The 54,931-nt window shown below is 65.7% G+C and carries 59 protein-coding genes and 1 tRNA gene (1 of these 60 cut by a window edge); 29 read left to right on the top strand and 31 right to left on the bottom strand.

Annotation, left to right across the window (positions count from 1 at the left end; genetic code table 11):
• Positions 1-381: 381 nt before the first annotated feature.
• The 8 genes from ABJO18_RS09025 to petA all read right to left on the bottom strand — a co-directional run bounded on the left by ABJO18_RS09025 (position 382) and on the right by petA (position 6,816).
• Positions 382-909: an adenine phosphoribosyltransferase gene (locus ABJO18_RS09025; RefSeq protein WP_291883037.1), complete on the bottom strand. Its 528-nt coding sequence runs from the start codon at positions 907-909 to the stop codon at positions 382-384.
• Positions 910-934: 25 nt separating this feature from the next.
• Positions 935-1,567, bottom strand: a complete 633-nt coding sequence (locus ABJO18_RS09030) for a glutathione S-transferase family protein (RefSeq protein WP_348508982.1) — start codon at positions 1,565-1,567, stop codon at positions 935-937.
• Positions 1,567-1,965 (bottom strand): lysozyme inhibitor LprI family protein, encoded by a 399-nt coding sequence (locus tag ABJO18_RS09035; protein WP_348508983.1) that lies wholly within the window; start codon positions 1,963-1,965, stop codon positions 1,567-1,569. The genes ABJO18_RS09030 and ABJO18_RS09035 overlap by 1 nt, the downstream gene beginning before the upstream one ends.
• Before the next feature lie 71 nt (positions 1,966-2,036).
• Positions 2,037-2,948 carry a hypothetical protein gene (locus ABJO18_RS09040; protein WP_348515844.1) on the bottom strand — a complete coding sequence of 304 codons (912 nt, stop codon included), beginning with the start codon at positions 2,946-2,948 and terminating at the stop codon, positions 2,037-2,039.
• Between the two features lie 11 nt (positions 2,949-2,959).
• The gene (locus ABJO18_RS09045; RefSeq protein WP_348508489.1) at positions 2,960-3,826 is read right to left on the bottom strand and encodes an S-methyl-5'-thioadenosine phosphorylase; all 867 of its coding nucleotides are present in this window, start codon (positions 3,824-3,826) and stop codon (positions 2,960-2,962) included.
• A gap of 261 nt (positions 3,827-4,087) precedes the next feature.
• Positions 4,088-4,888 carry a cytochrome c1 gene (locus ABJO18_RS09050; RefSeq protein WP_348508490.1) on the bottom strand — a complete coding sequence of 267 codons (801 nt, stop codon included), beginning with the start codon at positions 4,886-4,888 and terminating at the stop codon, positions 4,088-4,090.
• 15 nt (positions 4,889-4,903) lie between these two features.
• The gene (locus tag ABJO18_RS09055) at positions 4,904-6,175 is read right to left on the bottom strand and encodes a cytochrome b N-terminal domain-containing protein (protein WP_348508491.1); all 1,272 of its coding nucleotides are present in this window, start codon (positions 6,173-6,175) and stop codon (positions 4,904-4,906) included.
• Positions 6,172-6,816, bottom strand: a complete 645-nt coding sequence (petA, locus tag ABJO18_RS09060; RefSeq protein WP_348508492.1) for a ubiquinol-cytochrome c reductase iron-sulfur subunit — start codon at positions 6,814-6,816, stop codon at positions 6,172-6,174. The genes ABJO18_RS09055 and petA overlap by 4 nt, the downstream gene beginning before the upstream one ends.
• 190 nt (positions 6,817-7,006) lie before the next feature.
• Here petA and ABJO18_RS09065 point away from each other — a divergent pair, with 190 nt between their 5' ends.
• From ABJO18_RS09065 to ABJO18_RS09090, 6 genes are all read left to right on the top strand, one after another.
• On the top strand, positions 7,007-7,462 hold the full coding sequence (locus ABJO18_RS09065; protein ID WP_348508495.1) for a TrmH family RNA methyltransferase: 456 nt from the start codon (positions 7,007-7,009) through the stop codon (positions 7,460-7,462).
• A gap of 70 nt (positions 7,463-7,532) precedes the next feature.
• The gene (locus ABJO18_RS09070; RefSeq protein ID WP_348508493.1) at positions 7,533-8,813 is read left to right on the top strand and encodes a DUF2235 domain-containing protein; all 1,281 of its coding nucleotides are present in this window, start codon (positions 7,533-7,535) and stop codon (positions 8,811-8,813) included.
• A 61-nt stretch (positions 8,814-8,874) separates the two neighbouring features.
• The gene (hemF, locus tag ABJO18_RS09075) at positions 8,875-9,774 is read left to right on the top strand and encodes an oxygen-dependent coproporphyrinogen oxidase (RefSeq protein ID WP_348515845.1); all 900 of its coding nucleotides are present in this window, start codon (positions 8,875-8,877) and stop codon (positions 9,772-9,774) included.
• A gap of 169 nt (positions 9,775-9,943) precedes the next feature.
• Entirely contained in the window at positions 9,944-10,438 is a 495-nt protein-coding gene (locus ABJO18_RS09080) for a hypothetical protein (protein WP_348506845.1), read from the top strand.
• Between the two features lie 91 nt (positions 10,439-10,529).
• Positions 10,530-11,336, top strand: a complete 807-nt coding sequence (locus tag ABJO18_RS09085) for an AraC family transcriptional regulator (protein WP_348506844.1) — start codon at positions 10,530-10,532, stop codon at positions 11,334-11,336.
• 19 nt (positions 11,337-11,355) lie between these two features.
• Complete coding sequence (locus ABJO18_RS09090; protein ID WP_348515846.1) at positions 11,356-12,111, top strand: CPBP family intramembrane glutamic endopeptidase; 756 nt, start codon at positions 11,356-11,358, stop codon at positions 12,109-12,111.
• Between the two features lie 57 nt (positions 12,112-12,168).
• Here the strand turns inward: ABJO18_RS09090 and ABJO18_RS09095 are convergent, their stop codons facing one another.
• From ABJO18_RS09095 to ABJO18_RS09110, 4 genes are read right to left on the bottom strand one after another with little or no spacing between them, the layout of a single operon-like run.
• On the bottom strand, positions 12,169-13,410 hold the full coding sequence (locus ABJO18_RS09095) for a CCA tRNA nucleotidyltransferase (protein ID WP_348515847.1): 1,242 nt from the start codon (positions 13,408-13,410) through the stop codon (positions 12,169-12,171).
• Positions 13,407-13,733 carry a DUF6111 family protein gene (locus tag ABJO18_RS09100; protein WP_348515848.1) on the bottom strand — a complete coding sequence of 109 codons (327 nt, stop codon included), beginning with the start codon at positions 13,731-13,733 and terminating at the stop codon, positions 13,407-13,409. Before ABJO18_RS09100 ends, ABJO18_RS09095 begins: the two co-directional genes overlap by 4 nt.
• A gap of 3 nt (positions 13,734-13,736) precedes the next feature.
• On the bottom strand, positions 13,737-14,363 hold the full coding sequence (locus tag ABJO18_RS09105) for a CoA pyrophosphatase (RefSeq protein WP_348515849.1): 627 nt from the start codon (positions 14,361-14,363) through the stop codon (positions 13,737-13,739).
• Complete coding sequence (locus tag ABJO18_RS09110; RefSeq protein WP_348507110.1) at positions 14,363-14,926, bottom strand: DUF1285 domain-containing protein; 564 nt, start codon at positions 14,924-14,926, stop codon at positions 14,363-14,365. The genes ABJO18_RS09105 and ABJO18_RS09110 overlap by 1 nt, the downstream gene beginning before the upstream one ends.
• A gap of 84 nt (positions 14,927-15,010) precedes the next feature.
• Between ABJO18_RS09110 and ABJO18_RS09115 the strand changes: the two genes are divergently transcribed.
• From ABJO18_RS09115 to ABJO18_RS09145, 7 genes are all read left to right on the top strand, one after another.
• Entirely contained in the window at positions 15,011-16,009 is a 999-nt protein-coding gene (locus tag ABJO18_RS09115) for a MoxR family ATPase (RefSeq protein ID WP_348507109.1), read from the top strand.
• 3 nt (positions 16,010-16,012) lie between these two features.
• On the top strand, positions 16,013-16,909 hold the full coding sequence (locus tag ABJO18_RS09120; protein WP_348507108.1) for a DUF58 domain-containing protein: 897 nt from the start codon (positions 16,013-16,015) through the stop codon (positions 16,907-16,909).
• Positions 16,910-16,914: 5 nt separating this feature from the next.
• Complete coding sequence (locus ABJO18_RS09125) at positions 16,915-19,635, top strand: DUF4159 domain-containing protein (protein ID WP_348515850.1); 2,721 nt, start codon at positions 16,915-16,917, stop codon at positions 19,633-19,635.
• A complete protein-coding gene (locus ABJO18_RS09130; RefSeq protein ID WP_348506616.1) occupies positions 19,632-21,692 on the top strand; it encodes a glutamine amidotransferase in 2,061 nt (686 codons plus the stop codon). Before ABJO18_RS09125 ends, ABJO18_RS09130 begins: the two co-directional genes overlap by 4 nt.
• 173 nt (positions 21,693-21,865) lie before the next feature.
• Positions 21,866-22,063: a hypothetical protein gene (locus ABJO18_RS09135; RefSeq protein ID WP_348506618.1), complete on the top strand. Its 198-nt coding sequence runs from the start codon at positions 21,866-21,868 to the stop codon at positions 22,061-22,063.
• A gap of 99 nt (positions 22,064-22,162) precedes the next feature.
• Positions 22,163-22,663 (top strand): DUF3313 family protein, encoded by a 501-nt coding sequence (locus ABJO18_RS09140; protein ID WP_348506620.1) that lies wholly within the window; start codon positions 22,163-22,165, stop codon positions 22,661-22,663.
• Positions 22,664-22,919: 256 nt separating this feature from the next.
• Positions 22,920-23,447: a hypothetical protein gene (locus ABJO18_RS09145; RefSeq protein WP_348506622.1), complete on the top strand. Its 528-nt coding sequence runs from the start codon at positions 22,920-22,922 to the stop codon at positions 23,445-23,447.
• A gap of 119 nt (positions 23,448-23,566) precedes the next feature.
• Here the strand turns inward: ABJO18_RS09145 and queE are convergent, their stop codons facing one another.
• Entirely contained in the window at positions 23,567-24,196 is a 630-nt protein-coding gene (gene queE / locus ABJO18_RS09150) for a 7-carboxy-7-deazaguanine synthase (RefSeq protein ID WP_348506624.1), read from the bottom strand.
• A complete protein-coding gene (gene queC / locus ABJO18_RS09155) occupies positions 24,193-24,894 on the bottom strand; it encodes a 7-cyano-7-deazaguanine synthase QueC (RefSeq protein WP_348506626.1) in 702 nt (233 codons plus the stop codon). Before queC ends, queE begins: the two co-directional genes overlap by 4 nt.
• 41 nt (positions 24,895-24,935) lie before the next feature.
• On the opposite strand from queC, the gene cutA reads away from it, so the two are divergent.
• From cutA to ABJO18_RS09175, 4 genes are all read left to right on the top strand, one after another.
• Positions 24,936-25,271 (top strand): divalent-cation tolerance protein CutA, encoded by a 336-nt coding sequence (cutA, locus tag ABJO18_RS09160; RefSeq protein ID WP_348506628.1) that lies wholly within the window; start codon positions 24,936-24,938, stop codon positions 25,269-25,271.
• A 94-nt stretch (positions 25,272-25,365) separates the two neighbouring features.
• Positions 25,366-26,994 carry an ATP-binding protein gene (locus ABJO18_RS09165; RefSeq protein WP_348515851.1) on the top strand — a complete coding sequence of 543 codons (1,629 nt, stop codon included), beginning with the start codon at positions 25,366-25,368 and terminating at the stop codon, positions 26,992-26,994.
• Between the two features lie 113 nt (positions 26,995-27,107).
• Positions 27,108-27,443 (top strand): hypothetical protein, encoded by a 336-nt coding sequence (locus ABJO18_RS09170; protein ID WP_348506632.1) that lies wholly within the window; start codon positions 27,108-27,110, stop codon positions 27,441-27,443.
• Entirely contained in the window at positions 27,421-28,473 is a 1,053-nt protein-coding gene (locus ABJO18_RS09175) for an AraC family transcriptional regulator (RefSeq protein WP_348515852.1), read from the top strand. The genes ABJO18_RS09170 and ABJO18_RS09175 overlap by 23 nt, the downstream gene beginning before the upstream one ends.
• Before the next feature lie 231 nt (positions 28,474-28,704).
• On the opposite strand, the gene ABJO18_RS09180 is transcribed toward ABJO18_RS09175, so the two are convergent.
• The 5 genes from ABJO18_RS09180 to ABJO18_RS09200 form a co-directional block, all read right to left on the bottom strand.
• Entirely contained in the window at positions 28,705-28,959 is a 255-nt protein-coding gene (locus ABJO18_RS09180; RefSeq protein WP_271185697.1) for a hypothetical protein, read from the bottom strand.
• 94 nt (positions 28,960-29,053) lie between these two features.
• On the bottom strand, positions 29,054-29,485 hold the full coding sequence (locus tag ABJO18_RS09185) for a carboxymuconolactone decarboxylase family protein (RefSeq protein ID WP_348509432.1): 432 nt from the start codon (positions 29,483-29,485) through the stop codon (positions 29,054-29,056).
• A gap of 209 nt (positions 29,486-29,694) precedes the next feature.
• A tRNA-Met gene (locus ABJO18_RS09190) sits at positions 29,695-29,771 on the bottom strand.
• Between the two features lie 95 nt (positions 29,772-29,866).
• A complete protein-coding gene (locus ABJO18_RS09195; protein ID WP_348509431.1) occupies positions 29,867-31,924 on the bottom strand; it encodes a methyl-accepting chemotaxis protein in 2,058 nt (685 codons plus the stop codon).
• 130 nt (positions 31,925-32,054) lie between these two features.
• Positions 32,055-32,390 carry an energy transducer TonB gene (locus tag ABJO18_RS09200; RefSeq protein ID WP_348509430.1) on the bottom strand — a complete coding sequence of 112 codons (336 nt, stop codon included), beginning with the start codon at positions 32,388-32,390 and terminating at the stop codon, positions 32,055-32,057.
• Between the two features lie 329 nt (positions 32,391-32,719).
• Between ABJO18_RS09200 and ABJO18_RS09205 the strand changes: the two genes are divergently transcribed.
• Positions 32,720-33,787, top strand: coding sequence for a malate/lactate/ureidoglycolate dehydrogenase (locus ABJO18_RS09205; RefSeq protein ID WP_348509429.1), 1,068 nt, complete (start codon positions 32,720-32,722; stop codon positions 33,785-33,787).
• Positions 33,788-33,833: 46 nt separating this feature from the next.
• On the opposite strand, the gene ABJO18_RS09210 is transcribed toward ABJO18_RS09205, so the two are convergent.
• The gene (locus ABJO18_RS09210; RefSeq protein ID WP_348509428.1) at positions 33,834-34,259 is read right to left on the bottom strand and encodes an organic hydroperoxide resistance protein; all 426 of its coding nucleotides are present in this window, start codon (positions 34,257-34,259) and stop codon (positions 33,834-33,836) included.
• A gap of 155 nt (positions 34,260-34,414) precedes the next feature.
• On the opposite strand from ABJO18_RS09210, the gene ABJO18_RS09215 reads away from it, so the two are divergent.
• A complete protein-coding gene (locus ABJO18_RS09215; protein ID WP_348509427.1) occupies positions 34,415-34,885 on the top strand; it encodes a MarR family transcriptional regulator in 471 nt (156 codons plus the stop codon).
• Here the strand turns inward: ABJO18_RS09215 and ABJO18_RS09220 are convergent, their stop codons facing one another.
• The 5 genes from ABJO18_RS09220 to ABJO18_RS09240 all read right to left on the bottom strand — a co-directional run bounded on the left by ABJO18_RS09220 (position 34,886) and on the right by ABJO18_RS09240 (position 40,700).
• A complete protein-coding gene (locus tag ABJO18_RS09220) occupies positions 34,886-35,380 on the bottom strand; it encodes a thioesterase family protein (RefSeq protein WP_348509426.1) in 495 nt (164 codons plus the stop codon).
• Between the two features lie 375 nt (positions 35,381-35,755).
• On the bottom strand, positions 35,756-37,183 hold the full coding sequence (gene lpdA / locus ABJO18_RS09225) for a dihydrolipoyl dehydrogenase (protein WP_348509425.1): 1,428 nt from the start codon (positions 37,181-37,183) through the stop codon (positions 35,756-35,758).
• 12 nt (positions 37,184-37,195) lie between these two features.
• Positions 37,196-38,452, bottom strand: coding sequence for a dihydrolipoamide acetyltransferase family protein (locus ABJO18_RS09230; protein ID WP_348509424.1), 1,257 nt, complete (start codon positions 38,450-38,452; stop codon positions 37,196-37,198).
• 1 nt (position 38,453) lies between these two features.
• Entirely contained in the window at positions 38,454-39,467 is a 1,014-nt protein-coding gene (locus tag ABJO18_RS09235; protein ID WP_348509423.1) for an alpha-ketoacid dehydrogenase subunit beta, read from the bottom strand.
• 3 nt (positions 39,468-39,470) lie between these two features.
• Positions 39,471-40,700, bottom strand: a complete 1,230-nt coding sequence (locus ABJO18_RS09240) for a thiamine pyrophosphate-dependent enzyme (protein ID WP_348509422.1) — start codon at positions 40,698-40,700, stop codon at positions 39,471-39,473.
• 188 nt (positions 40,701-40,888) lie between these two features.
• Between ABJO18_RS09240 and ABJO18_RS09245 the strand changes: the two genes are divergently transcribed.
• Together ABJO18_RS09245 and ABJO18_RS09250 are read left to right on the top strand one after the other, a co-directional pair.
• Complete coding sequence (locus ABJO18_RS09245; RefSeq protein ID WP_271185685.1) at positions 40,889-41,368, top strand: Lrp/AsnC family transcriptional regulator; 480 nt, start codon at positions 40,889-40,891, stop codon at positions 41,366-41,368.
• Positions 41,369-41,587 (top strand): hypothetical protein, encoded by a 219-nt coding sequence (locus tag ABJO18_RS09250; RefSeq protein ID WP_348509421.1) that lies wholly within the window; start codon positions 41,369-41,371, stop codon positions 41,585-41,587.
• Here ABJO18_RS09250 and ABJO18_RS09255 read toward each other — a convergent pair.
• On the bottom strand, positions 41,548-42,123 hold the full coding sequence (locus ABJO18_RS09255) for a TetR/AcrR family transcriptional regulator (RefSeq protein WP_348509420.1): 576 nt from the start codon (positions 42,121-42,123) through the stop codon (positions 41,548-41,550). The genes ABJO18_RS09250 and ABJO18_RS09255 overlap by 40 nt on opposite strands.
• A gap of 47 nt (positions 42,124-42,170) precedes the next feature.
• Here ABJO18_RS09255 and ABJO18_RS09260 point away from each other — a divergent pair, with 47 nt between their 5' ends.
• The gene (locus ABJO18_RS09260; RefSeq protein WP_348509419.1) at positions 42,171-42,542 is read left to right on the top strand and encodes a hypothetical protein; all 372 of its coding nucleotides are present in this window, start codon (positions 42,171-42,173) and stop codon (positions 42,540-42,542) included.
• 15 nt (positions 42,543-42,557) lie between these two features.
• Positions 42,558-42,929 (top strand): hypothetical protein, encoded by a 372-nt coding sequence (locus ABJO18_RS09265; RefSeq protein WP_348509418.1) that lies wholly within the window; start codon positions 42,558-42,560, stop codon positions 42,927-42,929.
• A gap of 68 nt (positions 42,930-42,997) precedes the next feature.
• Here ABJO18_RS09265 and ABJO18_RS09270 read toward each other — a convergent pair whose 3' ends face one another.
• Positions 42,998-44,188, bottom strand: coding sequence for a thiolase family protein (locus ABJO18_RS09270; RefSeq protein ID WP_348509417.1), 1,191 nt, complete (start codon positions 44,186-44,188; stop codon positions 42,998-43,000).
• A 209-nt stretch (positions 44,189-44,397) separates the two neighbouring features.
• On the opposite strand from ABJO18_RS09270, the gene ABJO18_RS09275 reads away from it, so the two are divergent.
• The gene (locus ABJO18_RS09275; protein WP_348509416.1) at positions 44,398-44,739 is read left to right on the top strand and encodes a CPBP family glutamic-type intramembrane protease; all 342 of its coding nucleotides are present in this window, start codon (positions 44,398-44,400) and stop codon (positions 44,737-44,739) included.
• On the opposite strand, the gene ABJO18_RS09280 is transcribed toward ABJO18_RS09275, so the two are convergent.
• The 4 genes from ABJO18_RS09280 to flgK form a co-directional block, all read right to left on the bottom strand.
• On the bottom strand, positions 44,736-44,981 hold the full coding sequence (locus ABJO18_RS09280) for a type II toxin-antitoxin system ParD family antitoxin (protein ID WP_348509415.1): 246 nt from the start codon (positions 44,979-44,981) through the stop codon (positions 44,736-44,738). The two genes, ABJO18_RS09275 and ABJO18_RS09280, sit on opposite strands and share 4 nt — an antisense overlap.
• A 318-nt stretch (positions 44,982-45,299) precedes the next feature.
• Entirely contained in the window at positions 45,300-46,517 is a 1,218-nt protein-coding gene (mnmA, locus tag ABJO18_RS09285; protein WP_348515853.1) for a tRNA 2-thiouridine(34) synthase MnmA, read from the bottom strand.
• A 57-nt stretch (positions 46,518-46,574) separates the two neighbouring features.
• A complete protein-coding gene (locus tag ABJO18_RS09290) occupies positions 46,575-47,489 on the bottom strand; it encodes a flagellin (RefSeq protein WP_348509220.1) in 915 nt (304 codons plus the stop codon).
• Between the two features lie 14 nt (positions 47,490-47,503).
• Positions 47,504-49,645: a flagellar hook-associated protein FlgK gene (gene flgK, locus ABJO18_RS09295; protein WP_348509221.1), complete on the bottom strand. Its 2,142-nt coding sequence runs from the start codon at positions 49,643-49,645 to the stop codon at positions 47,504-47,506.
• A gap of 504 nt (positions 49,646-50,149) precedes the next feature.
• Between flgK and ABJO18_RS09300 the strand changes: the two genes are divergently transcribed.
• The 5 genes from ABJO18_RS09300 to fliF form a co-directional block, all read left to right on the top strand.
• Positions 50,150-52,033 (top strand): flagellar hook-length control protein FliK, encoded by a 1,884-nt coding sequence (locus ABJO18_RS09300; protein WP_348509222.1) that lies wholly within the window; start codon positions 50,150-50,152, stop codon positions 52,031-52,033.
• A gap of 13 nt (positions 52,034-52,046) precedes the next feature.
• Positions 52,047-52,742, top strand: coding sequence for a flagellar hook capping FlgD N-terminal domain-containing protein (locus tag ABJO18_RS09305; RefSeq protein WP_348509223.1), 696 nt, complete (start codon positions 52,047-52,049; stop codon positions 52,740-52,742).
• Between the two features lie 96 nt (positions 52,743-52,838).
• Complete coding sequence (locus tag ABJO18_RS09310; RefSeq protein WP_348509224.1) at positions 52,839-54,230, top strand: flagellar hook protein FlgE; 1,392 nt, start codon at positions 52,839-52,841, stop codon at positions 54,228-54,230.
• A gap of 202 nt (positions 54,231-54,432) precedes the next feature.
• Complete coding sequence (locus ABJO18_RS09315; protein ID WP_271185670.1) at positions 54,433-54,702, top strand: DUF1153 domain-containing protein; 270 nt, start codon at positions 54,433-54,435, stop codon at positions 54,700-54,702.
• A gap of 216 nt (positions 54,703-54,918) precedes the next feature.
• Positions 54,919-54,931, top strand: partial view of a flagellar basal-body MS-ring/collar protein FliF gene (gene fliF, locus ABJO18_RS09320; protein WP_348509225.1) — the beginning only. Its footprint extends 1,604 nt past the window's final position; only the first 13 of its 1,617 coding nucleotides appear in the window; its start codon is at positions 54,919-54,921; the stop codon falls past the right edge of the window.

Genomic DNA, 54,931 nt, shown 5'->3' on the forward strand with positions numbered 1-54,931 from the left:
CGCCCTGCGCCCGCTCGATACAGACGGCCAATACGCCCTCTGCTTCGGAGCCATAACCATCAAAACCATCAACCTCAACACACCGAAAATGTGTTAGCCATGTCCCCGAACAGGTGTCAGCCATGTCCCCGGGCTGAACACTTGTGCCGGGGCCCGGTTGAGCCTGCACCTGAAACGCCACCAGGCCCCGGAATAAATCCGGGGGAAGCGGTGAAGGTTGCGGCTGTGATACCCCCTCTCCCCCACCGGGGAGAGGAATCAAAGGTGAGGGGCGGCCGCGGAGCGGCCCACTCAAAAGACTCTTTGCAGCGCTGTCGCGCGCCCCTCATCCGCCGCTTCGCGGCACCTTCTCCCCGGTCGGGGAGAAGGGGTGAGACCCCGCTAATCGCCCTCGTACTGCACCAGCGACGACACCGGCACGCCGAGCGCTTCGATGCGTTTGGCGCCGCCCAGGTCGGGCAGGTCGATGACGAAGGCCGCGCCGACGACGGTGGCGCCGGCGCGCTGCAGGAGGCGGATGGAGGCTTCGGCCGTGCCGCCGGTGGCGATCAGGTCGTCGACCAGCAGGACACGGTCGTTTTCCTGGATCGCGTCGACATGGATCTCGATCGCGTCCTGGCCGTATTCCAACTCGTATTCCTCGATCAGCGTGCGGTGGGGCAGCTTGCCCCGCTTGCGCACCGGGGTGAAGCCGACGGAGAGCTGGTGCGCCACGGCACCGCCCAGGATGAAGCCGCGCGCCTCGGTACCGGCCACCCGGTCGATCTTGGCGCCGGCCCAGGGCTGGACCATGCGGTCAACGGCGACGCGGAAAGCGCGCGCATCGCCGATCAGCGTGGTGACATCGCGGAACATGATGCCCGGCTTGGGATAGTCCGGAATCGTGCGGATGGCGGATTTCAGGTCCATGCGGAAAGATCCAGTTCGCTGTCGTTCAGCCGGTCGGGCCCGGCAGGGTCTCGGCCAGGGCGGCGCTGCGCCAGGCGGCATAGTCTTCATCGGCCAGCAGCTTATCGCAATAGTCCTGGGCGCCGGCATGCAGCGGAATGTCAAAGGTGTGGAAACGCACCGCGACCGGCGTGAAGAAGGCGTCGGCGATGCTCCAGCGGCCGAACAGCCAGGGGCCGTCGACACTGCCGACATCATTCCACAGCGCCTGGATGGCGGCGATATCGGCGCGGGTGCCGGCATTGAGGGCAATGGCCTGCGGCGTGCGGCCGATATCCATGCCGCACTGGCCGCGCAGGGCGGTGAAACCGGCATGCATGCGGCAGACCGCAGCGCGCGCCAGCGCCCGCTGGCCCTCATGGTCCGGCCACAACCCCGGCTCGCGCTCGGCCGCCCATTCGGCAATCGCCAGCGAATCCCAGAATGTGCCGTGCTGTGTGGTCAGGGCCGGCACGCTGCCGCCCGGCGACAGGTCGCTCACAGCCTGCCGTGTCTGCGGCGTGTAGAGCGGCACCAGGGCCTCGTCGAACTCGATGCCCGCCTTGCGCAGGACCAGCCAGACCCGCAGGGACCAGCTGGAGTATCGCTTGTTGCCGATATGCAGGACCGGCCGGTCCATCACATCGTCTCCAGTTCCTGCGTGCGGGCCCGGGTCAGGGTGATGCGGCAGTCCAGGCCGATCTCCTCGCGGCTGTCCTCGCCGATGAACATCAGTGCGGTGCGCCGGTCGCATTCGGCATCGCGATAGGCGTGCCAGGCCGTCTGGGCGGCCTCGAAATGCGCTTCGGCGCCGAAATGACCGCCGGAGTCGAAGTCGGATTCGCGGGCTTCCTCAAGGGCCGCCTCGGCCGCACGCTCGAGCGCTGTTTCGGCATCGTCGAGCAGGCCGCGCAGGCAGCGGCGGCGGGCCGGCCAGTCGGTGAGGTGTTCGGAGCATTCCACCGCCGGGCGGGGCGGCGTGAATTCCGGCATCTGGACAGTCGCGACCGCCCAGCTGAGTGCAACCACCGTGATCATGGTGTCCCCTTCATCCTTGCCCGGCGGCCTTTATGGACGAGGCCGCGGCGCGGGGAAAGGGTGGCCTGCGGCTAGGGAATGCCGGCTTCGTGGAGATACTCCGCCAGGGTGGTGAGGAATTCGCCATTGAGGCGGCGCGCGATCCCGTAGGACTCGGTGTTCGTGCCAAGCGGGACAGTGTGACCGACATGCACAGCGACCACAAAAGGTTCGCCGTCAATCTGCGCGACGAGCGGCGTGCCCGACAGGCCTTGCCGCGACCGGCACTCGTGAATCAGCAAGCCGGGATCGGCAAAGGCGACGGGCGACTGGCGGACGTGGCAGGGCGCCCGGTCGACCGGACGGACGAGCAGCGACAGCTCGCCGTGATCCACGTCGCCCGCAGCCAGAACCCGCAAGCGCGGCGTCATCTCAGGCAGCCGGCGGCGCGTGCGCAGGATCGCCCAGTCCGAGACGAAACCGGACGCCGTGTCATCGGCCAGGCGGCCGGTACGGACATCGACGATCTCGCCCGTCGTTTCGGGTACACCGCGCACTTGGCAGTCGCGCGGCCCGTCAGCGCCCTGCAGGGCATGGCGCGCTGCGAGCAGAATATCGAAACCCGGCCGCGCCCCGGAACGGGCATCGAGCACGACGGCACGGCTGAGATAATAGCGATCTTCCTGTGCATCGTGGCAGAGCAGCTGGACGACGCTTTCGCGATAGAAATCGTAGGTCTGGGCGTCGAGCGCATCGAACGCGACAATGTCGCTGGCCATCGCGCGCGATTGCGGACCGAAGGTCAGGGCAGCCAAGAGGGCAGTCAGGACGAAACGATACATGCAGCAAGTGTAGACCCGCCGCACGCGATCCGTCCAGCCGGCCGCCAGGGCAGGGTCTTGAGCGATCGCGTGATCGAACCGGTGAACCGGTGCCCACTTAACCTGATCACGCTCGGCTTGAGTGGTCGCGTGATCGAACCGGTGAACCGGTACCCACTTCACCTGATCACGCTTCAGAGCACCCGTCCGGCAATCGCGCGCAGGCGTTCGACGACAACGGGATCGCGCGCCCCGGGCGGTGTGATGATCGCAGTGTCGAGCACGGTGTCGACCGGGTCGGGCGCGCGCTCGCGGCCGGCCAGCATGGCCGTCAGGCGGGTCAGCAGAGCCTTGGCCTTGACCGTATTGTCGCGCATCACGCGCAGCACGGCGGCAACGTCGACACTTTCCTCGCCATCGTGCCAGCAGTCGTAATCCGTCACCATGGCGATCGAGGCATAGGGCAGCTCGGCCTCGCGGGCGAGCCGGGCCTCGGGCATGTTGGTCATGCCGATCACGTCCATGCCCCAATGCCGGTAGAGCTCGCTCTCGGCACGGGTGGAAAACTGCGGCCCCTCGATCGTGATATAGGTGCCACCGCGCTGCACCGGCACGCCGGCGGCCTCGCCGGCATCGCCGATCAGCCCCGCCAGGCGGGCACAGACGGGCTGGGCCATGGGCACGTGTGCGACACAGCCCGCGCCGAAAAAGCTGCGCGCGCGGCCATCGGTACGATCAACATACTGGTCGACGATCACGAAATGCCCCGGCGCCAGATGCTCGCGCAGCGAGCCGCAGGCCGAGATCGAGACGATATCCGTACAGCCCGCCATTTTCAGCGCCGCGATATTGGCGCGGAAGGGAATGTCGGACGGCGACAGCCGATGCCCGGCCCCGTGACGCGGCAGGAAGACGAGTTCGACGCCGTTCAGGGATCCATGGGTCAGGGGTGCCGACGGCGCCCCCCAGGGCGTCTCGACGGCTTCACTGCGGACGTTTTCGAGCCCGTCGAGCGCGTAGAGGCCGGAGCCGCCGATGATGCCGAGTTTCCAGTGCGTCATGTGTTGTCTTCCGTCTTTCGCGATCCCGGGGGCTCGCCCCGCTTGCGGGGGAGCTGTCCGCGTCAGCGGACTGAGGGGGCGGTGCGGAGCACCGCTGAGCGCAGCAGCGCGCAGACTTACCCCCATCGACCTCCCCCGGCCTGGGGCCGGGTTCGGCCACTTCCCCCGCTTTCGCAGGGGAAGCCTGGTGTCGTTTGCAAAACAAAAAGGCCGCGAACGTTTCCGCTCGCGGCCTTTTCAATCCGGTGCCAGGCGAAACGCCTAGTGCTTCACGTTCCGCCAGACCTGGCGGTAGGCCAGATAGACCAGGACGGCGAAGATGAAGAGATACATCAGCACCATCACGCCCATCTGCTTGCGCGCTTCCATGTGCGGATCGCCGGCCCAGGTGAGGAAGGTCACCACGTCCTCGGCCATCTGCTCCATGGACGCCGTCGTGCCGTCATCATAGGAGATGATGTCGTCGACCAGCGGCGGTGCCATGGCGATCGCGCCACCGGCGAAGTAAGCGTTGTAGTACTGGCCCGGCGACAGGTGGGAGTCTTCGGGAGCCTCTTCATAGCCCAGCAGCAGCGAGCGGATATAGTCCGCACCGCCCGAGCGCGCCTTGACGATCAGGGACAGGTCCGGCGGGTAGGCCCCGCCATTGGAAGCGCGGGCCTGCTGCTCGTTCTCGAACGGCGCCGGGAAGGCGTCGGACGGCAGACCGTCACGCATGAACATGTCGCCGTCATCGTTCGGGCCGTCCTCGACCTGGTAGCCCGCGGCAATCTGCATCACGATCGGGTTGTCATTCGGGTTCGGATACTGTTCCGACTCGAACGGACCGCCCTTCTGGCCCAGATTGCGGAAGCGCATCAGGTTCATCGAGTGACAGGAAGCGCAGACCTCCTGGTAGACCTGATAGCCACGCTGGACCGCATTGCGGTCGAACGTGCCGAACGGGCCCTCGAATTCCCAGGCGTAGTTTTCCGGTGCGTGGGTGTCACCCTCGACGGCCAGCGCCGTGGCCGAGAGGCCGACAGCTGCCAGGGCAGCGGCGAAAATACGGGTCATCATCATGATCTCGTCGCTCCCTTAGGACTTGTCTTCACCGAGGACGGACGCCTCGATCGACGCCGGACGGTCCTTCGGCTTCTCGACAATGCCCATCACCGGCAGGATGACGATGAAGTAGGCGAAGTAGTAAGCCGTCAGGAACTGCGCCAGGTGTACGAATTTCACGGCGCCGATGAACGGATCGTCCGGGTTCTTCGCACCGCACCAGCCCAGGCCCAGTGCCGCAATCACGAAGAAGATGAAGAACCAGCGCGTCAGCGGACGGTAGCGCATCGAGCGCACCTTGGACGTATCCAGCCAGGGCAGGACGAACAGGATGCCGATGGCGCCGAACATCGCGATGACACCGCCCAGCTTCGCATCGATCGGGCCGATGTCGAAGGTGATGGCGCGCAGGATCGCGTAGAAGGGCAGGTAATACCATTCAGGCACGATGTGCGCCGGCGTCGAGAGCGGGTTCGCCTCGATATAGTTGTCGGCGTGGCCCAGAACGTTCGGCATGTAGAAGACGAAGGTCGCGAAAACCATCAGGTAGACGATGATCGCGAAGCCGTCCTTCACCGTGTAGTACGGGTGGAAGGGCAGTGCGTCCTTCTTCGGGTCCTTGATTTCCAGACCGGCCGGATTGCCATTGCCCGGCACGTGCAGCGCCCAGATGTGCAGGCCGACAACGCCGGCAATCACGAAGGGCAGCAGGTAGTGCAGGGAGAAGAAGCGGTTCAGCGTGGCCTGGCCAACCGAGAAGCCGCCCCACAGCCATTCCCGGATCGCGTCGCCGACGAAGGGCAGCGCGCCGATCAGGTTGGTGATCACCATGGCGCCCCAGTAGGACATCTGGCCCCAGGGCAGCACATAGCCCATGAAACCCGTCGCCATCATCAGCAGATAGATGACAACGCCGAGGATCCACAGGACCTCGCGCGGCGCCTTGTACGATCCGTAGTACAGGCCCCGGAACATGTGCAGGTAGACCGCCACGAAGAAGAAGCTGGCGCCGTTGGCGTGCATCGACTGGATCAGCCAGCCGAAGGGCACATCGCGGCGGATGCGCTCGACGCTTTCGAAAGCGTGCGCCTCGTGCGCCACATAGTGCATGGCGAGCACGATGCCGGTGACGATCTGGATCATCAGGAAGACGGCGAGGATACCGCCGAACGTCCACCAGTAGTTCAGATTCCGCGGCGTCGGGAAGTCGACGAAGCTGTCATAGCCCAGGCGGATGATCGGAAGACGGGAGTCGAGCCATTTCTCGATTCCGGTCTTCGGCTCGTAAGTCGAATGTCCGCTCATGCCGCAGCCCCCGAAGCGTCAGCGACCTGCCATCCGGAGACAGCTGCCTCGTCGGGCGACAGGCCGATCTTCACCGTGTTTTCCGATTCGAAATAATAGTCCGGAACCGGCAGGTTTTCCGGCGCCGGTCCGCGACGGATCCGCGCCGAGGTGTCGTAGTGCGAACCGTGGCAGGGGCAGTACCAGCCGTCATAGTCGCCGGTATTGGCGCCCAGGCCCAGCGGCACGCAGCCGAGGTGCGTGCAATTGCCCTTCACGATCAGGTATTCCGGCCGCAGCACGCGGTTGGCGTCGATCGCCGGAATGCCGGTCGGCAGGTTGTCGTTGCGGGCGTCCTCGTCCGGGAGCGCGTTCAGCGCGACCGAGCGGGCCTCCGCGATCTCTTCCTCGGTCCGGTGCCGGATGAAGACCGGGCCACCGCGCCACATGACGGTGATCTCCGATCCCACCGGGACCAGCGAGACATCGACGCGGATGGATCCCAGCGCCAGCGTATCCGCTGCGGGATTCATCTGATCGATGAACGGCCAGGCCACGAGACCGCCACCGACAGCGGCCGCGCCGCCTGCAGCGATATAGATGAAGTCGCGGCGTGTCGGTTCATCACCGTGTCCGCCGGGCGCGCCGTTCTCTTCCGTCACGAGCCGACCTCTTCTCTTGTCTATAACGGGCCTGCACAAAGCCGGGCCCTGCCCCAGAAACATGCGTCAATCTTGACGACCCCGTCCAAGACGGGGTTTGACGCGGTATAAACTACTCCCGGACCCACTGACCAGTAGGCGGCGCAATGCCGCATGCAGACAGATGGCTCCAGTCTGTGCGCGGCTTAGAATGCGGATCGTATTTTTTCAACCGGATATTCCGCAAAACCTTGGGGCTTCCATGCGGACGGCCGCCTGTTTCGGGGCCGGAATGGACGTCATCGAACCCTGCGCTTTTCCCCTGACGGACAAGGGAATTCGCAAGGCCGCCATGGACTATGGCGCAGCCATTGCGCCGGTGCGCCATGCCGGCTGGAATACCTACACAGAAAGTGCAGAAGCCCGCACGGGCCGCCTCGTTCTGTTCACCACATCGGGCGCGACAGACCTGTGGGATTTTTCTTTCCGGCCGGATGACCGCCTCCTGTTCGGCCGTGAAAGTGCCGGTGTCACCGAGGAAGTCCATACCGCGGCGGATTGTCGCGTGCGGATTCCGATTCGCGCGGACATGCGCTCGCTCAATGTCGCGATGAGCGCCGGGATCGCGCTGGCAGAAGCGAGCCGCCAGCTTCGCAACAACCCCTGAATCTGTTTGAATATCATTTCTATCTGAAGTAGCATTCACGCGCATATCTGGTACGGCTCGGGAGGGTTGGATGGCGCGGCACAAGCGTATCGTGATCTGTTGTGACGGCACCTGGAACGAGCTGGACTACAAGTCCCGCCCGGTCACGAATGTGGTCAAGCTGGCGCAGTCGATCCATTCCGAGGGCGATGCCGGCGACGGCGCCGATCCGGTCAAGCAGGTGGTCTTCTACGATGAAGGCGTCGGCACGCTGGAAGGCGAGAGCATGGATGGCGGCGGTTTCGGCGACGGGCTGATCCAGAACATCGTCGATGCCTATTCCTTCCTCGTCTTCAACTACGATCCCGGCGACGAGATTTTCGTGTTCGGCTTTTCGCGCGGCGCCTACACGGCGCGCTCGCTGGTCGGCATGATCCGCAATTGCGGCATCCTGCGGCGCGATGCGGCCCCCTATGTCGACGATGCGCTGATGCTCTACAAGGACAAGCGCCGCAAGCCCGACCATCCCGACAGTATCGAGTTCCGCCGCACCTATAATCATGAGGGCTGGTGGATCGATACCGCCGCCGACCTGTCACTGCAGGCCGACAATCCGGACCAGAAGATCATGGTCAGCTATCTGGGCGTCTGGGACACGGTCGGCCAGAACGGCGTGCCCGGCGTGTGGAATGCCATGGCCGGCAAGGCCGAGGATCACGGCTTCCACGATCTCAAGCTTTCCCGCATCGTGCAGCGCGCCCGCCACGCCGTGGCGCTGGACGAACCGCGCGCCGCCTTCCGGCCCGCCCTGTTCGAGGCCGGCAAGATGGCCGCGCTGCAGACCGAAGCCGAAAGCGACGGCCGCGGCCGCGATGCGTATCAACAGCTCTGGTTTCCCGGCGATCATGGTTCGGTCGGCGGGGGCGGCGATGTCACCGGCCTGTCCGACCATGCCCTGGCCTGGATTGCCGAAGGCGCCTGCAGCAATGGTGCCCGGCTGAGCTATGACGCCGCGTTCAGCGCGGTGAACTTCCCGGTCACGGTGCGCGACCGCTCGCGAACCCGGAACAACACGCAGACCATCCGCTTCTCGCCATCGCTTCACGCGCCGCTGAGCAATGTTTCGGGCGACTGGAAACAGGCCAATCAGAGCGCGATCGGCCGGCTGCTGGGCTATTCGCTGGGCATGATCAACCGCGACCGCGTCACCCATCTGCCCGATGTCGGCGAGGTCGCCGTTCAGGCCAAGCAGTATGAGGGGTATGAAGGCGAGAACATGGACTATGTCCAGTCGCTCGCCGAACGCATCCGCCAGCAGACCCGTATCCGCATCGCCGACATCGAGGCAGCCTTCCCCACCTGGCGCCGCTGACCGGCATGGCCGGAACAGGCGGGGCTTGCCCTCGCCGCCGGCTGCGCTACACATCGCGGCCATGACCGATCAGCCCAAACCCGCCTCCGCCGGCTCCGACCTGCAATGCCAGTCCGCCCAGGCCTGGTTCGAGGATCTGCGCGACCAGATCTGCGCCGAATTCGAACGCCTGGAAGACGAGGTGCCGTCCGATCTCTATCCCGGCGATCCGGGGCGTTTCGTGTTCGAGGACTGGAAACGCGGCGACGGATCGAAGGATGAGGGCGGCGGCCGCATGGGCCTGATGAAGGGCCGGCTGTTCGAGAAAGTCGGCGTCCACGTCTCTGCCGTGAAGGGCGAATTCTCCGACCTGTTCCGCCAGCAGATCCCCGGCGCCGAGGAAGACCCGCGCTTCTTCGCCACCGGCATTTCGCTGATCGCCCACATGTGGTCGCCCAACGTGCCGGCCGTGCACATGAATACGCGCTTCATCACCACCACCCAGTGGTGGTTCGGCGGCGGCATGGACCTCACCCCCGTGCTCGACCGCAACCGCACCCAGTCGCACCCCGACGCCAAGGACTTCCACGCCGCCTGCAAGACCGCCTGCGACGCGCATGGCGAGGATTTCCATGAGCGCTTCAGGAAATGGTGCGACGAGTATTTCTACCTGCCGCATCGCGACGAACCGCGCGGCATTGGCGGGATTTTCTACGACCGCCACAATACCGGCGACTGGGATGGCGACTTTGCCTTCACCCGCGATGTCGGCCTGGCTTTCCTGGATATCTATCCGCAACTCGTGCGCCGGCGCATGGGCGAGGCCTGGACGCCGGAAGACCGCGAGGAACAACTCGTCCGCCGCGGCCGCTACGCCGAGTTCAACCTGCTCTATGATCGCGGCACCAAGTTCGGTCTCGAGACCGGCGGCAATGTGAAGTCGATCCTCTCCTCCATGCCGCCCGAGGCGAAATGGCCTTAGGTCCGGCCCGGCAAATCCTGCCAGAGGGAAGAAAAAGCCGGGCAATATCTGCCGTTTAACGGCAAGTCATACGCTATGACTGGCCTCTGCGCTGGCACCGCTCCTGCTAGGCAGGCAGCGCCCCGTTCGCGAATCCCGTGCCGGGGCCTACCGACGAGGAGCCCAGCGCGTGTCCTATATCGACGCCATATCACAACCGGCCCCGAGATGGCCGGGCGCCCGCTCTCCCGAGGCCGAGGAAGAAACCCGTCCGACGGAAGGCTTTGATGCCATCCCGCCCGAAGCGGCCGAATTGCCGCCCGAGGCCAGCCAGAAAATTGCCGAAGCCGCACCGCCCGGCCAGTCCGGCGGCGAGCAGCCGCCGGGTTCCAACTTGGGCGGCGGCGTGGTCGAGGAATTCCTCAAATGGGCCCGGATGAGCCCGGCCGAGCAGATCCGCGCCATGTACCTGGAAGAACAGGGCATGACCGAGGACACGCTCAAGGCCCTGCCGCCCGAGGAACGCGAACGCATCGAGTTCGAGATCGCCAATCGTATCGAGCACGAGGTGCGTACCTCGGCGGAAAGCCCGGCGGAGCAGAATATCCGCGTCTCGATCAATGCCTCCTACGCGCAATCCATGCAGCGTGTGGAAGAGGGCGAGCAAGCGATGTGGGGCCGATAGGCGCCGCACCGCACAGCCTGTATCCAGAACAGCCGCATCCAAAACACCGGCGGCGGGCATCTTCTGCCTCGAAAGACAGGAGATGTCCGCCATGCCGGCAAGCGGTTCCAGCCAGCCGATCCAATGCTTCCAGGCCGAGCTTGTCGACACGGCCTTCTCGCCGCACCGGCACAGCGTCTACACGCTGGCGCTGACCCGGCGCGGCATCCAGGCCTTCGACTATCGCGGCGCGACCCGGCATGCCCGCCCCGGCGACGCCGTCATCCTGCATCCCGACGAAATTCACGACGGCCGCCCGGTCGACGAAACCGGTTTCGGCTATGCCGCGATCACGCTGGCGCCCGAACACGTGTCGGACATGCGCCCCGGCCCCCTGCCCCATATCGCCGGCGGGGTCAGCCACGACCCGCGTCTTATCGCTGCCATCGGCGCCTGCCTGCAGGCCGGCGAGGCCGGGGACGGCGACCCGGCTGGCTGGAGCCACCGCCTCACCGAACTCGTCCTTGCCATGGACGCAATTTCGGACTCGGCCGCGATACGGCCGGCACCCGACCGCAGCGCCGTCGAGTGCGCGCGCCGCTTCATTCTCAATCGGGCAGACCGCGCACCGGACATGGCGGAGCTGGAAATGGTCAGCGGCATCGACCGCTGGCGCCTGTCCCGCGATTTCCGCCAGCTACTGGGCACAAGCCCCTATCGCTACTGGCAGATGGGACGGCTCGACCGTGCCCGCGCGCTTGTGGAAAACGGCCATGCCCTGGCCGACACCGCCTATGCCTGCGGCTTTGCAGACCAGGCGCACTTCACGCGCCAGTTCCGGCAGGCCTACGGTCTGTCACCGCGGCGCTGGCAGACTCTGCTGGCATCGCCCCGGCGCCCCTGCACGATCGTTCAATAAACGGCTGGCGGGCCGTGGCATGACCGCAGCATCAATCGATGCCAGTGGAGACACCATGTCCGACACCCCGCCTCCGATCCGCCCCCGCGAAGCCCTGGCGGCCTTCCTGATCGCCGTCATCTTCAGCATCACGCTGAAGGCCGGTCTCGACCAGATCGTCTGGAAGTTTGCCGGCCCGATCACCCTCATCGTCACGCTGGGCCTGGCGACGCTGTATCTCCACCGCCGCGGCGAAAGCTGGCGGGAATTGGGCCTGCGGCGGCTCGGCGGCTGGAAATCCATCCTGCTGGTGGCACCGCAAACCCTCCTCGGCATTGTCGCCATCCTGGGCACGGGCGTCGGCGTCACGGCCGGCGGCGAAGCGCTGGGTCTGTGGAGCACCGATCTGCCGTCCGAGGGGATCGAGGCCAGATGGGGCGACATCCAGGGCAATCTGCCGGTCTATCTCCTGTGGCTGGCGCTGGGCTGGATCAGCGGCGGCCTGTTCGAGGAACTCTTCTTCCGCGCCTTCATGATCTCCCGCCTGCAACGCGCCTTCAGCGGCCTGCCCAAGGCGCTCGCGACCGGGCTGGCGATTCTCCTGCCGGCGCTGGTCTTCGGCTACGGGCATTTCTACTATCAGGGCCTGCGTGGCCTGGTCGTGACCGGCATGATCGGGGTCGTGCTGGGCGTGCTCTATCTCGTCTACAAGCGCAATCTCTGGCCGCTCATCCTGGCGCACGCGCTGGTCGACTCGCTGGCCTTCACCGCGATGTATCTCGATCTCGACATCTAGACACAAAAAACCCCGGCCGGCTGGCCGGGGTTTTTCTGTTCTGCGCCCGAAAGCGGATCAGTGCGTCTTCAGACGCGCGATCAACTCTTCACGGGTCGGCTCGAAACGCTCGGCCACCCAGTGGGCCTTCAATTCGTCGAGGGCATCGCCGAGCATCGGGCCGGGCTCGTAGCCCAGCAGGATCAGATCGCCGCCCTTGACCGGGAATTCCGGTTCGGCCCATTCGCGGGCGAATTTGGCGAGCAGGGTCCAGTCGCGCGGCGGCGGAGCCACCTCGCCGGCCGCCTGCAGGCGGGCCTGATCCTCGAAAGCGCGGGCGCCCAGCGCCATGATGGCACGCTCGGCGGCGGCCATGTCGGAAAAGGCCCGGGTAACGTCTTCGCGCGCCGACGGATCGACGGCGCCCTCGAGGCGGCGTGTCTCGGCGTTCGACATCTTCAGCTTGGCTGCCATGGTCCTGATCCTTTCCGGTCCGCCATCGGCAAGCGCCACGAACCTCAAGAGCGAATCGGGCGCTAGACCATATTGTATATCCTGATCAACAATACCGCCGAGGACTCTTAAGGATCCGTTCACTCCAAGGATCAAATCCAGAATACCCGCCTGCGCCATCGCGGCGAGTGCGGCCCGCGGATCGCGTGCAGCCAGCAATTTCTTGAGTTCGGCCCAGACACGCTCGACCGATAATTTATGAAGCCCGTCCTTCAGCGCCGCCGCTGCCGCCAGCCCCGCCGGGTCCGGATCACCGCCGCCATACCAGGCCTCGAAGCGGAACAGGCGCAGGATGCGCAGATAGTCCTCGCGGATACGGTTCTCCGGCGTGCCCACGAAGACGAAACGCCGCGGCGCGACATCCTCGAGACCGCCCGTCGGATCGATGATCGCGCCCGTGCGGTCGGCATAGAGCGCGTTGAGACGGAAATCGCGCCGCTGCGCATCCTCGGCCCAGTCTTCGGTGAAAGTCACCACCGCCCGCCGGCCATCGGTCGACACATCGCGCCGCAGCGTCGTGACCTCGAAGGGCACGCCACCGGCAATGACGGTGATCGTGCCGTGGGCCTTGCCGGTGGGAACCGCCTTCAGACCGGCCGCCTTCGCCGCGGCGATGGTCTCGTCGGGCAGAAGCTGGGTGGCGATGTCGACATCCGCCACCGGTTCGCCGAGCAGCGCATTGCGCACGCAGCCGCCCACGAATCGGCTGCCGCCGGGCCGGGCGGCATCCAGGGCTTCCATCACGGCGACGGTCTCCGGCGCCTGCATCCAGGTCTGCCGGGCAGGATCGAGACGCGGCCGGGTCATTGCGGCGTGTCTTCGTTTTCCGTTTCCGGCGGATCCGCCGCGTCGCTCCCGACTTCGCCTGCGGGGACGAAATGGCCCGGCACGACCCGGCCATCGACCACACGCGGCGGCACATACTGATCGCCCTCATGCCCGCCCCGCGAGGCGTCGAACATGGCCAGCGCGATCATCGCGACGATTGCCAGCACGGCTCCGGCCACACCCAGCTTGAGCGCCGGCGTGGCCGTCAGCTTTACGTCGGACCGTGTCTGCCACCGCCAGATGAAGAACAGCAGGAAGGGCAGGAAAAACGAGGCGATTTCGATAATTGTGATGCGGATCATGAGCTAACCATACAACCGGTCGTGCAGGGACATAAGCATGCCTGCAGTCGCCCCCCAGATATAGCGGCCTTCCCAGGGCATGGCATAGAAATGCCGCCGGTGCCCCTGCCACTCGCGCGAATGGCGCAGGTGATTGGCCGGATCCATCAGGAAATCGAAGGGCGCCTCGAACACATCGGCGACCTCGCCCGGGTCCGGACGCAGCACATAGCCGGGCTTCAGCACGCCCACGAAGGGCGTGACGTGGAAGCCGGTGACGGTCTCATACCCGTCGAAGCGGCCGATCAGCTCGACATGCCCGGCCCCGATCCCGACCTCTTCCTCCAGCTCGCGCACCGCGGCCTCGGCCGGAGTCTCGCCGGTCGGATCGACACTGCCGCCGGGGAAGGCGACCTGGCCGGCATGCTTGGCCAGATGCGCCGCACGTTCGGTGAGCAGCAGGCGCGGCGGTCCGTCATGCACGATCAGCGGCGCCAGCACGGCAGCATTGCGCAGCGCTGTCGTCGCCGTCTCGCGCAGCGGCAGGCCGCCATTGAGATCGCCATCGCCGAATCGCGGCGGCCCGCCCGGCGCATCAACCGGGTCCAGCCGGTCGCGCAAAAGCGCCAGCAGCCGGTCGGCGCGCTCCATCACACCGCCCCCAGCGGGTAGAATTCACCGCCGCTCCACACGCCCATCACGCCCTCATGCTCCACCGCCCGTTCGGCGAGCTCGTAGAAGACAGGACGTGCCATCAGCGCGTCCAGCCGGCCACGCACCCGCACCAGAGGCGTCGGCTCGCCGGTCTCTTCATCGACTTCGACCGTGATCGGATGATCCTGCCCTGCCTCGGCGAGATCGCCGACATTGGTGGTGAAGACCAGCGACTGGTCCTTGCCCTCGCCGACAACATCGACCCGTGTGGCAATGAAGGGCGCGACCTCCACCTCGATGCCGATCTTCTCGACCGGAGTGACGAGGTAATGAATGCCATCGTCATCTTTCCGCAAGATCGTGGAAAACAGTCTTACAAGACGGTCACGTGTAATGCGCGTGCCTTCGTGCCACCAAGACCCGTCACGTTTGATGACCATGTCCATCTCGCCGCAATAGTCGGGATGCCACTTGTCTACCGGCGGCAGCCCGTCGCCAGCCTGGCGGGCGGCGTCGAGAAGCGACTGCATCGGATCGCGCGTCGGAGGTGTGGAGGGCATGGACAGCTTTCGTGTGCAACGCCATGCTCGTAAAGAGCAATATGGCCAATGGATCGTATCTGTATCGCAAAGGAATGTAGGACGATGACCGAGACGAATGAACCCGGTGCAGAACTGATTGCCGAGGCGGATGCCGCGACGGAACGTCTCAAGGCGGTGAAAGAGAGCATCGGCCGGGTGATCTTCGGGCTCGAGGACGAGATCGAGCTGTGTCTCGCCGCTGTCCTCGCCGGCGGTCATACCCTGCTGGTCGGCGCGCCGGGCCTCGCCAAGACGCGCCTCGTGCAGACGATCGCCACGGCCACCGGCCTGGACACCAAACGTATCCAGTTCACCCCGGACCTGATGCCCGCCGATATACTGGGCTCGGAAATCCTGGAAGAGAGCGATGACGGCAAGCGGCATTTCCGCTTCCTGCCAGGCCCGGTCTTCTGCCGCCTCTTGATGGCCGACGAAATCAACCGCGCCAGCCCGCGCACCCAGGCCGCCCTGCTGCAGGCCATGCAGGAAGGCTATGTCACGGTCGCCGGCGAGCACCACAATCTGCCCAAACCCTTCCACGTCCTGGCGACCCAGAACCCGATCGAGCAGGAAGGCACCTATCCGCTGCCCGAAGCCCAGCTCGACCGCTTCCTGCTGCGCGTCGACATTCCCTATCCCAAGCGCGAGGCCGAACGCGCCGTGCTGCTGGCGACGACGGGTGCTGAACAGGCCGAAGCGATTGAAGTGCTGAACGCGGACGAGATCCTGAAACTGCAATCGCTCGTGCGCCGCCTGCCGGTCGGCGAGCGCGTGCTCGATGCGATCCTCGACCTGCTGCGTTCGGCCCGTCCGGACGAAAGCGATGTTCCGGCTGTGCGCGACGGCGTGTCCTGGGGTCCCGGCCCGCGTGCCGGCCAGGCGCTGATGCTGGCCTGCCGCGCCCGTGCGCTGCTGCGCGGACGGCTTGCCCCGTCGACCGAGGACGTCGCCGCGCTGGCCGAACCGGTGCTGAAACACCGCATGGCGCTGTCCTTCGCGGCCCGCGCCGACGGTCATACGCTGGAAGGCCTGATCAAGACGCTCGCAGACCAGGCGGCCTGATCCATGGTCCAGGGCGCAGACCGCAATACCGAGCGCCGCGTCGTCGCCCTGCGTCACGAGGGTGAGGATGCGGCCGCGCGCCTGCCGGCCCTGCTGGCCGAAGCCGATCGCATCGCTGCGACGGTCGCTCAGGGTGTGCACGGCCGCCGCCGCTCGGGCATTGGCGAAACCTTCTGGCAATATCGCCATCACCGCCCCGAAGACGGCCGCGCCGCGGTCGACTGGCGCCAGTCGGCCAAGTCCGACCAGCTCTTCGTGCGCCAGAACGAGTGGGAAGCCGCCAACACCGTCTCGCTGTGGCGCGACGGCTCGGCCTCGATGCAGTTTGCCTCCAGCCGCAATGTTCCGACCAAGGCCGACCGGGCCGCGGTGTGCCTGATCGCCGTCGCCGCCCTGCTCACCCAGGGCGGGGAGCGGGTCTCCGTACTGGGCGAATCGGCGATTGCCCGCACCGGCGCGCTGGGCCTCGAGCGTGCCTCGCGCCGCCTGGCGCTGGGCCCCGGTGCCGCACAATCGGTCGAGGCGCCCCATATTTCCCGCTTCAGCCGCATCGTGCTGTCGAGCGACTTCCTGGATCCGCCGGAAACCTGGGCGGCGCGCCTGTCGCGCTTTGCCACCCAGGAAGCCAATGGCGTCCTGCTGCGTATCGTCGATCCGGCGGAAGAGGACTTCCCTTATTCCGGCCGTACCCGCTTTGAAGCGCCCGGCAGCGGCGAGACCCTGCTGTTCGGCCGCGCCGAAGAGGCCCGCAACGCCTATCGCACCCGCTGGGCCCAGCACGGCGAACAGCTGGCGGCCCTTGCCCGGCAGTTCGGCTGGACGATGATCACCCACCGTACCGACCGCCCGGCGACCAGCGCCGTGCTATCCTTGTTCAAAACCCTGGCACGAGACGTCTGACGCATATGTTCGCCCTGGGCCCTCTTTCCTTCGCAGCTCCGCTGGCGCTGGCCGGCCTCCTCGCGCTGCCCGCGCTGTGGTTTCTGCTGCGCGCGACCCCGCCTGCACCGCGCAGGGCCGTCTTCCCGCCGCTGCGCCTCCTTATGGGCGCGCCGGACGATGCCGAGACGCCGCAACACGCGCCCTGGTGGCTGATCCTGTTCCGCCTCCTGATCGCAGCCCTGATCATCATCGCCCTGGCCCGCCCGGTCTGGACGCCGGCCGCGGTGGAGACCGAGACACGCCCCTCCCTCCTGGTGCTGGACAATGGCTGGACGGCCGCTTCGGCCTGGGACGACATGCGCCGCGAGGCCGAACGCCTGATCGACCAGGCGGATCGCGACGGCCGCGCGATTGCCGTCACCGGTACCGCCAGCAGCGGTAATGCCCCCCTGCCCGTGCGCCTGGGCAATGCCGACGCCGCCCGCCGCCAGCTGGAAACCCTGTCGCCGCAGCCCTGGCCGGCCGATCGCGACGCCGCGGCCGAACGTCTGCGCAATGCGCGCGATGCCGGCCAACTGGACAGCCCGCTGGCCGTGACCTGGCTGAGCGACGGCCTGAATTCCGGCGATGCGACCAGCCTCGCGCAGACATTGTCAGGCCTGGGCCGGTTGCGGATCATCGAGCCGGACAGCGGCCGTGCCGCGCTTGGCCTTGCGCCGCCGGAAGCCGCGGCTGACGGGCTGACGGTGGAAGTCCGCCGCGCCGCGACCGACCTGCCCCGTACCGCCGGGGTCACCGCGCTGGGTTCGGACGGCCGGGCCATTGCCCGCCGCGACGTCACCTTCGAAGCCGGATCGGGCATCGCCTCGGCAACGCTGTCGCTGCCGCTCGACCTGCGCAACCGCATCGCCAGCCTGCGCCTCGACGGCACCTCGACCGCCGGTTCGGTGCATCTGCTGGGCGATAGCTGGCAGCGTCCGCGCGTCGGCCTGATCGAACTGACCGCCAGCGAGGGCCAGCCCCTGCTGTCCGACCTGCATTACATCCAGAGCGCCCTGGCGCCCCGCGCCGAGCTGATCCGCGGCACGCTGGATGATCTTCTCGCCGCCGAACCCTCCGTTCTGGTGATGACCGACGATGCGCGCAGCGACGATCCGCGCATTGCCGAATTCATCGACAATGGCGGCGTCCTGATCCGTTTTGCCGGCCCGCGCCTGGCGGCGCGCGGCGACGCGCTCCTGCCTGTCGACCTGCGCCAGGGCGGCCGCCTGTTCGGCGGCGCGCTGAACTGGGAGGAACCGCAGACGCTGGCGCCCTTCCCCGACACATCGCCCTTTGCCGGCCTGCCGGTAGACCGCAATGCGACCGTCGACCGGCAGGTTCTCGCTCAGCCCGGTTCTGCGACACCGGACCGCGTCTGGGCCCGGCTGGACGATGGCACGCCGCTGGTCACCGCCGAACGCCGCGCCCGCGGCTGGATCGTGCTGTTCCACGTCACGGCGAGCCCGGAATGGTCGGACCTGCCGCTGACCGGTCTCTTCCCGCGCATGCTGCAGCGTCTGATGGGCCTGGCGCGCAGCGGCACCGCATCCTCGCCGGCCAATGGCGCCTGGGTGCTCGACCGGGCGCTGGACGCCGAAGGCCAGCTGGCTCCGGCCCCCGCCTCGGCCCGGCCGATCCCGGCCCAGGCTTTCGAGACCACGGCGCCCAGCCCGGTCTCACCGCCCGGCGTCTACCGGCTCGGCTCGGTATCGGCCGCCCTGAACGTGGTTGCCCGCGACACGCGGATGGTGCCGCTGCCGCGCAATCTGCCCGGTGCCGAATTTGCCGGACTGGACGGTCCGCGGGTCTCGCATTTCGATGCGCCGCTTCTGGCCACCGCGCTGATCCTGCTGGCAATGGACATCCTGATCGCCCTGGCCCTGGCCGGCCGCCTGCCCGTGCGGCTGGGCGGCACGGCTGCCGCTGTCCTCATCGCGCTGACCATCCTGCCCGGCGCTCCGATGGCGGACGCCCAGGACAGCGATCCCGACGCCTACGCCCTAGAAGCCGCGCTCAGCCTGCGCTTTGCCTATGTCCGCACCGGAAATGCCCAGACCGACGGCCGCAGCGAAGCGGGCCTTGCCGGCCTCGGCCGCGAGATCACCCGGCGCAGCGCGATGGAGCCCGATACGCCGATGGGGATCGATATCGAGACCGATCCGCTGCTCTTCTTCCCGATGATCTACTGGCCGGTCTCCACCGATGTGCAGCCGCTCTCGCCGGAGACGGCCGAGAAGGTCAGCGCCTATCTCCAGTCCGGCGGGCTGATCGTGTTCGACACCCAGGATGCCGACGTCGCCATGCTGCGTACGGGCGCGCCGCACCCCGGCCTCGTCACCCTCCTGGAAAGCATCGACATTCCGCCGCTGGCCCAGATCCCGCCGGACCATGTGCTCACGCGCACCTTCTACCTGCTGCAGGATTTCCCGGGACGCTTCTCGGGCAGCCCCGTCTGGGTGGAGGCCAATCCCGACGGTGCCTCTCGCGACGGTACGTCCGGCGTGATCATCGGCGCCAATGACTGGGCCTCGGCCTGGGCCCGCAATGCGAACGGCGAGGCCATGGTGCCCGTCGAGGGTGGCGACCGCCAGCGCGAGATGGCCTACCGCTTCGGGGTGAATATCGCGATGTATGCGCTCACCGGGAATTACAAGGCCGACCAGGTCCATGTGCCGGAAATTCTCGAGAGGCTGGGCCAATGAACGCGACCGTCACTGCGCTCGACTTTGCCCCGCTCCTGCCCTGGAGCGTGATCGCCGCCCTCACCGGGCTCGCCCTGATCGCCACACTGGCGGGCGGTGTGATGCGCCTGTCCGGCTGGATCTGGCGCACGCTCGCCATTCTGGGCATCGCCCTTGTGCTGGCCAATCCCTCGCTGGTCGAGGAAGAACGCGACCCGCTGGCCGACGTCGCCATCCTGGTGACCGATACATCGTCCAGCATGGATATCGGCGAGCGCAATGAGGCCGCCAACGCCATGGCCGAGGCGCTGCGCCGCGAGGCCGAGAATGATCCCCTGCTGGATCTGGTCGAGGTGGAAGCCGGCGAGAGCGCCGACGGCACCATGCTGTTCGACGGCGTCAATGCCGCCCTCGCCAGCGCACCGCCGGACCGTATCGCCGGTGTGGTCCTGGTCACTGACGGCCAGGTCCATGACGCGCCGGCCAGCCTGGATGCGATCAATGTCGATGCGCCGATCCATCACGTCATGCCCGGCGACCGCGAGGCCGGCGACCGCCGCCTGGTGATCGAGGAAGCCCCGCGCTACGGCATTGTCGGCCAGACCGTGCAATTCATGATCCGCGTCGAGGACGATGCGATGCAGGGCACCGCCGCGGTGGATTTCCGCTTCGAAGGCGGCGAGCCCCAGCGCTTCACCATCCCGATCGGCCGCTCGACCCGGGTGGAAGTTCCTGTCGAACGCCGCGGCCAGAATGTCATCGAGGCCGAGGTCGAGGCGGGACCGGAAGAACTCTCCCTGATCAACAACCGGGCCGCCGTGTCGGTGAACGGCGTGCGCGACCGGCTGCGCGTGCTTCTGGTGACCGGCGAGCCGCACAATGGCGCGCGCGCATGGCGCGACCTTCTGAAGTCCGACCCCTCGGTCGACCTCGTCCACTTCACCATCCTGCGGCCGCCAGACCGGCGCGACTCCACTCCGGTGGACGAGCTGGCCCTGATCGGCTTCCCGGTGCAAGAATTGTTCGTGGAGCGCCTGGAAGAATTCGACCTGGTGATCTTCGACCGCTATCGCCGGCGCAATATCATGCCGCCGCTCTATTTCGACTATATCGCCCGCTATGTGGACAATGGCGGTGCGCTGCTGGTAACGGCCGGCCCGCCCTTCGCCGGCGCGCCGAGCCTCTACCGCACGCCGCTGGCCGCGGTCCTGCCGGTGCGTCCGACGGGCTACATCACCGATGGCGGCTTCACCCCTGAGACCACGGATACCGGCCTGCGCCATCCCGTGACGGCCGGTCTGGCCGGCGGCGGCGAGACCCCGCAATGGGGCCGCTGGCTGCGTCATATCCACGGCACGGCGCTGGGCGGCGACACGCTGCTGGAAACGCCGGACGGGCACCCGCTTCTCGTCCTGCAGCGCTCCGGCGAAGGCCGGGCCGCCATCGTGATGAGCGACCAGACCTGGCTGTGGGCGCGCGGTTTCGAAGGCGGCGGTCCCTATGCGGAAATGTTCCGCCGCGTCGCCCACTGGCTGATGCGCGAACCCGAGCTCGACGAGGAACGCCTCACCGCCTACGCCACCGAGGGCGAGCTGCATGTCGACCGGGTCACCCTGTCCGACGACGCTCCGCCGCTGGAGATCACCTGGCCGGACGGGCGCGAGGAGACGGTCTCGATGGGCCGCACCGAGGATGGCCGCTTTGCCGCGGTCATGCCGGCAGAAGGCTCCGGACTGGTGCGGCTGCGCTCGGGCGATCTGACGACGGTGGCCGCGCTGGGACCGATCAATCCGGTGGAATATGCCGATCTGCGTCCGACGGGCGATGCGCTCGATCCCTTTGTCGAGGCGAGCGGCGGCGGCTGGTATCCGGTCGGTGACGGTGCGGATGCGGACCTGCCGGCCCTGCGCCGCACCCGCGCCGGTGCCGACCAGGCCGGACGGACCTGGCTGGGCCTGACCCGGAACGAGCGTTATGTGGTCGAGGCCTCGACCCGCACACCGCTTCTGCCGGGCCTCCTGGCGGTCCTGCTTCTGGCCGCCTTCCTGGGCCTGGGCTGGTGGCGCGAGGGACGCTAGCGCAGGATCGTTTCCCACGGAAACGCTTCAGCTCCGGAATCTTTAGCGGTCGCGTGATCGAACCGGTGAACCGGTTCCCACTTCACCTGATCACGCTCCAGGCGACCCAACGTCTTCATCTTGTGGAAACCCTGTCAGTGCGACGAGGGAGGCGTTCAACCGGAGACCGATCCATGCGCCGCATCCGCATCCTGCTCGCCATGCTGTTCCTCAGCCCGCTCCTGTCGGGATGCCTGGTCATTGCCGCAACCGATGTTGCCGTCGGCACGGTGGGCGCTGCGGTCGGTGCCGCCGGTGCCGTGGGCGGCGCTGCGATCGACGTTGTTACCCCCGGAGACGATGACGACGATGATGACGGGGACGAGGACTAGACGCCTCCCCGCCTGTCCGCGGTTTCATTTTTATCGCCAATTCCTATGTGTTAGTCTGGTTGCGAGGGACTCGTTGCCAACTTTGTTAGGAGGCGCACAATGAGACGTACCATGACCGCGCTGCTGGCGATCGGAGCCTTGGCGGTTCCGGCACTGGCACAGGATCCCGTTTCCATTTCCCCGATCGGCTTCGGACCGGAGCTGACCGAGAAGGCCGATGAGTATGGCCAGCGCGAGCTGGACTATCTGGCCAATGAGATGCGCGAAGATCTCGAGCGCGAGCTGTCCGGCATGCTCGGCGAGAACGGGCTTCGCCTGGAAGTCACCATTCTCGACGCGACGCCGAACCGGCCGACCATGGAGCAGATGGCCGCCCGCGGCCTGCACCAGTCCTCGATCAGCATCGGCGGGGCGAGCCTGGAAGCCCGTCTTCTCGATGCCAGCGGCACCGAGCTGGAGACGTTCGCCTATTCCTGGCGCTCGCACAATATTCAGGATGTCGTGGGCTATTCCCGCTGGACCGATGCGCGCCGCGCCATGGACCGGTTTGCCGACGATATCGGTGAAAGCCTGAGCGAACGGTATCGTTCCGGCTCCTGATCCCGGAGCCAGGCTTCAAGGAATAAGCGGGGCGCATCCGGCGGGTGCGCCCCTTTTCCGTTCGCGCGCCTCTTTCGAGCTTTTGTTCGCGGACGCACAACACCCTTCGCTCACGCACACGCGGCGCCCCGTGCTAGTCTCTTTGCCACAAGGGGGACCTGATGCGAGGAGAGACACGATGCGTGTGCTCGCTTTAGTCCTTGTAGGTGCGTTTGCGGGAAGCACAGCCGCGTTACCGGCCATAGCCCAGACAAGCATGGCCGATACAGGCTTGGCCGAGACGGGCGGCTTCCAGTCCAGCTATCGCAGCGAGGCGACCGGCTCGATCGAGATCGGCCGGATCGACGTCGCCCCGGCGCTGCGCGAGAAGGCCGAGTTTCTCGGTGAAGCCGAGCTGGGACGGTTGACCGGCTATCTGCGCGAAGTGCTGCAGAACACGCTGGTCGCCGCCGACTGGCATGGCGTCTCGGCGCACGAAACGGTGCTCAATGTCACCCTGGTCGATGTCGTTCCCAGCCGGCCGACCCTGTCGCAGATCCAGGACATGGATACCGCGCACTATACCAGTGAGGCCTCCGGCGGCGCCGAGCTGACCGCCGAGCTGGTCGGGGCCGACGGGCGGCCGATCGGGCAATATGCCTTCCGCTGGTACAATACCGAGCCGACAGGCCACGATACGGGCATATGGAGCGATACCCGCCTGGCCTTCAGCCTGTTTGCGCGGGAGCTGACGGACAGTCTCGGCGAGGCCCCGATGCCCCGGCGCCTGTCGGAAAGCCGCTAGAGCAATTTCATCGCAATTGAAGTTGATGAATTTGCTCTAGCGTTTTGAGTGGTCGCATTTTCGAACCGCAAAACCGGTTCCCACTTTTGCTGAAAATGCTCCGGCGACGACAATGTCACTCAGGGCGCGCCGATCCATTTGTGGGTCTGCAGGCTCAAGGACCATTGCGGATGCGCCAGGCAGTATTCGAATGCGGCCTGGGCGTTCTCCATCATGTGTGCGCCATCCATCGGCTGCAGGGAGAAACGCCGGAAGTCCCAGCCCGTGAACGCGGCCGGATCGAGCCCGGGCTGCGGATAGACGAGTTTCAGCTCGTGGCCGGAGCGCTGGACGACCTGCGCCGTGCCCTTCGGACTGACGGTGATCCAGTCGATCCCGTCGGGCGCCGGCAACGTGCCATTGGTCTCCACGGCAATCTCGAACCCGGCCGCGTGCAGCGCGTCGATCAGCGGCGCGTCGAGCTGCAGCAGGGGTTCCCCGCCCGTACACACGACCAGCGGCCTGCCGCCGCCGGGCCAGAAGCTGCGGACGTGACCGGCGACATCCTGCGGCGTCGCAAAGCGTCCGCCGCCCGGACCGTCCATGCCGACGAAATCCGTGTCGCAGAAATTGCAGACCGCCTTGGCCCGGTCCTGCTCCCGGCCGCTCCACAGATTGCAGCCGGCAAAGCGCAGGAAGACCGCTGGACGCCCGGCCTGCGCGCCCTCGCCCTGCACCGTCAGGAAGGTTTCCTTGACCGAATAGCTCATGCCGTCAGCGCCTCCTGCCAGGCTTGCCAGCCCGCGGCCCGCAGCTCGCACGCCGGACATGTTCCGCAGCCATGCCCCCAATCGTGCAGCGCACCGCGCTCGCCGCGATAGCAGGTATGGGACTGGACGCGGATCAGTTCGACCAGGTCCGCACCGCCCAGCTCGGCCGCCAGCGCCCAGGTCTGGCCCTTGTCCAGATGCATCAGCGGCGTCTCGACGCGCATCGGCACGTCCAGGCCCAGTGTCAACGCTTGCTGGGTCGCGTCGATGGTGGCGCGCCGGCAATCCGGATAGCCGGAATAGTCGGTCTCGCACATGCCGCCGACAAGGACGCTGTGCCCGCGGCGATAGGCCAGGGCCGACGCCACGGTGAGAAACACCAGATTGCGGCCCGGCACGAAGGTGGACGGCAGACCGTTGGCCTGCATCTCGATCTCGCGCTCGGCTGTCAGCGCGCTTTCCGCGATGGCGCCATAACCGGTGAGGTCGATGACGAAATCCTCGCCCAGCCGGTCACCGCCGGGCAGGGCCTGCATCGCCCTGCGCACATCCTGCCGCGCGCTCATCTCGACAGCGTGCCGCTGGCCATAGTCGAAACCGACCGTCTCGACCCGGTCATACCGGTCGAGCGCCCAGGCAAGGCAGGTGGCGGAATCCTGGCCGCCGGAGAAGAGGACCAGGGCCGTGGGGGCAGGCATTGGGTTCGTCATGCGCGGCTTATATAATGAAGACAGCGAGGATGACCATGAGCCATAGCTGGACCTACACAACCTGGCCCGATCCAGACAGTGCCGAGGCGGCCGCAAAGCGGCTGATCGAGGAAAAGCTGTGCGCCTGCGCGAACGTGTTCCGCGGCATGATCAGCGTCTATCGCTGGCAGGGCGAGGTGGAGACCGCGCAGGAAGCCGTCATGGTCCTGAAAACGCGGACCGATCTGGCGCCCGCCCTGTGCGCACGCATCACCGAGCTGCATCCCTATGACGAGCCGTGCGTGCTCTCCCTGCCGGTCGACAAGGCTGGAAGTGCGGCCGGTTTTCTCGACTGGATCGACCGGGAAACGCGCCCATCTTCGTGACGTTTCGGTGAAGTTTCCATGAAACCGTTCAGGCGTTTAAGCCTTGGAAAGCAGGGCCGGACAATCTCCCCCGCAGATTTCAGGGGGAAACGGGATGAGCCGCCTCGTACGCGATGTGATGACTGATGCGCCGGTGGTTTCGCCGGACACTTCGGGTGAGTTCGTCTACGACCTGTTCTCCGATGACAAGGATCTGCTGGTCGTTGCCGTGGTGCAGAATGGCCAGCCGTTGGGCCTCGTCTCGCGCGACCGCTTTTTCGTGAAAATGGCCGACCGGCATGGCCGCGCGCTCTTCTCCAAACGCCCGGTCACCTTCCTCATGAACAAGGATCCGCTGCTGGTCGAGGCCTCCACGCCCATCGCAGAACTCAACATGCTGATCGTGCGGGACCGCCCCTCGGCGCTGATGGAAGGCTTCCTGATCACCCGCAATGGTGACTATTGCGGCGTCGGCACCGCGCTGGACCTGTTCCGCGAAACCTCGCGGGAAAGCGCGGAGCGCAGCCACAAACTCTCCGCCCTGGCCGAACAGCTCGGCCATGCGCGCATCGAGGCGCTGGCGGCCTCGAAGGCCAAGTCGGAATTCCTCGCCACGATGAGCCACGAGATCCGCACGCCGCTGAACGGTGTGCTCGGCGTCGCGCAATTGCTGATGTCGACCGAGCTGAACGACGAACAGTCCGAATTCGTGCGCGTGATCAATGACAGCGGCCAGATTCTCCTGCGCCTGCTGAACGATGTGCTCGACCTCTCCAAGATCGAGGCCGGCAAGATGGACCTCGACATCCAGGTCTTCGATCCCCATCGCATGGCCGCCGATGCCCGCACGCTCTGGCAGGCCCGCGCCCGGGAGAAGGCGATCGGCTTTTCCATCGAGGTGCAGGCTGGCAAGAACGACCGGTTCGAGGGCGATCCGGTGCGGCTGAAACAAGTCCTGTTCAACCTGGTGAGCAATGCCATCAAGTTCACCGAGACCGGCTCGGTCGATGTGGAAATGGGCTTTCACGCCATCGGCAGGCGCCGTCATGTCATGCGGGTGGAGGTGCGCGATACGGGCTGCGGCGTGCCCGAGACCGCCCAGCCGAAACTCTTCTCCGCCTTCACCCAGGCCGACGCCGAGACCACGCGGGCCCATGGCGGGACCGGGCTGGGCCTGACGATCTGCAAGCGCCTCGTCGAGCTGATGGGCGGCACGATCGGCTTCCGCACCACGGCCGGCCAGGGCTCGACCTTCTGGTTCGAAGTGCCTCTGAAGCGCGATATTGCCGAGCCGGCACCCGCCGCCGGCACGCCGGAGCCTGTCCGGGCCGCCGCGCCTGCGGGAGGTGTCCGCATTCTCGTCGCCGAGGACATTGCCGTGAACCGCGCGGTCGCCAGGGGCTTCCTGAACCTGCGCGGCTATGAAGCCGATTTCGTGGAGAACGGCGCTGCAGCGGTCGAGGCGGTCCAGGCGCAACACTACGATCTCGTGCTGATGGATATGGAAATGCCGGTGATGGACGGGCTGCAGGCGACTGCCGCCATCCGTGCGCTGACCGGCCCGGCCTGCCAGGTCCCGATTGTCGCCCTGACCGCAAACGCCCTGTCGAGCGCCCGGACACGCTGCCGCGAAGCCGGCATGAATGATGTGGTTACCAAGCCGATCAACCAGGCCGAGTTCTTTGGTGCCATCGATGCCTGCCTCAACGATCCGGCGAAGCAGCGGACCAGCGCTGCCGCCTGATCCGGGTTGAAAGAGATGTCGCGCGGATGAAATAGGCTGCGCGATTTCGAAAACGCGCAGACGCTACCCCCCCGGCGCTGTCATGCATCGGCCTGCCAACCACGGAGGTCGATATGGCTTTTCTCCCCGGCGCCCTTTTTGCCGCCACCCTGCTGCTCTCCCCCGCAGCACCCCAGACCGACACCACCCAGGACCGGCTGGACCGGCTGCACCAGCGTGTGCTGACCGCGTGCCGGCATGAAAACCGCCACAGCGCCATGGCCGCGCGGGGTGTGCGATCCTGCGTTCGCGACACGCTCGACCGGGCTGTCGAAGCATCCGGCGATCGCTGTCTCCAGGCCCTGCATGCGGGCGCCGCGCTTCCCGCGACGCATGCAAGCTGCGATAACCGCTACCGGATTGCACAGCAGACCGGGCCGGCACGGGATGAGCACGATCGAGATTCTTGATATCCTGGCACGCGGCGGGACCTTCGCTCTCGCCGTGATGCTCGGCCTTCTCTTCCTGCGCGATGCCCGGCACAGCCTGGCGGCCCGCCTCGGCATCCTGTTCGCCACCGGCGTGGCCTGCTACGCGCTGCTCTCGTCCGACACGGTCGCCGCCGTGCTCGGCCCCTTCGATCCGGTGCTGAACGTTTTCGCCGTGCCCACCGGCGTGTTCTTCTGGTGGTTCGCCACAGCCCTGTTCGACACCGGCTTCCGCTGGCGGATGTGGCGCCTGCTGCCCATGCTGGCGGTGGTGCTGTGCGCGGCGGGCAATTTCCTGTCGCCCGGCGACAGCCTGTTCGCGATAATCTCCGCCAGCGGCTGGCAGATCATCAACATCTCGATGATGGGACACGCCGCCATTCTGGCCCTGCGCGACTGGGGGGACGACCTGATCGAGCCCCGGCGCAAATTCCGCATCGCCTTCGCGATCCTCGTCGCCCTTCTGGGCATTGCCATATCCGCGCTGGAATTGCGCTACGCCCGCGCCGGCTTTCCCGACTGGGTCTTCCCCGCGCACGGCTTCACGCTCTTCATCCTGGCCATGGGATTTACCGGCTGGCTGGTCGCCACGCCCACCGACCTGTTCGGCGCCCGGAACACGTACCGCCGCGGCACCGGCGCAGACGCACGGGACCTGTCACCGGAGAACCGCCCCCTCGCCCGCCGGCTGGAAGCCGCCATGGCCGAGGGGCTCTATCGCGAACCGGGTCTCACCGTCGGCTCGCTGGCCGAGCATCTGGGCACGCGCGAACACCGGTTGCGGCGGATCATCAACCGGGGGCTGGGCTACCGGAATTTCTCCGCCTTCCTTAACGCCCACCGGCTGGAAGAGGCCAAGCGGCTGCTGGCCGACCCGGACCGCGCCCATGACCAGGTTCTCACCATCGCGCTCGATCTGGGCTATGGCTCGATCGCACCCTTCAACCGGGCTTTCCGCGCCGAGACCGGCACGACACCGACGGCTTTCCGCCGCGACGCGCTGAGCGGCTAGAGCATTTTCAGCAAAAGTGGGCACCGGTTTTGCGGTTCGAAAATGCGACCACCAAGGACCTGAGCATTTTCAGCAGAAGTGGGCACCGGTTCTGCGGTTCGAAAATGCGACCACCAAGGACCCGGCATTTTCAGCAGAAGTGGGCACCGGTTCTGCGGTTCGAAAATACGACCGCAAAGGACCTGAGCATTTTCAGCAGAAGTGGGCACCGGTTCTGCCGTGAAAATTGCGCTAGAGATCCGGCTCGCTGTCCTTGAATACCTGGTGCGCGGCTTCGTCATAGCCATTGCGGCGCGAGATGATCAGGATGGCTGCCAGCCCGCCGCCGACAGCGACACTGACCACTGTGCCCAGGCCAAGGGCAATCCAGCCGTGAATGCCCATCGAGACCTCGGGCAGATTGCCCAGCCCCCAGACGATGAAGGCGAGGCAGAGCAGGATCGCGACGACCGCGACGGCGATGAGGGGGATGTTGGTTCTGTTCATGCGCCCTTCTACCTGTTCCTGAGACGCAGGACCATGGCGGGCCCGGCCCGCGTGACGCTTCGCCGCACCGCGCGAACCGGGCCGTCACCGGGGCTCAGTGCTGGGCGACCTGCATGCGATTCCACAGATTGATCATCGCGATGAGCGCCGTCAGCGCGGCGATCTCGCGCGCCTCGAAGTGATGCGCCAGCTCTGCGCGCAAGGGTTCGATCTCTGCGGCCGGATCGATGATCGTCAGCGCCTCGGTCCAGGCGAAGGCCGCCTTTTCCCGTGCAGTGAAGTCGGACATGTGACGCCAGGCCACCAGACGGTCGAGACGCTCACTCGTTTCCCCGTCCTCGCGGGCCTCGCGCGTGTGCATCCTGACGCAGAAGGCACAGCCATTGATCTGCGAGGCGCGCAGCACGACGAGATGGCGCAGGGTCGGTTCGATCCCGGTCTCCACGATCGCCGTCTGGGCGGCGATGAAGGCGTTGAAGACGTCCGGCAGGTCGCGGTCGGCACGGATTTCGGTATGGGCAGTCATGTCAGTCTCCTGGGTTGGCGAAGCCGAAGCTTCAGAACCCAAGACGCATGACGGGCACGGCGTGTGACAGATGCGCTGCGGAATGTCGGGAAGAGTTGTCGCGCGTGTCGCGGACACGCCCGCCTTCGCTCAAGCTTCGGAGGACAAGCCTCTTCGCCCCAAGTGCGCGCTGCGGGTGGCTTGCCACCCGAAGCCCGCAGGGCGAAGGGTGGTGGCGAGGGAGAGACTTGAACTCTCGACCTCACGATTATGAGTCGTGCGCTCTAACCAGCTGAGCTACCTCGCCACGAGGTCTGTCCCGTTCGGGAGAGGGACGCCATATACGCGGCCCGCCCGCGGCTGGCAAGCCGCGAACGGGCCCCGATTTCAGTTGTACCTGCTTTACGCGGCACGCACCTCGTTGAGGAATTGCTCGACCGCCGATTTCAGCGAGTCGGACTGGCGCGACACGGCCAGCGAAGCCTCGAGCACCTCGCCCGCGCTTTCGCCGGTTTCCGAGGTCGACTGGTCGACTTCCTGGATGTTGGAGAACACGTCGCGCGTGCCGTCGGCGGCTTCCTGGGCCGAGCGGGTGATCTCGCCCGCGGCCGCCCGCTGCTCTTCCATGGCAGCGGCAATGGCCGTCGCGATTTCCGACATTTCGTGGATCGTGCCGCCGATCGAGGACATCGCCTCGACCGCCTTGGCCGTCGCACCCTGGATGCCGGAGATGTGCTCGGAGATGTTCTGCGTCGCTGCACCGGTCTGGCTGGCCAGCGCCTTCACTTCCGACGCCACGACCGCGAAGCCCTTGCCGGCCTCGCCTGCGCGCGCCGCCTCGATGGTGGCGTTCAGGGCCAGGAGGTTGGTCTGCTCGGCAATGTCATTGATGAGGCTGACGATATTGTCGATCGACTTGGCTGCATCGTCGAGACGCTGCACGTCCTCATTGGTGCGCTCGACCTGGTCGACGGCGGAACCGGCGATCTCGGTGGAGCGGGCGATCTGCTGCGAGATCTCGCCAATGGAGGAGACCATTTCCTCGGCCGCGGCGGCCACGGTCTGAACGTTCTGCGAGGCACCTTCGGAGGCCTGGGCCACGGCGGCGGACTTGCCGGTGGTGGCTGCAGCCGTCGAACTCATGGCGCGGGCGGCCGCTTCCATGCGGTGCGCCGCTTCGCCGACCTGGCTGAGCGCGTCCGACGAGGCCTGTTCGAAGGCCTGGATCAGGCTTTCCACGGCCGCCGAACGCTTCTCCTTCATGCGGCGTTCCTGCTCGGTTTCCGCTTCCAGACGGGCGCGTTCCTTGGCGTTCTGGCGGAACACATCCACCGAGCGCGCCATGTCGCCGATCTCGTCCTGGCCGGGCGTGAAGCCCAGATTGACGTCATTATCGCCTTCGGCCAGAGCGCGCATGGTGCGGGCCATCGCCGTCAGGCGCTTGAGCAGCGTGTTGTTGACGTAGAACCAGGCAATCGCGAGCGCCACCACGAGGCCGATTGCCGCAATGGAGATCAGCAGGATGCGGCCGGCAATCACGGCACCGTTGGCAGCGTCGGTCGCGCCATCGACACGGCCGGCGACCTGTTGCTTGTAGCCCTCAACATTGGCCAGCAGCGTCTCGGCCGACAGGCGCGCCTCCTCGGCGACCACTTCGGCGGCGACAACGGCAGCGAGTTCCGCCTTGCGCAGTTCAAAAATTCCGGTGTCGCCCTCACCGAAGGCGATCAGGGTGTCGGCCTGGCCACGCATCACGTCGGATACGATCGGACCGAGAATGGCGAGGTTCACATCCAGTTCGCCGACGGCTTCGTCCCAGCGGTCGAACACCGCGTCGACATCCGGATTGGTCGAGGCAATATCGACCTCGGTGTACTGGATCATCATCTGGTTGGCCGCCAGCAGCGAACGAAGCAGGCTTTCGATGTCTGCGTCGGTGCTGGTGTCGAGGGCATTCTCGACGCTGGAGGCGAACTGGGCACGCGCCGCGCGGGCCTGCGCGGTGGCGTCATAGCGCTCGTCGCGGATCTGGAGCCGGCGATCCACAACCTCATTCATGCTCTCGACGAGATCGGAGAGATCGGCGACGGCTGTCGCCAGCGCCGCGGTTTCCGCCTCGCCGCCGATCGTCTGGAGATCTTCCAGTTCGCCCGTCAGCTGCTCGCGGTAGTCGACGACGCGGTTGTAGTTGGCCAGGCGCGCATCCACCGTCGGGGACAGGGCAAAGCTGGAGAGTGCCTCGGACAGGGCCTGGCTGTCCTCGCTCAGCGAGTCGACGGCCTGGGTTTCCGGAATGGCACGCTCGGCAATCTGCTGCACGGCGTAGTTCGCCGAATTGAAGCCGGTCACGCCGACCACCGCCGCGATCAGCGTCATGGCCGATGTCAGACCGAATGCAGCCAGGAGCCGGACCCGGATACTCGAGGTCTTGCCGAGAAACTTGGCGAACACAGAATTCATTGGATGGCCCCTTACGGTTAATGCCCCCGATAAAAAGATACGGCGACGCTACCGCGCCGCCGTAAATGAATTCTTATTCTTGTGAGCGCTTTCCGGTTCTATCGCCGGATGGCGCGGTATTTCTTTATGTTCAACCGCCGAGGTTGAAGTCGAAGCGCTGCTGGACGCCTTCGGACGCACTCGCGGCCGGCGCGTAGGCCCAGCCTTCGATGGCGCGCAGAACGGCGCGGTCGAACACGCCTTCCGGGCTCGCTTCGACGACCGTGGCGTTCTCGACGACGCCTTCGGCCGAAACCGTGTATTCGACAACCGCATAGCCCTCGATCCCGCGGCGTTCGGCACCACGCGGATATTCCGGTGCCTCGACCTGGGTGCGCTCGCGATCGTCCTGTGCCAGTGCCGGAGCCGCCGTGAAAGCCATCGCCGTCATTGCCGCCGCCAGAAGCATGGTTCCCGTCTTGTTCATCGACATACCCTTCATCCAGTTCTTGGTTCGAGGCGCTGCCCGGGATCATCCCCGTGTTCGAACGCCCATTGAATTCGTGCGGACCCGTTCTGTCCGACGGGATGCAGAATGACCGAAACCGGTTGCCAAACGCTTAAGTGCGATTCGATTTTTCGAGCGGTTGTGGAATTTTTTTATCTCGTAAGTTCAAAAGTTTAGCCGTTTTAAATTTGAAGACTTGGTTACTTGTGCCAAAACGCGACATGCCTTCGCCGGATTCTTCGTAAACATCGGATTAACCGCAAAAAAACAATTCGATCCTTCCTGGCCGCCTCAACCGGACCCCTCGCATGACCCCCACCGACCGCCGCATCGATGCCGACACGCTGACCGGATTTCTGGCGGCCGTACTGACCGCGGCCGGAGCCCGCAAACCCGACGCCGATTGCGTCGCGGCCCATCTGGCCGATGCCAATCTGAAGGGCCATGACAGTCATGGCGCCGGCCTGCTGCCGGTCTATGTCCACCATATCCGCAAGGGGCTGGTCGATACCGAAGCCAGCCCCGCCACGCTGACCGACACCGCGGTTCTGCTGCGTACCGACGGTCATGGCGGATGGGGCGCGCCGGCCGGTTTCGATCTGATCGAGCAGGCCGGACAGAAGGCGAAGGCCGGCGGGCTGGCAGCGGCCACACTTGGCAATGTGCATCATCTCGGCCGTATCGGCGCCTATGGCGAGCGCGCGGCCACAGCCGGGCTCGCCTCAATCCACTTCGTCAGCGTCGGCGATCATGCACCGCTGGTCGCCCCCTTCCGTGGCTCCGACGCCCGTTTCGGCACCAACCCGGTCTGCATCGCCTTCCCGGCGACCGAGAACCGTCCTGCCTTCGTGCTGGACATGGCGACGAGCCGGATCGCGCTGGGCAAGGTCCGGGTCGCGGCCAACAAGGGTGTCGCACTGGCCCAGGGCAATCTTCTGGACGAGAAAGGGCGGCCCACGACCGATCCCAGCGGCATGGCCGGCTTCGAGCTGAAGGGTGCGCTGACACCGATGGGCCGCCACAAGGGATACGGGCTGGCCTTTGCCTGCGAGATCCTGGGCGGCGTGCTGTCGGGTGCGGGTACGATCCAGCCGGGGCGCGCGCGGCGCGGCGGGCTGCAGAACGGCCTGTTTTCCATCCTGATCGACCCGGCCGCTTTCGGCGACCCGGCCTGGATGGAGGCGGAGATCGAGGCGTTGGCCGATTATGTCCTCGCCTCGCCGCCGATGGATTGGGACAGCCCGGTTCTCTATCCCGGCGATCCCGAGCGCGCTGCCGAGGGCAAGCGCCGGCGCGAAGGCATCCCCATGGACGACACCACGATTGCCCAGTTGAACAAGTCGGCCGAGATCGCCGGCTGCCCGGAGCGGCTCTAGGGCAAATGCTCCTCCGCGCCCTGCAAGGCGCGAAGGAGCTTGCCGGTCAGGCCAGGCTCAGCCGGACATCAACATTATTGCGGGTGGCGTTGGAATAGGGGCAGACCTGATGTGCGGCGTCGATCAGCGCCTGCGCCGTGTCGCGCTCCAGGCCCGGAAGACTGACCTTGAGATCGATATCGAGGCCGAACCCGCCCTCATCGCGCGGCCCGATGCCGACCGTCGTCTCGACCGTCGCGTCGGCGGGAACCTTCGTACCGACCTTGCCGGCCACGGCTTTCATGGCGCCGATGAAACAGGCCGAATAGCCCGCCGCAAACAATTGCTCCGGATTGGTGCCCTCACCGCCCGCACCGCCGAGCTCCTTCGGCGTCGCCAGCTTGAACTTCAGCGTCCCGTCGAGGGTTTCCGCCGTACCGTCGCGGCCGCCGGTGGCCCGGGCCGTGGTCTTGTATGCAACCTTTACAGACATTGTGCGTCCTTCCTGATGAGCGGCCTCGCGGCCAGATAACTTTTACGCGATTAAATCGTGCACGATATAATTGGGAAGCCGATGCCCTATCGTCAAGCGCTTGCGATCATATCGCGTACGATTAAATTAGTGTGGTTATTCCAGCGAGACCCGCAATGCCCGAAACCCCTGCCCCCGCCACCTTCCCGGAAAAGATCCGGCTGAACGATCTGGTGTGTTTCGCCGTCTATTCGGCGAACAATGCCTTCAATCGTTTCTACAAGCCGATCATGGCCGAGCTGGGCCTGACCTATCCGCAATTCCTGGTGCTGATGGCGCTGTGGGAAGAAGACGGCCAGCGCGTCGGCCAGCTGGGCGAACGGCTCGGCCTGGAGTCCAACACGCTCACCCCGCTGCTCAAGCGCATGGAAGCCGCCGGCGTGATCGAACGCCGCCGTGACAAGGCCGACGAGCGCCGCGTTGCTGTACAGCTGACGCCGTCCGGCCGGGACCTGGAAGCAAAGGCCGGCGCCCTCCTCGCCTGCGTGCCGCAAGCCACGGGCATGACCACGGACGAGCTGGTCGAACTCAGATCGGCGGTTGAACGCCTGCGCGACAATCTCGCCTGCGCCCGCGACAGCGACTGATCAGCTGCACTCCAGCCCGTGCAGGGCGAAGGTGTCGAGAATGTCCTCGCCGATCCGTTTGGGACGGCGGGTGTCGCGGTCGATCAGGCACCATTCCGTCGTCGCCCGGGCGGAGAATCGCTTCGCGCCAGGCTTGCGGATATCGACATGGCGGTCGAAGCGCGGCCCGTGGATGCGGCCCAGCCAGGTGCGGATCTCGGCCGTCTCGCCGGGCTGGATGGCATCGCGATACTCGATCGTGTGTTTCAGCGCGATCCAGATATCGCTGGCGATCATCTCCGGCGTGGCGACGCGGTGCCAGTGGGTGATGGCGATATCCTGGACCCAGCGCAGATAGACGACATTGTTCACATGGCCCAGCTCGTCGATATCGCCCGGGCCCGGCACGACACGGCGGATCAGGGCCGTCTCGAAGGAGACACAGCCCAGGCCTTCGCCCTCGATCGCCTGCTCCGGCCCGATCACCCCGGCCAGCGAAATCCTGCTGTCGTCCATCCCACTCTCCTTCGCAGGTGCACAATATATGGATGGCAGCGCGGCGGGTGAAGGGGGGCGGCCGCTCCTAGGAGTCAAAACGCTCCGCATTTTTCCCGGTCGGACGCCCGGTCCTGTGCCGGGCGGAGTGCCGGGACCTGCCGGAAACTCATCGCTTGAAATGACCCACGGTCGGTCCCGGATCTGCGGCCTGCCTGCGCAAGCTGAAGCCTGCGCCCGCGAAAGCGGGTGTCCGGGAAAAATGGGAGAGGAAGACAACGCACTCCCGCTTTCCCCGGATTTATTCCGGGGTCTGGCGGCGTTTCAGGCGCAAGCTCCACCAGGCCCCGGCACGGGGGCCGGGGGAAGTGGTGAGAAACTGAGAAACCCCCGCCCCTATTTCGGCGCGGAAATATGGATCGGATGCCCCAGCGCGGTCAGGGCGGCTTCGGCGAAGCCTTCGGTGAGGGTCGGGTGGACGTGGATCGTGCCGGCAATGTCTTCCAGGCGCGCGCCCATCTCGACCGCCAGCGCGAATTCGCCCGACAGCTCGGAGACATGCGTGCCCACGGCGTGGATGCCCAGGATGACATGATCGTCCTTGCGCGCGGTGACGCGGACGAAGCCGCCATCCGTGCCGGCATCCATGGAGAGATAGCGGCCCGAGGCGGCCAGCGGGAATTTGCCCGTGATCACCTCTTCGCCCTTCGCCTTGGCCTCGTCCGGCGTCAGACCGACACCGACGACTTCCGGCTCGGTGAAGCACACCGCGGCGATGGCGACGGGATCGTGCACCCGGCGCTGACCGGCGATGATCTCGGCGACCATCTCGCCCTGGGCCGTCGCCTTGTGCGCCAGCAACGGCTCGCCGACGACATCGCCGATGGCATAGACGCCGCGCATGCCGGTGCGGCACTGGGCATCGACCTTGATGAACTTGCCATCCATGTCGAGGCCCATGTTTTCCAGGCCCCAGCCGTCGAGGCACGCCTTGCGGCCGACGGCGACGAGGATCTTGTCGGCCTCGATCGACTGGGTCTCGCCCTTGGCGTCCTCATATTCCAGAACGGCCTTGCCGCCCTTTGTCTCGGTCACGCCCTTGGCCTTGCACGACAGGTGGACATCCACCTTGTGCTTCTTCAGCCACATCGTGATCGGGCGGGTGATTTCCTTGTCATAGAGCGGCAGAATGCGGTCCAGCGCCTCGATGAAGGTCACCTCGGTGCCCAGCTTGCGATAGGCGATGCCCAGTTCCAGGCCGATATAGCCCGCACCGACGACGACCAGCTTTTCCGGACGTTCGGTCAGATCCAGCGCCTGGGTCGAACCGATCACCGACTTGCCGAACGGCATGAAGGGCAGTTCCACTTCCACCGAACCGGTGGCCAGGATCACATTCTCGGCCGTGATCTCGACCTTCTCGCCATCTTCCTGCGTGACGATGCAGGTCTTGGCGTTGGAGAATTCGGCCCAGCCGGCGATGTGCTCGGCACCGGCGGCCTTGATCAGCTGCGCCACGCCGCCGGTCAGCTTGGAGACGATACCGTCTTTCCAGCCCACCAGCTTGCCCATGTCCAGCTTGGGCGCCTCTGAGAGCGAGATGCCGAAACGGTCGCCCTTGGCGGCCTCGGACATGTGTTCGAATTCGGTCGCCGCATGGATCATCGCCTTGGAGGGGATGCAGCCGCGATTGAGGCAAGTCCCGCCCAGGCCGTGCTTGTCGACAATGATCGTGTCGAGGCCCAGCTGGCCGGCGCGGATCGCGGCCGGATAGCCGCCCGGGCCACCACCGACGACGAGGACCTTGCAAGTGCGTTGTTGCATGGCGTGCGCTCCCTAGCCCATAAACAGGGTGGCCGGGTTCTCCAGGAACCCTTTGACCCGCTGGATCAGCATGGCGGCGTCATAGCCGTCGACGATGCGGTGGTCGAAACAGGATGACAGGTTCATCACCTTACGCGGCACGACCTGGCCGTCGGCGTCATAGCGCGGCAGGGTCTGCATCTTGTTGACGCCGATGATGGCGGTTTCCGGCGCATTGAGGATCGGCGTGGTGACCAGACCGCCGATCGCCCCCAGCGAGGTGATGGTGATGGTCGAACCGCTCAGCTCGTCCTTGGTCGCTTTGCCGTCCTTGGCGGCCTGGCCGAGACGGCCGAGTTCGCTCGCGATCTGCCAGATGTCCAGGCTCTCGGCGTGCTTGATCACCGGCACCATCAGACCGTTCGGCGTCGCCGCGGCGATACCGCAATGGATGGCGTCATACTTGGTCAGCACCATGGCCTCGCCATCGAAATGGGCATTGGCCTGGGGCGTGTGCGGCAGGGCCCGCGTCAGCGCCATCACGAGGAAGGGGATGAAGGTCAGCTTGGGCTGGTCTTCGCGGCGCGTATTGTTGAGATGCGCCCGCAGTTCTTCCAGCGCGGTGACATCGAGCTCCTCGACATAGGCGATGTCGGGGATGGTGCGCTGGGCGCGCGACATGTTGTCGGAGATGCGCCGGCGCAGGCCGATCACCTTCTCCTCGGTGACACCGGTCTGCGGCGCACGGATCGCCGTGCCACCCCCGCCGGACTTGGACGCGAGGCGTCCGCCGGACTTGATGAAATCGTCCAGATCCTCATGCGTGATGCGCCCGGCCGGACCCGTGCCCGGCACCAGGCCGAGATCGATATCCTTGTCCAGGGCGCGCTTGCGCACGGCCGGGCTGGCCAGCGGGCGCTCGCCGGTCATGCGGGCAGCCACGGAGGGCGCCGCAGCGGCCTGTTCCGGCTCGACGGGCTTTTTCGGCTCGGGCCGGGCCGGTGCTTCCGGTTCCGGCTCTTTCGCGTCGTCCTCGGCCGGCGCCGCGCCTTCGGTGGCGATGAACATGATCTCGGTACCGACGGCGATGACATCGCCCGGTGCGCCGACCAGCTTGGTGACGGTGCCGTTCACGGCGCAGGGGATTTCCACCGTCGCCTTGTCGGTCATCACGTCCAGCACGTGCTGGTCCTCGGTGACGGTGTCACCTTCCTTGACGTGCCATTCGACGATCTCGGCCTCGACGATCCCTTCGCCGACATCGGGCATCTTGTAGCGGTATTCGCTCATCTTAAGCCTCCAGAACGGCGTTCATCGCATTGATGAAACGCTCCGGGCCCGGGAAGTAGGACCATTCATGCGCATGCGGGTAAGGTGTGTCCCAGCCGGCAACGCGCTGGATCGGCGCCTCGAGGGCATAGAAGCACTCTTCCTGGATCTGCGCCGCCAGTTCGGCCGCAAAGCCGGATGTGCGCGGCGCTTCCTGGGCAACGATGCAGCGGCCGGTCTTGTTGACCGAACGGGCGATCGTCTCGATGTCGTAGGGGACCAGGGTGCGCAGATCGATGATCTCCGCATCGACGCCGGCCTTCTCCGCCGCCGCCTGGGCGACGAGGACGAGCGTGCCATAGGTGACGATGGTCACGGCATTGCCTTCGCGCACCACATCCGCCTTGCCGATCGGCACGGTGTAATGGCCTTCGGGCACCTCGCCCTTGGGATGCTTGCCCCAGGACGACAGCGCACCGCCGGAATGCCCGTCAAACGGGCCGTTATAGAGACGCTTGGGCTCGAAGAAGATCACCGGGTCCGGGCTTTCGATGGCCGAGATCAGCATGCCCTTCGCGTCATACGGGTTGGACGGCATCATCACCTGCACACCCGGGATATGGGTGAAGAAGGCTTCCGGGCTCATCGAGTGGGTCTGGCCGCCGCGGATACCGCCGCCGCAGGGCGTGCGGATCACGACCGGCGCGGTGAAAGTGCCCGCCGTGCGATAACGCAGGCGCGACAGTTCCGACACGATCTGGTCGAGGCCGGGGAAGATATAGTCGGCAAACTGGATTTCCGCGACAGGCTTGAGACCCCGCGCCGCCATGCCGATCGCCATGGCGACAATGGCCGCCTCGTTGATCGGTGCATCGAAGGATCGGTCGAGACCGTATTTCTTCTGCAGGTTCGCCGTGACGCGGAACACGCCGCCGAAATAGCCGGCATCCTCGCCGAAGCTGACGACGTCGCCATCGCGTTCCATCATCACGTCCAGGGCCGAGTTGAGGGCCTGGATCATGTTCATCTTGGCCATGTCCTAGACTCCCAGATCCTGGCGCTGGCGGCGCAGGCGCCAGTCCTGTTCGGCGTAAACATCCTCGAAGATGGAATTGACCGGCGACAGCGGGCCGTCATGCAGCGTGCCGTAGCTTTCCGCTTCCTTGTAGGAGGCGATCACCAGCTCGTTCTGTTCCTTCTCCAGCGCGGTGTGGCGCTCCTCGTCCCACTCGCCCAGACCGATGAGATGGTTCTTCAGGCGCGCGATCGGATCGCCCAGCGGCCAGATCTCGTTCTCGCCCTTGGGGCGGTAGCCGGACGGATCGTCCGAGGTGGAGTGCGCATCGGCGCGATAGGTAAAGGTCTCGATCACCGTGGCGCCATGACCGGCACGGGCGCGCTCGGCGGCCCATTGCGTGGCGGCATAGACGGCGAGGAAGTCATTGCCGTCGACCCGCAGCGAGGCGAGGCCGTAGCCGAGGCCCTTCAGCGCAAAGCTGGGCGACTGACCGGCGGCGATGCCCTGGAAGGTCGAGATGGCCCACTGATTGTTGACGACATTGAGGATCACCGGCGCCTTGTAGGTCGAGGCCAGCACCAGCGCGCCGTGGAAATCGCCCTCGGCGGTCGAACCCTCGCCGATCCAGCTCGCGGCGATCTGCTTGTCACCCTTGTACTGGCACGCCATCGCATAACCCACGGCCTGCGGGAATTGCGTCGCCAGATTGCCGGAGATCGAAAAGAAATTGCCCTCGGCCCAGGTGTAGTGCACCGGCAGTTGCCGGCCCTTCAGATTGTCACGGCTGTTGGAGATGCAGTGGCACATCATGTCGACGATGTCGCGGCCGCGCGCAAACAGGATGCCTTGCTGGCGGTAGGACGGAAACACCATATCGCCCTTGTCCAGCGCCATCGCGCCGGCGACGGCAACCGCCTCCTCGCCCGTCGACTTCATGTAGAAGCTCATCTTGCCTTGGCGCTGCAGCTTCAGCATGCGGTCGTCATAGGCGCGGGTGAGCATCATGTGGCGCAGGCCCTCGCGCAGCACGTCCGGCTGCAGCTTGGGATCCCAGTCGCCGACGGCCTGGTGGTTGTGATCGAGCACACCGATCAGGCCGAGCGCCAGGTCGCGCGTCTCCATGCCCGCAACGGACGGGTCGGGACGCGGCGCCTCACCGGCAGCCTGCAGGTCGAGATGGGAGAAGTCGGGCGTGTCGCCGGGCCGGACATGAGGCGCCGGAACATGGAAGCGGGGTTCGTCTTGTGCCATGGGCTCTCGCTGAACTGATGGGGCGTCTGGGCCCCGGCAATCGCCGCGATATACTGGCTCGCGAGCGCGAGACGGCGTCTAACGCGGATGGACAGGTCTTGTCTACCGTTGGAATGCGGCGCCATTTCGGGGTTCGCAAGTGCAATATATTGGATTAATTTCGCAGAAATCCATGGTTTGAGGAAATAATGACCGCCACTCTCGACACGATTGATGTCCGCATTCTGGAAGCCCTGCAGGAAGATGCCGGCCGCTCGGTCGCCGATATCGCCGAAATCGTCGGCCTGACACCCTCGCCCTGCTGGCGCCGGATCCGGCGGCTGGAGACCGAGGGCATCATCAAGCGCCGCTCGGTCCAGCTGGACCGCCGCGCCATCGGCCTGATGTTCACCGCCTATCTGGAAGTGAAGATCCAGCCGGCCCGCAAGGCGAATTACGAAAAGTTCGAAAGCGCCATCCAGTCGTTCAAGGAAGTCACCGAGGCGGCCACCATGACCGGCCCCTATGACTACCTGCTCAAGGTCGTGACGCCGGACATCGATAGCTATAACGACTTCATGTACGAGAAGATGATCCCGCTCGACGTGGTCGGCGATTTCCGCACCTCCGTGCAGATCCGCAATGTGAAGGAAGGCCGCGGCCTGCCCCTCAACCATATCGAGGACTAGGTGGCCCTTCGCCAGCGCAGCATGACGGGGCCGCTCCTGTGGGGCGCCGCGATCCTCGTCGCGGTCGTCGTCGTGGTCGTTCTGCGGTTCGATTTTTCCGGCAATCTGGAGATCGATGCCTGTCTCGATGCGGGCGGACGCTGGGACCGCGCCGCGTCGGCCTGCGACTTCACCCCGCCTCAGGAAGAGACCAGCCGCGGCAGGACGACGGCGCGGTAGGCCCGCTCGATTTCCTCGTCCAGCGCTTCGGGAACAGGCGCACCCGGCATGTAGAGCTTCACGGCACCCAGCGGAAAGCCGATCAGGCCGAGCCGTGCGATTTCCAGGGGCAGGCCTGTGCGCCGGCAGAAAGCGTCGATCGCTGCCATCACCCGGTCATTGGCCGTGGCGAGCTCGGCCTGCAGCGCTTCCGGCGTATCGTCCGAGATCAGCTCGCTGCGACGGCAGCACACGAGGATCAGCGCCTTGTCGGGCTCGGCGCGGCAGAAGCGCGGCGTCTCCAGCGCCGCTGCCAGCCCCGGCACGTCGCCGGGCTGATCGAGGGCTGCAAGAAAGCGGGCATGGAATGCGGCCAGCGTGTCCAGCCAGGCCCGTGCCAGCAGCCCCTCACGCGAACCGAAGCGATGGTAGAGCGAGCCGACCGATACGCCGGTCTCCGCCACCACGCTCTGCATGCGCACCTCACCGTCACGCACCAGCATGCGGCCAACGGCCGCAAATACATCATTGTCGGAGAATGTTGACCGCCGGCCCATATTAGAACATTATTTCTAGAACAAACTTTCCAATACGAGTCACTATCATGCCCCTCCTGCTCTGGCTAGCGGCCGCGATGGCCCTGCTCACCACTCTGGTTCACACATTCGCGGGCGGCCGGGAAGTCGCGCGGCCGCTGCTTGCCAGCAACGCCCTGCCACCGGCCTCGAAATGGCTGAATTATTATTGCTGGCACATCACCACCATCCTGCTCGCCTTCATGGCCGCCGGCTACGCCCTCGCCGCCTGGGATGCCGGCTACCGGCCGATCGCGCTTTTCCTGACGCCGCTGTGCGCCGCGCTGAGCGTACTCAGCGCGGCCGTCGCCATGAAGGGCGGTATCGCGCCGCTCAAACTGCCCTCGACCAGCCTGTTCGCCGCCACCGCCGCGCTTGGCGCGGCCGGCCTGGCACTCTAGCGGGAGACACAAACAATGCTTCTGATCGCCGCCGCCCTGACCGTGCTGATCGGTCTCTATCATTCCTTCGCCGGCGAGCAGCGCCTCATCCGCCCCCTCCTGGCACTGGACACCCTGCCCCGCCTGCGCGGCAGTACGAACTTCACACGGGCGCTGATCCGCACCGCCTGGCATATCACCACCCTCGCCTGGTTCGGACTGGCCGGTATCCTTATTGTGATGGACGGGCAAAACGGCGCCGGGCGAACGGGCGTTCTGGGCATTATCGCGGCGGTATTTGCTGTCAGCGGGATAGCCGCCCTGGTCCTCGGACGCGGGCGGCACCCGGCCTGGCTGGCCTTCCTGCCGATCGCCGGCCTGTCGGGCTTCGCCGCCCTCCAAGGCTGACCCGGATCCAAAGAGAAAGGGCGCAGCCGGCCGGCCGCGCCCTTCTTCATTCAAGTCTGGCGAAACGCTTACGCCATCCGCTCGACGGCCACGGCGGTCGCTTCACCGCCACCGATGCACAGCGAGGCAACGCCCTTGGTCTTGCCGGCCTTTTCCAGGGCCGCCAGCAGCGTCACCAGGATGCGGGCACCGGAGGCGCCGATCGGGTGCCCCAAGGCGCAGGCGCCGCCATTGACGTTGATGATGTCGTGGGAAATGCCCAGCTCCTTCATCGCGATCATCGGCACGACGGCGAAAGCCTCGTTGATCTCCCACAGATCGACATCCTCGATCTGCCAGCCGGCCCGCTCGACGACCTTGCGCATGGCAGGCACCGGCGCGGTAGTGAAATAGGCCGGCTCGTGGGCGTGCGCTGCCGTGGCGACGATGCGGGCGATCGGCTTGATACCGCGGCGCTCGGCTTCGGACTGGCGCATCATCACCAGGGCTGCCGCACCGTCGGAGATTGCCGACGCATTGGCCGCCGTCACCGTACCGTCCTTGGAGAAGGCCGGACGCAGGGACGGGATTTTCTCCGGCATCGCCTTGCGCGGCAGCTCGTCGGTATCGACCGTCACATCGCCCTTGCGGGTCTGGATCGTCACCGGCGTGATCTCGCGCTTGAAATCGCCTTCCTTGGTTGCGCGCTGGGCACGGGCCAGGGTTTCCAGGGCGTAGGCATCCTGCTGCTCGCGGGTGAACTGGTGTTCTTCCGCGATCATGTCGGCATAGACACCCATCGGCTTCTTCTCGTAGGCGTCCTCGAGACCGTCCTGGGCCATGTGATCCTTGATCGTGTCATGGCCGTATTTGAAGCCTGCGCGATGCGTGGGCAGCATGTGCGGCGCGTTGGTCATCGATTCCATGCCGCCGGCGATGATGATCTCGGCATCGCCCGAGGCAATCGCCGCGCGGCCCATGATCGCCGCCTGCATGCCCGAACCGCACATCTTGTTCAGCGTGGTCGCCTCGACGGATTTGGGCAGGCCGGCCTTGATCGCGGCCTGGCGGCCCGGCGCCTGGCCCTGGCCGGCCATCAGCACATTGCCCATCAGGATCTGGTCGACATCGTCGCCGGCGAGACCGGCCTCTTCCATCGCCGCCTTGACGGCAATCGCACCGAGTTCGTTGGCCGAAAGCGGCGCCAGCTCACCCAGCAGGCCGCCCATCGGGGTGCGGGCCATGCCGACGATGACAATGGGATCGTCGCTAGCACTCATTTCGTGTCTCCTCAGGGGTTGGTTTCGTCTCTAGTCTGGCGCGCATGATCGAAAGATGCGGCACAGCGTCAAGCATTTTCGCAGATGCAACATCCGCGGTCCGGACCTGGCCGCGATTGTCCGAATGGGGACAATCCCTTCTGCTGTTTGGCGTTTTCGCGCTCATCGCTGCCTATTTGGGGCAACATGAATCACTGTTCAAGTTTTCCTTGACCGATGAATGGGCGCCATTCATCGCCGTCGCCGTGATCGCAATCCTCGTTCCGTCACTCGCCGAAGAGATGTTTTTCCGGGTCCTGCTCGGCGGCCGGACCGGCTGGCTGAGAGCCGGAATTGCCATCGCCGCTTTCGTACTCTGGCACCCCATACAGGTCTGGCTCGGCCTGCCGATGGCCCAGCCGGTCTTTCTGGAGCCCGGCTTCCTGGCGATCGTGGCGCTGCTGGGACTGGTGTGTACGCTCGTCTGGCGGCGCAGCGGATCCGTGTGGCCCGCCGTCATGATCCACTGGCTGACCGTGGTGGCGTGGAAGGGGCTGACGGTTCCGGGCTAGGCCTTGGCCGATCCAAGCCGCTGGGCCGTTTGCCTCAGGTGCGCCTTCACCTCTCCCAGCGTATAACGCCGGGGATCGGCCAAAGCCTCTTCCAGCGATTGCCTAAGCTCCGCCAGCTTCGCCTCGCGTTCAGCGATGAGGCGCAACCCGTCTTCCACCACTTCGGCCTCCGTCTTGTAACGGCCCTGTTCAACCTGCTCCTTCACGAAGATCTGCCAGCGCTTGTCGAGCGAAATGGACATGGGACGCCTCCTTGAGGTTGTAATTCTAGCACGCTTCAGCGGGGAATGCTCCCCTTTTGTTCCGCTTCAACGGAGAGTATTTTCGTCGGCCATACATACGCCGTCATCCCAAGGTCCCTGCGCAGCAGGGATCCGGGCGACCTCAGCTGACCTGTCGGCAAATCTTGCGCGCCGCCGCAGCCTGTTTTCCACCTGGGTAGCTGAGGTCCCCCGGACCACCCGCCTGCGCTTCGCGCAGGCTGGCCGGGGGATGACGGTGCGTGGGGGCAAGAAAGGAATCTCGCCCGGGAACGCGCGCCACAGACACACGTCCCTGCCCTACCCGATCAGCCGCACGCCCGTCCCGGCATTCCCCCGCCCGCTCGTCGACGCAATCCAGCCGCCGCCCAACACGCGGTCTTCGTCATCGCTGGAATAGAAGACGCAGGCCTGGCCCGGCGCAACGCCCTCCTCGCCCTTGGCGAGGACGACGCTGACGCTATCGCCATCGACCGCCAGGGCGGCCGGCACGGGCGGCCGCGTCGAGCGCACCTTCACGCGCACGGGCGCACCGTCCGACAGGGCGTCATCGCCCAGCCAGTTGATCTCCTTCAGGCCGATCGTGTCGACTTCCAGCGCCTCGCGCGGGCCGACAATCACCTGCGCCGTTTCAGCGTCGAGGCGCACGACATAGAGCGGGTCGCCCAGGGCGATATTCAGCCCGCGGCGCTGGCCGACCGTATAGCGGATCACCCCGTCATGCGTGCCCAGAACCCGGCCGTCGACATGCACGATCTCGCCCGGACGCGAAGCGCCGGGACGGACCTTCTCGACAATGTCGACATAGCGGCCCTGGGGCACAAAGCAGATGTCCTGGCTGTCCGGCTTGTCGGCAACGATGAGGCCGAAAGCCTCGGCCAGCTGGCGCGTCTGGTCCTTGTTCAGATGACCCAGCGGGAAGCGCAGGAAGTCCAGCTGCTCGTGCGTGGTCGCGAACAGGAAATAGGACTGGTCCTTGCCGGCATCGGCAGCACGGCGCAGCTCCGGTCCGTTCGGGCCGGCCACGCGCTGGATGTAATGCCCGGTCGCCATGCAGGCCGCGCCCAGTTGGCGCGCCGTGTCCAGGAGATCGGCAAACTTGACCGTCTGGTTGCAGCGCACGCAGGGAATGGGCGTGTAGCCGGCCAGATAGGTGTCGGCGAACGCCTCGATCACCGCCTCGCGGAAGCGGCTTTCATAGTCGAGCACATAGTGGGGAAAGCCGCAGGCCTCGGCAACGCGCTTGGCGTCGTAGATGTCCTGACCGGCACAGCACGCGCCCTTCTTCTGGATCGCGGCGCCATGATCGTAGAGCTGCAGCGTCACGCCGACGACGTCATAGCCGGCGCGGTGCAGCGCGGCCGCGGTGACGGAACTGTCGACGCCACCGGACATGGCCACCACGACGCGATGGTCCGCCGGGTTGCCGCCCAGCCCCAGCGGATCGCCGGACAGGTTGAATTCAGAAAGCAGTGCATCGGCGCGCGCCAGGGCGTCGCCGGAAACCAGCGTGGTCATTCTTGCGCCTCCAACGGGGTCAAGGCCCGGAGCAAACGGTTATCGATGACGCGCTGTCTACCGCAGATAGTTCAGCAGCGAAACCTGGTTCAGCGAGGAGAAGGTCGCCGCCGAGACCTGCACGGCCGTCTGGGCCTGCTGGAAACGGGTCGCGGCCTCGGCCATGTCGGCGTCCTCGATGTCGGAAATCATCAGGGTGATGAAGTCCTGGCGCTCGACATGATTGGTCTTCAGGTTCTCCACATGCGCCTGCCGCGTGCCGTTCTCGCCGACGCGGGCGTGCAGATTGTCGAGTGCAGACACGACATTCTGGATCTCGGTCTGCAGGAAGGCTTCCTGCGCCGCGGAGAGCGGGCTGGCGAAGGGACCGTTCGGGCCGGCGTCGAAATCGGCGATCCGCTTGAAGGACGCCATCACATCGCCGCCGACATCGCTGGCCAGCATGCCCACCTCGATCGAGTAATTCTGGTCGAGCTGGACCTGCGGCTTGCGGTCATTGTTCTGGAAGGCCTCGTCGGCATTGCCCATGGGCACAAGTTCGGACAGATCCGAGATCCCGACCGACGGCACATCGGCGCGCGTACCGCTGAACAGATAGGTGCCGGCATGCTGCGTGTTGAGCGCGTTGGTGACCTCGTAGAAGGCCTCACGCGTCTGCTGCATGATGTAGTCGCCTTCCTTGGTGGTGATCGCAAGGCGCAGGCTGTTGGCGGCGTCGGCGATATGCTCCAGCGCCGTGTCCTGGGCAGCCAGGCGCGTCTCGGTGCGCGTCGCGGCTTCCTCATAGCTCTTGGCCTGGGTTTCCGCGGCGCGGGCGGCCGACAGCATCTCGGCCTGATAGCCGACGCCCTTGAGATCATGCACCAGCTTGCCGGTCGTCAGCTGCTGCTGCGCCTCGAACATCTGCTTCTGGGCCTTCATCAGGTCCATCAGCGCCGACTGGTTGGCGGCATAGGTGGAAATCCGCGTCATGGGTTCAAAACCTCCTAGACGATATTCAGGAGAATATCGGTCATTTCCTTGGCGGCCTGCAGCATGCGGGCCGATGCGTTATAGGATGTCTGGAAGCGCGTCATCGCGGCGAGTTCCTCGTCGAGATTGACCCCTTCCACATCGGTGCGTTTCTGGGCCGCGGTCTCACGCAGCACGGCCGCCGATCCGGCGACACTCTCGGCACGCGAGGCGCGCGAGCCGACTGCGCCGGCCATGCGGGAGGCGTAGTCCTGCAGGCTCACCGTCGTGCGGTTCAGCGAACCGGCCGCATCGAAGCCGCGGGGATTGGTCAGCGCGCCCTGCAGCGCGATACCGCCGCGATTGTCGCCAGCCGTCACGACGACATCGCCGACAACCGTCGCGCCATCAATGTCCAGCTGGGCCAGGGCCAGCCGCGAGGCGTTCGACCGGATCGCCGGATCGACCTCGAAGCTTTCCGAACGCCCCGCACGGGCTTCCAGTCCGACGCCGAAGATTTCCGAGAAGGCGAGCCCCGATCCCGGCCGCGATGTGTTGTCGCCGGTCAGGTTGACGTCGAAGGCCTCGTAGCCGGCATTCGGCGTCGAGGTCAGTTCGCCATTGGCGTCCAGACTGAAGGTGACATAGCGGCCGACACCCGTCGTGGTGTTGTTCAGCGCCGTGATGACATCGTTGAAGCTCTGGCCGGCAACCATCGGGATATCGACCGTCGTAACCCGGTCGCCCGCTGCCGTCTTCACTTCAAAACTGATCGTGGAGCCGCCGGCAAACCCGTGCAGTTCGGCGCCGGTCATGCCGGTTTCGAAAAAGCCGGGCTCGTTCGACCGCACGACATCGTTGAGACCGAAGAAGTGCGCAAAGCCGCGGCCGCCCCGGTCACTGGGATTGGCGTCATCCTGCAGGGTGGCGATGCCGTTGGCCGCAGCATCCGCGGCGATCGTCAGCTGGCCATTGGCAAAACTGGCCGACCCGACACCGCCCAGCGCCGTATCGATCGCCGTGGTGAGGCTGGCCACCGTCGCACCGATCGCAGCGGCCGGGCCGCCATCGACCGACAGCGTGCCGGCGTCGAAGTCGATATCGACGCGCCGAACCAGCGTGCCGGTATTATCCGTCACGGCGAGCGTAGTTGCGCCGGTGAAATTGTGCAGATCCGTGCCTTCCAGGCCGGTATTCCGCCCGCTCAGCGTCTGCGGCGGCGGATAGGCGGTGGCATTGTTGTGCGCCGCGTTCAGCGCGTCGGCCGCACCCGAGGTCAACTCCGCCAGCTCTTCGGCCATGGCGGGCAATTCCTTGTCCCGCATGTCGATGAGGGCGCGCAGCTCGCCGCTGGTGATATGGCTGTCCAGCTGCTGCGCCGTGCCGCCATTGGGCGGCTGGACGAAAATATTGCCGTAGTCGATGCCATAGGCACCCGTGCCGCCGGCATCATAGCTCAGCTTGGCCGGGTAATTGTCGAGCAGCAGCACGCCATCGCCGGTGCGCACCACGACCCGGCCGTCAGGCTGGTAGTCCGAGCGCACGTCCATGTATTGCGACAGCTCGTCGAGCAGTTCTGACTGGCGGTTCTCCGCGCCGGATGTATCGCCGCCCGTGGTGGCAAGACTCTGGACACTGGAGTTGAGCTCGTAGAGCTCGTTGATGATCTCGTTGACCCGCGTGACATTGGCATTGATCTTCGAGTCCGACTCCAGCCGGTAATTCCGGATCTCGCCGGACAGGCGCTTGGCCTCGTCGAAGAAGGATTGCAGGTCGGAGGCCGCCGAGAGACGGGCCACGGCCAGGGTGGGGTCCACACTGGCCTGCGACAGGCCGGAGAAAGCCGCATTCATGCGCGAGAACAGCGAGCCGGCATCGTCCAGCTTGCCGAACTGCGCCTGCACCCGGTCCAGCATCTTGGCGCTCAGCTCGGCCGCGCCGGCATCGCTGATCGCCCGCAGGGATGCGGTCTGGAGGTGGCGGTCGACGATCCGGTGGATGCCGACGACTTCCACGCCCATCGCCACGCCGCCGACATTGCGAGCCTGCAGCAGCGCTTCCGTGCGGGCATAGCCCGGCGTGTTGACGTTGGCGACATTGTTGGAGGTGGCGCGCAGGCCGGCCTGGCTGGCCGAAAGGCCCGACAGCGCGTTTCCGAGAATTCCGTTCAGCGACATGTTCCGCTCCCTGCGCGCAGGCCGATCAGACGGGCCGGGCGGTCAATTCTGCCGCCGGCACGGCAAGCCTTGCCGGGTCGCCGGGGGCGGCGCACACCGTGTTCAAGCCAAGCTGCCATCTCGTAACCCATTGCGATATTTCGACCTTTGCGCATTCGATCCATTCGGCGTCCATCCGCGAGACGGATCGGCCTGTCCCTGACGTCGCAAGGGGCGGGCCAGTTTTCAGATCGCCTGACCGGGGCCTGTCGGGTGACCGGAAACTGTGTCGGGTGAACAGGAACGCGCCCGCGCGCGAGGCTGCGCCGGAGCGCGAGGCGGAGACCGGCAGCTTCGGCCCACCACCGGGTAAGTTTGGCCGGGCAGAAGCGGTACCGGCAACCGATTACCGGGAAATTAATTCGTATTTTCAGCTACTTATTGCAAACCTGAATTGGCACGCCCCTTGCGACCGGATCGGCAAGCCAGGCGCGGATAGCGCTGCAAGAACAAGATGGACCGGACATGCAATCGGGTTTTCCAACTGCCAACCTCCCGCGGAGCGCCGACACGGCGGCCGCCGCCGACCGCCCCGGCGCGACCGGCCGCCCGTCCGGCGATGCAGCCCGCCGCCATGATGATGCTGACGCCCCCCGCGAGAGCGCTTTCTCCGACATGGTCGAGACTGCACGCAGTACGGAAGAGACCCCGGTCCGCAAACCGGCAGGTCAGGCCATGACGGGCGAGCGCCCGCTTGCCTCCGACGCAGCCAATACCGGCAATGCACCCGCCTCGGGTCAGCCCGCTCCGGCACCTGCCACCGGCGCTGCTGAAGATGTTGCGGACGCGGCCGCCACCGGCCAGAAACCGGTCCAGGGCAAGTCCGCCGAAACCGGCAAGCCAGCCACATCCCAACCGGCCGTGCAGCAAGCTGCCGCTCAGCCGGCAGCACAGACCGCACAAACAGCTTCGACGGGAACGGCCGGGTCAGCGCCCGCAGCAGCATCGTCTGGCAACGCGGCTGTGCCCGCATCAACAGCAGACGGTACCGCGCAAGCGCCGGACAGCGAGGCAGCCGCCGCCACCCGCGCCGCGCCCGCATCCGCATCCGCATCCGCGAACGCACAGAGCGGCGCAGCTGCAGAGCCCGCGGCCACAGCTCCGGCGCAGAATACCGGCCAGGCATCCATCCCAGCCGCTGCAGATCCTGCATCGAACAGCGCATCGGGATCGCGGGCCGGCGCCGGAGCGCCCGACCTTGTACCCGGGTCTGCCAAGCAGGCCTCCACCGCCAAGACTGCAGACACGGGCGCTGCCGGCAAGACCGGCAGCACGGCTTCACCGATGCCGTCCACACCGGATACACCCGGCTCCACACCAGGCAAGCCGGTCCAAACCGCCACGTTCGCCCAGCCGGGCGTCACGTCACCGGCTGCGTCAGAAAATGCAGCGACGTCATCAGGCCCAGCCAACGCCCAGGGCGCGACAGCCAATGCTCAGACTCAGGCCGCGACGGCCGGGTCCGGCACGGCCGCATCCGCAACGGCCAATGCGACGCCGCAAACCGGACAGGCACCGGCTCCGCTGCGCGAAACATCGCACCGGCCGGCGATCCTCGAAACCGGCGGCAATTCAGCATCCGCCAAGTCGTCGAGCGGCAAGTCCGCAGCGCCGGCCGGCCAGCGCGTTTCGACCACGCCGGCAGGACAGGGATCCGTTCAGTCAAATGGCACAGTAGAGGGCAGTAATGTCGCCTCTACCGTGCAGCAACGCGACACGAACGCACCTGTTATGTCGCCGCTGATGCAGGCTCTTGCACAGCCTGCCGGAACCGCCGACCAGACCCCGGTCCAGCCGCTCGAGATCGACGCCGACGCCGCACAGTCCGATGCCGAAATCCAGTTGAGCCGGACCGGGGATGTCCGCGCATCCGCTGATCGTGCCGGCGCCAATCTGCCGCGCTTTGCACCGCACACGGCCCAGCACCTGGCCGGACAGATCACGCGCCAGTTCAATAATGGCCAGCGGGTCTTCGATATCCGTCTCGACCCGGCCGAACTCGGGAAGGTGGATGTGCGGCTGGAACTGCGGGCGGACAATCGTGTCCACGCCGTTCTTTCTGCGGAACGTCCTGAAACGCTTGCGGAACTGCAACGCGCCGCCCGGGATCTGGAGCGCAGCCTCAACGAAGCTGGCCTGGAGCTGGCCGAGGACGGGCTGACATTCCAGATGCGTGACGAGGGCGGCGACACACCGGGTTCGCAGCGCGACTCCTCGGCGACCACCATGCCGATCTTTGCCGAAGGCGGCGGGAGCGGACTGACCGACGAGGCCACCGCGCCGATCGTCCAGCAATCGAAATACGGTTTCCTGCTGTCACGCCGGAGCGGCGTGGACATGCGGGTCTAAGGGAGACACGAGAATGACCGAAGTCACGAGTGCGACCCAGGCAAGTCCGTCGCTTGTCAATTCACGCACCGGCCTCGCCGACAACTTCGAGATGTTCCTAACCCTGCTTACTGAGCAGATGAAGAACCAGGACCCGCTGAATCCGCTGGACTCAACCCAGTTCGTGAACCAGCTGGTCGATTTCTCGAGTGTGGAACAGCAGATCGCCCAGAACCAGAATCTGGAGAGCCTGCTTATCCTGCAATCCGCCGCCGCACAGGCGAACTCGGTCGGCTATATCGGCAGGGTTGCAATGGCCGACACACCGATGGCCTACATGGAAAACGGCAGCGCCAACTGGGAGTACATCCTGCCCGACGACGCGGAGTCCGTAACGCTGGTCGTCAAGCAGGGCGAACGTATCGTTGCCCGTTCGACCGGCGAGGTGACTGCCGGTACCCACGAATTCGAATGGGATGGCAAGGGCGAAAGCGGCGCCGACCTGGAAGAGGGTGTGTACACGCTGGACGTAATTGCCACGAATGCCGATGGCGAAAGCATCACCGCCGAAATCCGCGCATCGGGCCGGGTGACGGGCATCGACATGTCCGGCAGTGAAGTGATTGTCCAGATGGGCAATATCAGTGTCCCGCTTTCCTCCATCCTGGCCGTTCGCCAAGCCGGGTCGGGAGATATCGAGGACAACCCCTATCTGGAACCGACTGAATAGAGCAGGCCCGCCGGCCTGACGGGCCGCCAGAAGGCAGCCCCAACCAACGCAGCAGAAAGCTCCAAACAAGACCCAAGAACGCATGGAGCATGCACTATGAGCATCAATTCCGCGCTTTTGGCCGGCGCTTCCGGCCTGATTGCCAATTCGAGCGCGCTCGCCGCGATTTCGGACAACATCTCCAACGTCAACACGATCGGCTACAAGCGCGCCAACTCCGTGTTCACGCCGCTTTATGACGGTGGTGGCAATGCCTCCAGCTCGCGCTACACGGCAGCCGGCGTGAACTCGGTCGCTCGCCTCGCGATCTCCGAGGGCGGCCTGCTGCAGCCCGGCACCACCAGCACCGATCTCGCGATCGCTGGCCGCGGCTTCTTCGTCGTGCGCGAGAATCCGACCGCCAACTCGAACGATCCGGTCGCCTTCACCCGTTCCGGCCGCTTCCTGCCGGACGAGAACGGCTATCTGAAGAATGATGCCGGCATGTACCTTGCCGGCTGGCCGGTTGCGTCCGACGGTACGGTTGCCGCCAACCCGTCCGACCTGAACAATCTGGAAACGATCAACCTGTCGTCCATCGGCGGCGCGGCTGAAGCTTCCACGGCGATGTCCTTCAACGCCAACCTCTACCAGCGCCAGGCCGTTTCAGCCGACGAAGCGACCTACGACCCGACGATCACGGCCAACAATATGGCATCGGGCAATGTCACGCCGGACTTCCAGCGCTCCATTCCCTTCTATGACAGCGTCGGCGGCGTCCGCACCCTGACCATCTCGATGCTGAAAAGCTCGACCACGAATGAATGGCATGCCGAGGTGCACATGTCGCCTGCCAGCGATGTGACCACAGGCGCCGGCCTGGTCGATGGTCAATTGCTGACGGGCACAGTTGCCTTTGACGAGAACGGCCGTCTTGACGTCGCCAACACCACACTGCCGACCTCGCTCGACTTCCTGGCATCGAGCAACGTCGCGGCCCTCGGTGCCAACCAGTTCCAGTGGGCGGCATCGACCGGTATCGATGCCCAGTCCATCACCCTGGATTTTGGCGGCGCGAACTCGGCCGGCGGCTTCACCCAGTATGACAGCCCGTCCAACCTGGGCTCGACCAATGTGAACGGCTCGGCATTCGGCAATTTCGCCAGTGTCGATGTGGATGAGGACGGCTTCGTCTTCGCCAAGTTCACAAACGGTATCGTGCGCAAGATCTACCAGATTCCGGTCGCGACCTTCACGAACCCGGATGGACTGGAAGCACAGTCCGGCGGCACATTTACCGTCACTCCCGAATCCGGCGCCTACACCCTCACGCGTCCGGGTCTGGGAACAGCCGGCAAAATCGCCTCCTCGACGCTGGAAAGCTCGAATGTCGATCTGGCGACCGAGTTCACCAGCCTGATCACGACACAGCGCGCCTACTCCGCCTCGTCGAAGATCATCACCACGGCTGACGAGATGCTCGATGAAGCGATCCGTATGAAGCGCTAAGGGTGGCACTGATCCCTGAATGAGCGGAAGGGGGCGCCTCTGGTGCCCCCTTTTTCTTGCCGCCTGCGGGGCATGCCGCGGGCTCCCAATTCGACACAAATTCTATCGAGTGCCTTAAACACAAATTTACCCAGCGGTTTAGGTGGATGTTAAAGGACGCTGTGTAGGGTGACCCTACAAACAAGAACAACGGGGGTCGGACATGCAGCCGCGCCTTAAAAAAGAAAATTATGTCATTGGACCGGATGGTAGCCCTCTCACCCTGGCGGACCTGCCCAAGCCGAGCACCCAGCGTTGGGTCGTTCGTCGCAAGGCTGAAGTCGTCGCGGCAGTGAGAGGCGGCTTGCTTTCGCTCGAGGACGCATGTGCACGCTATTCTCTGACAGTCGAGGAGTTCCTGGGCTGGCAGCGCTCAATCGACAAGCACGGACTGGCCGGGCTGCGAACCACGCGCCTGCAACAGTATCGCTAGTTGTCCCCCCTTTAACTAGCGTTTCCGAACGGCGGCCCTTCCCCCCGGGTCGCCGTTCAACATGTCAATCGCACATCGTGTTTGTGTGCTCTGCCTGGTCTCGACGGGCGGAGTGCATTTCCTATTAAGCGTCATTAAACCCTCGTTTACGAGACCGGTAGGAAAATTCTGCCCAGTGCTTCGCTGATGAAGCAGGGACGCAAGGCAGGATTCTCCGTGAACGCTCTAC

The sequence above is a fragment of the Maricaulis sp. genome, from assembly GCF_039978735.1.
In the GTDB taxonomy this organism is placed as follows: domain Bacteria; phylum Pseudomonadota; class Alphaproteobacteria; order Caulobacterales; family Maricaulaceae; genus Maricaulis.

Bases quoted from the DNA above. Each gene is read 5' to 3' on its own strand.
- ABJO18_RS09170 (WP_348506632.1), top strand. From the start codon at position 27,108: ATGGCTTTTCTCCCCGGCGCCCTTTTTGCCGCCACCCTGCTGCTCTCC.
- ABJO18_RS09055 (WP_348508491.1), bottom strand. From the start codon at position 6,175: ATGAGCGGACATTCGACTTACGAGCCGAAGACCGGAATCGAGAAATGG.
- ABJO18_RS09140 (WP_348506620.1), top strand. From the start codon at position 22,163: ATGAGACGTACCATGACCGCGCTGCTGGCGATCGGAGCCTTGGCGGTT.
- hemF (WP_348515845.1), top strand. From the start codon at position 8,875: ATGACCGATCAGCCCAAACCCGCCTCCGCCGGCTCCGACCTGCAATGC.
- ABJO18_RS09200 (WP_348509430.1), bottom strand. From the start codon at position 32,390: ATGAACAAGACGGGAACCATGCTTCTGGCGGCGGCAATGACGGCGATG.
- ABJO18_RS09130 (WP_348506616.1), top strand. From the start codon at position 19,632: ATGAACGCGACCGTCACTGCGCTCGACTTTGCCCCGCTCCTGCCCTGG.
- ABJO18_RS09290 (WP_348509220.1), bottom strand. From the start codon at position 47,489: ATGACGCGGATTTCCACCTATGCCGCCAACCAGTCGGCGCTGATGGAC.
- ABJO18_RS09175 (WP_348515852.1), top strand. From the start codon at position 27,421: ATGAGCACGATCGAGATTCTTGATATCCTGGCACGCGGCGGGACCTTC.
- ABJO18_RS09210 (WP_348509428.1), bottom strand. From the start codon at position 34,259: ATGTCTGTAAAGGTTGCATACAAGACCACGGCCCGGGCCACCGGCGGC.
- mnmA (WP_348515853.1), bottom strand. From the start codon at position 46,517: ATGACCACGCTGGTTTCCGGCGACGCCCTGGCGCGCGCCGATGCACTG.
- ABJO18_RS09085 (WP_348506844.1), top strand. From the start codon at position 10,530: ATGCCGGCAAGCGGTTCCAGCCAGCCGATCCAATGCTTCCAGGCCGAG.
- ABJO18_RS09050 (WP_348508490.1), bottom strand. From the start codon at position 4,888: ATGATGATGACCCGTATTTTCGCCGCTGCCCTGGCAGCTGTCGGCCTC.
- ABJO18_RS09185 (WP_348509432.1), bottom strand. From the start codon at position 29,485: ATGACTGCCCATACCGAAATCCGTGCCGACCGCGACCTGCCGGACGTC.
- ABJO18_RS09105 (WP_348515849.1), bottom strand. From the start codon at position 14,363: ATGGAGCGCGCCGACCGGCTGCTGGCGCTTTTGCGCGACCGGCTGGAC.
- ABJO18_RS09125 (WP_348515850.1), top strand. From the start codon at position 16,915: ATGTTCGCCCTGGGCCCTCTTTCCTTCGCAGCTCCGCTGGCGCTGGCC.
- ABJO18_RS09100 (WP_348515848.1), bottom strand. From the start codon at position 13,733: ATGATCCGCATCACAATTATCGAAATCGCCTCGTTTTTCCTGCCCTTC.
- ABJO18_RS09215 (WP_348509427.1), top strand. From the start codon at position 34,415: ATGCCCGAAACCCCTGCCCCCGCCACCTTCCCGGAAAAGATCCGGCTG.
- ABJO18_RS09065 (WP_348508495.1), top strand. From the start codon at position 7,007: ATGCGGATCGTATTTTTTCAACCGGATATTCCGCAAAACCTTGGGGCT.
- ABJO18_RS09240 (WP_348509422.1), bottom strand. From the start codon at position 40,700: ATGGCACAAGACGAACCCCGCTTCCATGTTCCGGCGCCTCATGTCCGG.
- ABJO18_RS09045 (WP_348508489.1), bottom strand. From the start codon at position 3,826: ATGACGCACTGGAAACTCGGCATCATCGGCGGCTCCGGCCTCTACGCG.
- ABJO18_RS09205 (WP_348509429.1), top strand. From the start codon at position 32,720: ATGACCCCCACCGACCGCCGCATCGATGCCGACACGCTGACCGGATTT.
- ABJO18_RS09195 (WP_348509431.1), bottom strand. From the start codon at position 31,924: ATGAATTCTGTGTTCGCCAAGTTTCTCGGCAAGACCTCGAGTATCCGG.
- ABJO18_RS09095 (WP_348515847.1), bottom strand. From the start codon at position 13,410: ATGACCCGGCCGCGTCTCGATCCTGCCCGGCAGACCTGGATGCAGGCG.
- queC (WP_348506626.1), bottom strand. From the start codon at position 24,894: ATGCCTGCCCCCACGGCCCTGGTCCTCTTCTCCGGCGGCCAGGATTCC.
- ABJO18_RS09310 (WP_348509224.1), top strand. From the start codon at position 52,839: ATGAGCATCAATTCCGCGCTTTTGGCCGGCGCTTCCGGCCTGATTGCC.
- ABJO18_RS09305 (WP_348509223.1), top strand. From the start codon at position 52,047: ATGACCGAAGTCACGAGTGCGACCCAGGCAAGTCCGTCGCTTGTCAAT.
- ABJO18_RS09110 (WP_348507110.1), bottom strand. From the start codon at position 14,926: ATGCCCTCCACACCTCCGACGCGCGATCCGATGCAGTCGCTTCTCGAC.
- ABJO18_RS09270 (WP_348509417.1), bottom strand. From the start codon at position 44,188: ATGAGTGCTAGCGACGATCCCATTGTCATCGTCGGCATGGCCCGCACC.
- cutA (WP_348506628.1), top strand. From the start codon at position 24,936: ATGACCATGAGCCATAGCTGGACCTACACAACCTGGCCCGATCCAGAC.
- ABJO18_RS09265 (WP_348509418.1), top strand. From the start codon at position 42,558: ATGCTTCTGATCGCCGCCGCCCTGACCGTGCTGATCGGTCTCTATCAT.
- ABJO18_RS09255 (WP_348509420.1), bottom strand. From the start codon at position 42,123: ATGGGCCGGCGGTCAACATTCTCCGACAATGATGTATTTGCGGCCGTT.
- ABJO18_RS09145 (WP_348506622.1), top strand. From the start codon at position 22,920: ATGGCCGATACAGGCTTGGCCGAGACGGGCGGCTTCCAGTCCAGCTAT.
- ABJO18_RS09070 (WP_348508493.1), top strand. From the start codon at position 7,533: ATGGCGCGGCACAAGCGTATCGTGATCTGTTGTGACGGCACCTGGAAC.
- ABJO18_RS09180 (WP_271185697.1), bottom strand. From the start codon at position 28,959: ATGAACAGAACCAACATCCCCCTCATCGCCGTCGCGGTCGTCGCGATC.
- ABJO18_RS09300 (WP_348509222.1), top strand. From the start codon at position 50,150: ATGCAATCGGGTTTTCCAACTGCCAACCTCCCGCGGAGCGCCGACACG.
- ABJO18_RS09235 (WP_348509423.1), bottom strand. From the start codon at position 39,467: ATGGCCAAGATGAACATGATCCAGGCCCTCAACTCGGCCCTGGACGTG.
- flgK (WP_348509221.1), bottom strand. From the start codon at position 49,645: ATGTCGCTGAACGGAATTCTCGGAAACGCGCTGTCGGGCCTTTCGGCC.
- ABJO18_RS09260 (WP_348509419.1), top strand. From the start codon at position 42,171: ATGCCCCTCCTGCTCTGGCTAGCGGCCGCGATGGCCCTGCTCACCACT.
- ABJO18_RS09035 (WP_348508983.1), bottom strand. From the start codon at position 1,965: ATGATCACGGTGGTTGCACTCAGCTGGGCGGTCGCGACTGTCCAGATG.
- ABJO18_RS09220 (WP_348509426.1), bottom strand. From the start codon at position 35,380: ATGGACGACAGCAGGATTTCGCTGGCCGGGGTGATCGGGCCGGAGCAG.
- ABJO18_RS09025 (WP_291883037.1), bottom strand. From the start codon at position 909: ATGGACCTGAAATCCGCCATCCGCACGATTCCGGACTATCCCAAGCCG.
- ABJO18_RS09165 (WP_348515851.1), top strand. From the start codon at position 25,366: ATGAGCCGCCTCGTACGCGATGTGATGACTGATGCGCCGGTGGTTTCG.
- ABJO18_RS09280 (WP_348509415.1), bottom strand. From the start codon at position 44,981: ATGTCCATTTCGCTCGACAAGCGCTGGCAGATCTTCGTGAAGGAGCAG.
- ABJO18_RS09120 (WP_348507108.1), top strand. From the start codon at position 16,013: ATGGTCCAGGGCGCAGACCGCAATACCGAGCGCCGCGTCGTCGCCCTG.
- ABJO18_RS09135 (WP_348506618.1), top strand. From the start codon at position 21,866: ATGCGCCGCATCCGCATCCTGCTCGCCATGCTGTTCCTCAGCCCGCTC.
- ABJO18_RS09030 (WP_348508982.1), bottom strand. From the start codon at position 1,567: ATGGACCGGCCGGTCCTGCATATCGGCAACAAGCGATACTCCAGCTGG.
- ABJO18_RS09090 (WP_348515846.1), top strand. From the start codon at position 11,356: ATGACCGCAGCATCAATCGATGCCAGTGGAGACACCATGTCCGACACC.
- lpdA (WP_348509425.1), bottom strand. From the start codon at position 37,183: ATGCAACAACGCACTTGCAAGGTCCTCGTCGTCGGTGGTGGCCCGGGC.
- ABJO18_RS09115 (WP_348507109.1), top strand. From the start codon at position 15,011: ATGACCGAGACGAATGAACCCGGTGCAGAACTGATTGCCGAGGCGGAT.
- ABJO18_RS09245 (WP_271185685.1), top strand. From the start codon at position 40,889: ATGACCGCCACTCTCGACACGATTGATGTCCGCATTCTGGAAGCCCTG.
- ABJO18_RS09315 (WP_271185670.1), top strand. From the start codon at position 54,433: ATGCAGCCGCGCCTTAAAAAAGAAAATTATGTCATTGGACCGGATGGT.
- queE (WP_348506624.1), bottom strand. From the start codon at position 24,196: ATGAGCTATTCGGTCAAGGAAACCTTCCTGACGGTGCAGGGCGAGGGC.
- ABJO18_RS09230 (WP_348509424.1), bottom strand. From the start codon at position 38,452: ATGAGCGAATACCGCTACAAGATGCCCGATGTCGGCGAAGGGATCGTC.